The following is a 57,671-nucleotide window of genomic DNA, read 5'->3' as shown; positions in this document are numbered from 1 at the left end:
AATGGACCTGGTGCCGATAGTTGATGCAACCTTACCTAGATGCGATGACCGGTCGAGCGCGAGAACAAAACAGCCTCCGACAGATCGAGGCCGATAAAAACTGCCGCTCCGGGCTGAAGGTCGCTGTATCCCTGAACCGTCACCATGATCTCTCCGGGCACGGCTCCCTCCTCGTCATGGGCCGTAGCGCCGTCCGACAGCTTCACGGCGACCACGGACTCGGCTCCGACGTGCTCGACAAGACTTACGGTACCGGCGAGGCCGCCGCCGCTGGCAGAAGAATCCGACAGGGTCAGCGCGTTCGGCCGGATGCCGAGAAGGACGTTGTCACCCGCGACATCCGCCAGTGCTCGGGGAAGAGGCAGGCGCGCCGTTCCGACGCAGATCGCTCGGTTGTCGATGCGACCTTCGACCAGGTTCATCGGCGGCGTGCCGATGAAGCGCGCGACATAGGTGTTGGCCGGCGAGGTATAGATCTCACGCGGCGTGCCGAATTGCTGGATCACCCCGTCTCGCATCAGGGCGATGCGCGTCCCCATGGTCATCGCCTCAACCTGGTCGTGCGTAACGTAGGCGAAGGTGCCCCCGACGCGCTGGTGCAGCCGCGTGATCTCCGCCCGCATCGCCGAGCGCAGCTTGGCGTCGAGATTGGAGAGCGGCTCGTCCATCAGGAAGACTTCCGGCTGACGCACCATTGCCCGCCCCAGCGCGACGCGCTGGCGCTGACCGCCCGACAATGTGCGCGGATAGCGGTCGAGCATCTCGGTGAGCGATAATGTCTTCGCGGTCTTCTCGACGAGATCGCGCACGGCGGGCGAGCGCTCGATCTTCCGCTTGGCGAGCCCTCCGAGAAAGGGGATGTGGAACCACCATTTGAACTGCCGCATGATCAACGGGAAGGCGATGTTCCGCCGTACCGTCATATGCGGATAGAGCGCATAGGACTGAAAGACGAAAGCCATGTCGCGCGCGCTCGGCGGCAGCTGGTCGACGCGCCTTCCGCCAAGATGGATCTCGCCTGAGGTCACCGTCTCGAGCCCCGCCAGCATACGCAAAAGCGTGGACTTGCCGCAGCCCGAGGGCCCCAGCAGAACGAGGAATTCGCCGTCCTCGACTTTCAGGTCGACATCGGCGATCGCGACCTTGTTGCCGAAATGCTTGGCGACGTGATTGAGCGTGGTCGAGGCCATTCGTGTTCTTTCTCAGCCCGGTGTTTTTTCAGCCCTTGACGCTGCCGGCGGTCATGCCGGCCACGACATAGCGCTGAACCATCAGGTAGAAGGCGACGGCGGGCAGCGTGTACATCACGCCGATCGCCATGACGGTATGGATCGGGGTCGAGAGTTCGCCAACGAAGCTTGCGAGGCCGACGGAGGCGGTGCGCAGCTCCTGGCTGAGGATCAGCGTCTGGGCGAAGACGTATTCGTTCCAGCCATGGAAGAAGGCGATCACCGAGGCGGCCGCCAGCGTCGGCGCCACCACCGGCAGCACGATGCCGAGAACGATGTCGAGCCGCGAGCAGCCGTCGATGCGTGCCGCCTCCTCGATCTCCAGCGGCACGCCGTCGATCGCGCCCTTCAGGATCCAGGTGATGACCGGCACTGTGAAGGCGGCGTTCGCCAGAATGAGGCCGCCCAGCGTGTCGAGCAGCAGGAGCTTGGCAAAGATCGCATAGAGCGGCACCACCAGCATCGCCTCCGGCAGCATCTGTGTCGCAAACAGCACGAATCCGAGCACGCCCTTGCCATGGAATCTGAAGCGCGAGAGCGCATAAGCCGGAAGGATCGCGAGCAGGATCGACAGCACCATCGTGCCGACCGCCACGATCGCACTGTTCCTGAGCCAGAGCAGCACGCCGGTCTTGGCAAAGGTCTCGGCGTAGTTGAAGGCCTGGGCCGGATCGGGGAGCATCTGCGGCCGGTCGGCGAACAGCTTGGCCGAGGAGGTCAGGGAAGTGACGACCATCCAGTAGATTGGAAACAACGCCGCGCTGAGCAGCACCATGATCAGCGCCATGCGGAGCGCCTGCGATGCGGGCGTCTTCATCAGTGGCGCCCCTGCGCACGCTCGGTGCGCTGCGTGTACCAAAAATAGACGAAGGTCACGACCAGCGCGATGGTGAGACCGATCATGCCGACTGCGGCAGCCTCGCCAAGCTCGCGGGCGACGAAGCCCTTGGTATAGAGCTCGATCACGAGCGTCTTGGTTGCGCCGATCGGACCGCCCTGTGTCATCACCCAGATCAGGTCGAAGCGGCGCAGCGACCAGATGGTGACGAAAAGCGCGAGCAGCGCGACGGTCGGCTGGATCGTCGGCCAGACCGCGACCTTGAAGATGCTGAAGCGGTCGGCGCCGTCCATCTGGGCGGCCTCGCGGACCTCCTCCGACACGCCCTGCAGAGCGGCGAGCAGCACGACGGAGGAGAAGGGGAAGATCTGCCAGACCGTGGTGAACAGGACTGCCGGCAGCGCGAGCTTCGGATTGTCGAGCCAGCTCTCATAGCCGACCTCGAGATCCATCACCTTCAGCACGTGGTTGAAGATTCCGTATTGCGCGTTGAGCATCCAGGCGAAGATGGTCGCGACCGCCACCGGCGGGGCAGCCCACGGCACCGTGACGAGCGCCCGCGCCAGCCCGCGGCCCCGGAACGGCCTGTCGAGCAGCAGTGCCGCGCCGAGACCAAGCAAGATCGCGAAAACGACGCAGGCGACGGTATAGATCGCCGTCGTCCACAGCACCGAGGCGAAATCGCCGGAGGCGGCAAGGTCGCGGTAGTTGCGCAGGCCGACGAAGCGGGCGTCCTGCGGCGCCAGCAGCGAACTTTGCTGGAAGCTGAGAACGAACTCGCTGACCAGCGGGTATCCCTGAAAGACCGCCAGATAGAGCACCACCGGCGCGATGAAGAGATAGGGCGTCCAGCGGCTCTCCCGGTCGCGCCCCCCGTTTCGCGGGGGGCGGCCGATCGACGCCGGCACGGGCCTGGCGGTCGACGTCATCGTCATTGCCGTTCGATACGCCTCAGCGCGAGCGACTGGACTTCGTCGAGCGTCTTCTTGACCTCGGCATTGCCGACCAGGATCTTCAGGACCTGCTCGACGACGATCTGCTGGATCTCCAGCGTCTTGGTCTCGAAGCCGAGCACGAGCTGCGGCAGCGCATACTCGGTCTGCGCATCATAGACGCCGAGCCAGGGAGCGCGCTCCAGATCGGCCTTGGGCCGCTCGACCGGTGTTGCGACGCTGGCCGCGCCGAGAATCCCCTGCAACTCTGCCTGCGACGCCTTCTGCAGCACCCAGTTGATGAAGACACCGCAGGCCGCCTTGTTCTTGGTGTTCGCGTTGACCGAGAGCGCCGTCAGGATCAGCCCCTGCTGGCGGTTCGGGAACGGCGACGGGGCCGCCTTGAAGCCGAGGGTCGGGTTCTGCGCGGCGAAGATGCCGGCGACGCCGCCATTGTCGATGTTCATGGCGATCTTGCCTTCCCAGAACATCCGCCGGTAGGTCGCCGCATCAGCGCCCTTCGGGATCACGCCGGCATCGTAGACCTGCTTGTAGGCGGTGATCGCCTCGACGACCTTGGGGCTGTCGAGAGTCAGCTGCTTGCCGTCCGCCCAGTTACCGCCGAAGCCGTAGACATAGTTCGTCATGTCCTGCCAGAAGCCCGACCGCTCAGGCATCGTCGCGCGGAAGGCGTAGCCGAAATTGCCCTTGCCCGTGGCCTCCTTGGCGGCCGCGAGGAACTCGGGGAAGGTCTTCGGCGGCTCGCCGCCTTTCAGCAGCGCGGGGTTGTAGATCAGCTGGTAGTTGGCCAGCTCGAAGACCACACCGTAACGCTTGCCTTCGACATTAAGGAACTTGTCAGGCGCCTGAAAGGTGTGCTTGCTCGCATCGACGAGGTCGTCGATCGGCAGGATGCGCTTGGCCGGCAGCGCCGCGAAGAAGTCCGTCTGGTCGAAGCGCACGAGGTCCGGACCGCCGCCGCCGCCCATCTGGGTGAACACCGTGTTGGCAAGCTGCGAGAACGGGATCGCGACCGGCTGGACCTCGACCTTATCCTGCGAAGCGTTGAACTTGTCGATCCAGGCCTTGAGCTTGTCGCCACGTCCGGCCTCCGCGAAGGTCGCCGCGGCAAAGGTGATGGTGGTCTTGCCCTGCGCCAAGGCATGCGTGGCGCCGAGGGCGGCGGCAGCGCCAACGCCGGCCAGAACGTCGCGGCGGGTCTGTGTCGTCATGGCTTCCTCCGATTGTCCCGTTGCCCGGGCTAGTTTTGATCGCCGTGAGGATCGTCGCCGCCAAAGCACGCGCAACCGGCGAGGATGGGCGCACGGCGTGGAGCGATGACAGCGAGCAGAGCTCACATGAACAGTCGAGAAGATGGGATTCAGCCGCCAAGCGTCGGCTTCTTCAATCTCCCTGTAACTCCGCGCTTCTTCGCCTTGAAGGCGTGGCGCGGTGAAAGGCAAGCCTAAACATTTTGTAACATTTTACAAGAGCTCAACGAGCGGCGCTGCTGGTCCTCCTGTCTCGACGACCGCAATGAAAATCTGGAGAAGGCGCGAGAAATCGACTCAAGGACCACGACGCCGCGATCTGGATCCATCTGGCATCAGCAACTTCAGCCGGGAGCATCACCTTAAAGGCCTGATGTAGCAGCTGGATTGACCTTGTGGCCTTGAGCCTGTGATCCGCTACGCGAGCGGAGATCGATACGGCGGCACAGCCGCTCTGAATGTCAGGTTCTGGGAAGCTCGGCAGCGTCCGCAGTTGGCGCATGCCGCCCCAAAGGGCTCGTTGCGGTGAGCCTCGGCATCGGGGTAACAACCCGGGTCGCGGCGCGATGCATGTTGGAGCGACGGACTCGTGAACCGATATCCCGGGCCTTGGCGATTGCTGCCGGCGGCGTGCTCCCGCTCGACGAAAGCGGCAAGCGAGCATGGCCCAAGGTCGGGGACGGCGCTGACTTTACGCTGGTCCCGGCAAGCTGCCCTGCCGAAGCCGTGGCAAGGCTGCCGGAGCGCAGCGCGACCTTCCATCGCGGTCGTATGGTATTCGGCAGCATCGGGACCGTCTGACGCGGTCGGGCGAGCCTTAGGAGATGGTCTGATGAAACGCGCTTTCGCCGGCATCGTCGTTTTGGGTCTGGTCGCGGCTTTTACGGCGCTGCCGGTTTCGGCGCAGGAGCCTCCTTCGGACGCCGAGATCAAGAGCTATGTCGGGCTGCAGACAGCTGGCTGGACGGGCGACGTCGCCGCCATCGAAAGACTTGTGGCGGCGGGGGCCGTGATCGATACGAGGGACGGCCACGGCCGCACACCGCTGCACATCGCAGCCCATGCCCGGCAGCGCGAGGCCATGCGGGCGCTGGTCAGACTGGGGGCAGACCCGCGTGCCCTCGACGCTCAGCGCTACGACACTGTCACTATCGCGGCGGTCGCCGACGACATTGAGACTATGCGTGTGGCGCTGGAGATCGGCGGTGATCCGAAGGCGATCACCAGTCCCTATGACGGCACTGCCCTGATCGCCGCCGCGCATCTCGGACACGCCGAGATCGTCAGGGTTCTGATCGATGCCGGCGCTCCGCTCGATCACATCAACAACCTCTCCTGGACCGCGCTCATTGAGGCGGTAATCCTCAGCGATGGTGGAGCGCGGCATCAGCGCACCGTGAATCATCTCATCGTGGCCGGCGCGCGACGCGACCTCGGCGACCGCCGCGGCGTGACACCTATCGAGATGGCGCGCGAACGAGGCTACGACGCCATGGTTCGCATCCTCGACAGCCAATAAAAGCCTTCAGCAAGGCCAAGTGATAACGAGCCGGCGCCCCGGTGCAGTATCATGTCCGGCTTCAGGCAGTGGCCCAATGTCTGGAGATGGCGCATTCCGTTCTAGCGAAATACGAACGGTTGGCGCACGACGTCAGGATGGCCTGCTGCTGGTTTCGTTGACACCGAGATTGGGTGTTTCATGAAGCCGGAGGTGGCATATCTGGCGATCTGGCGCTGGACCAGACCGGGCGGCCGGGCAGCGGATCTTCTCGACGGCCTCGCATCGGTCTGGCGGCGTCGTCTGATGTCAAACCGAAGAGACCTCGGCGCATGCGTCAGCCAGGTACACGAGTCCGTGCAACATGCTGATCGGACTTGAAATCAGGCCCTTCACACCAGCTATGAACGGAGCAACGCCCAATCAGGAAGGACAGGCACGGATGGCCCAGGAATTTACCGGCAAGCGAGTGATCGTGATGGGCGGGAGCCGTGGCATCGGACGCTCCATCGCGCTCGGGTTCGCGGCGGGCGGCGCTTGCGTTTCGATCTGTGCCCGGAGCGCGGGGCCGCTCGAAGCGACACGCAGGGAGATCGAGGCGCTCGGCGTCACGGCCCACGGCGCCAGCGTCGATCTCGCCGACGCGGCTGCGATCGAGGCCTATGTGCCCGAGGCGGTGAAGGCGCTCGGCGGGCTGGACGTCCTGATCAACAACGCTTCTGGCTTCGGCCATTCGGATGACGAAGACGGCTGGGCGGCATCGCTCAACGTCGACATGATGGCCGTCGTCCGCGGCAGCCACGCGGCGATTCCCCACATGAAACCGGGTTCGTCGATCGTGAACATTTCGTCGATCTCGGCTCTGYGGGCCTCGTCGCGTTCGGCGCCTTACGGCGCCGTCAAGGCCGCCGTGATGCACTACACGGCCAGCCAGGCGAAGATGCTGTCGAAAAAGGGCATTCGGGTGAACTGCGTCGCGCCCGGTTCGATCGAGTTTCCGGGCGGCACCTGGGAGGATCGCAAGACCTCGAACCCCGAACTCTACCGGACGACGCTGGCCAGCATCGCCTTCGGCCGGATGGGCAAGCCCGAGGAAGTCGCCGAGGTCGTGCTCTTCCTCGCTTCCGACAAGGCGAGCTGGGTCACCGCCCAGAGCATCGTGGTCGATGGCGGGCAACTCGTCGGGCCCTGATCCGTGTCACCGGCTGGGCCATGCGCCGCGACGATTTTGCCGCGGGCTGACGCGTCAACGCATCATCAGCCCGGCGGCAGAATCACCGTCGGGCTCGCCGAAAATGTTCAGCTGCGCAGGCCGGGCGCTTCCTGGCCGGTGCGCGCGACATATTCCGTGTAGCCGCCGCCATAGGCCTGGACGCCCTCTGGCGTCAGTTCCAGCAGGCGGTTGGAGAGCGCGGCGAGGAAATGGCGGTCATGCGAGACGAAGAGCATGGTGCCCTCGTATTGCGAGAGCGCCGTGATCAGCATCTCCTTGGTGGCGATGTCGAGATGGTTCGTCGGCTCGTCCAGCACGAGGAAATTCGGCGGATCGTAAAGCATCGTCGCCATCACGAGCCGCGCCTTCTCGCCGCCCGATAGCACGCGGCAGCGCTTCTCGACATCGTCTCCCGAGAAACCGAAGCAACCGGCCAGCGCCCGCAAGGAGCCCTGCCCGGCCTGGGGAAACATGTCCTCCAGCGACTGGAACACGGTTCGGTCGCCGTCGAGCACCTCCATGGCGTGCTGCGCAAAATAGCCCATCTTGATGCTGCCGCCGAGCGCGACCGTGCCCTCGTCGGCGTCGGTCGCCCCCGTCACCAGTTTCAGCAGGGTCGATTTGCCGGCGCCGTTGATGCCCATGACGCACCAGCGCTCCTTGCGGCGCACCTGGAAGTCCAGCCCCTCATAGATCGCGCGGCTGCCATAGCGCTTGTGCACGCCCCTGAGCGTGACGACATCCTCGCCCGAGCGCGGGGCCGGCATGAACTCGAACGACACCGTCTGGCGGCGCTTGGGCGGCTCGACCTTTTCGATCTTGTCGAGCTTCTTGACGCGGCTTTGCACCTGGGCTGCATGCGAGGCGCGCGCCTTGAAGCGCTCGATGAAGGCGATCTCCTTGGCGAGCATCGCCTGCTGGCGCTCGAACTGCGCCTGCTGCTGCTTTTCGGCGAGCGCGCGCTGCTGCTGGTAGAACTCGTAATCGCCGGAGTAGGAGGTCAGCGCGCCGCCATCGATCTCGATGACCTTGCCGACGATGCGGTTCATGAACTCGCGATCATGCGAGGTCATCAGCAGCGCGCCCTCATAGCCCTTCAGGAAGGATTCCAGCCAGATCAGGCTTTCGAGATCGAGATGGTTCGACGGCTCGTCGAGCAGCATCGCGTCGGGCCGCATCAGCAGGATGCGGGCGAGCGCGACGCGCATCTTCCAGCCGCCTGACAGCGCGCCGACATCGCCGTCCATCATCTCCTGGCTGAAGCCGAGGCCCGCCAGAACCTCGCGCGCCCGGCCGTCGAGCGCATAACCGTCGAGCTCCTCGAAGCGACCCTGCACCTCGCCATAGCGCGTGATGATCGCGTCCATCTCGTCGGCCCGGTCGGGATCGCCCATCGCGGTTTCGAGTTCGCGCAGTTCGGCGGCGACCGTGCTGACCGGCCCGGCCCCGTCCATCACCGCCGTCACCGCGCTGATACCGGCCATGTCGCCGACATCCTGGCTGAAGTAGCCGATGGTTACGCCGCGATCGACACCGACCTGACCCTCGTCGGGTTGCTCCTCGCCCGTGATCATCCGGAACAGCGTCGTCTTGCCGGCGCCATTGGGGCCGACGAGGCCGACCTTCTCGCCCTTTTGCAGCGCGGCCGACGCCTCGATGAAGACGATCTGCTGGCCGTTCTGCTTGCTGATGTTTTCGAGGCGTATCATGCTGCGACGCGAACCTTCGGCGGGTGATCGCGCGGCAATAAGCCAATGTTCGCACCTGCGAAAGAGGCTGCCCGGCAATCACGGGCTTTTAGGCAACCTCGCAGGACTGACGATGCCGACACCGCAACGCGTTTATCTCGTCACGGGCGCAGGCAGCGGCATCGGCCGCGCCACCGCCCGACTGCTGGCTGCACCTGGCGTTGGGCTGATGCTGCACACCCGCGCCAACCAGTCCGGGCTTCAGGAGGTCGCAACGGACGCGAAGGACCGGGGCGCGGAGGTCGCGACCGTCCTCGGCGACCTCGCCGAGGACGGTTTGGGCGCGCGGGCCGTGGCGATCGCGGGCGAAACCTTCGGCCGGCTCGACGGCCTGATCGCGGTCGCGGGCGCGGCCTATCGCGGCGGCATCATGGACCTCGCCGATGCCGATCTGCGCCGGGTCATGGAGGGCTCCGTCATCGCCTTCACCCATCTCGTGCGCGCGGCGCAGCTTTTGTTGAAGCAGGGCGGCAGCGGGCGCGTCGTCGCCGTCTCGTCCTTCGTCGCCCATGCGCTGCGAACCGATCTCCAGCCCTTCGCCGCCACAGCGACGAGCCGCGCCGCACTGGAGACGGTTGTCAGGCTGATGGCGCATGAACTCGCGGCGGACGGCATCACCGTCAACGCGGTCGCGCCGGGGCTGATCCGCAAGGACGAGGGGCGCGGCAGCAAACTCGACCCCGATGCGATCGCCAAGATGGAGGCGATCATCCCGCTCGCAAGGCGCGGCGCGCCCGAGGAGGTCGCGGCGGTGATCGCCTTCCTGGCGTCGCCGGCTGCGTCCTACGTCACCGGCCAGATCTGGCACGTCAATGGCGGGCTGGTCTGACGCAGGCCGAGGTCGAGCGGTTGGGGCCGTTCTTCAGGGAGAGTCCGGCTCGGGCCGACGTCTGTCGCCCTCCGCATGGACCAGGAACAGCGCCGCCAGCGCCAGCAGGCCAAGCCCGCTTGTCAGCCAGATCGCGTTGACGCCGTAACGGTCGAGCGCATAGCCGAAGATCAGCGGCGAGGCCGCCTGAAGCGCCCTGCCCGGCCCCCCGATCAATCCTTGCGTCAGCCCGTAGCCGACCGGCCCAAACAGCGCCAGCGGCAGCGTGCCCTTGGCGATGGTCAGCACGCCGTTGCCCGCCCCGTGCAGGAAGGCGAAGGCATAGGCGCCAGGCGCGCCGAACCAGAGCAGAACCATGGCGCCGATCGGATGCGTCAGCGTCGCAAGCCGCGTCGAGACCAGCGGATGGAACTGCTTGAGCAGCGTGAACTCGACGATCCGGGCCGCGACCTGCGCCGGCCCGATCAGCGCGCCTGCCGCAACCGCCATCGCCGTCGTCGCGCCCGCGGCCTCCAGCAGGCGCGGCAGATGCGCCGCCATCGCCGTGCTGCTGAACCAGGTCACGGCGAAGACGAAGGCGAGCAGCAGCATGGTCAGCCGCGTCCGGCCGGCGACCACGCCGCTCGCCGCCGCATCGGGCGTGGCGGTCACGGGTACCGCAAGGTTGCCCGCAGGCAGCCAGGCATTGAGCGGCAGCGCCAGCAGGCAGTGCAGCCCGGCCCAGCCGAGGCAGGCGAAGCGCCAGCCATAGCGCGCCTCCATCAACGCCGAGAGCGGCCAGCCGACCGTGCTGGCGAAACCGGCGATCAGCGTGATGCCGGTGATCGGCGAACGCGCCGCCTTGCCGTAGATGCAGGCCAGCGCCGCGAAGGCCGCCTCATAGAGCCCGATGCCCATGCCGACACCGATCACGAGCCAGCCGACCCAGAGCAGGACGGGCCCCTGCGCCAGCGCCATGCAGGCGAGGCCACTCGCGAAGATGAGATTGGATCCGATCAGGATGCCGCGCCCGCCATGGCGGTCGATCATCGCGCCAGCCCAGGGACCGACGATGGCAGATACCACCATTGCGGCCGAGAAGGCGGCGAAGACCATCACCGGGTTGACGCCTAGATCGCGCGCCATCGGCGTCGCCAGCACGGCCGGCAGGTAATAGGTCGAGGCCCAGGACACGGTCTGCGCCGTGCCGAGAGCGATGACGATCCCCGTCTGCGAACGGCCGGCCGGACTCATGCGCAGCAGCTTGCCTTTGCGACGACCGCAATCGACTGGGCCGTCGGTCCGCAGCCACAGCCCGGTTCGCCGGCAGCCCTGACCTGCGCATCCTCAAGACAGCAGGCGTCGACCTCCGCCGGGGCCGGCCCGCCACAGCAGACCGACGCAGCATTGCCCGGCGCAGCATTGCCTGCGCCGCCGGGCGTGGAACTGCAGACGCCGGTCTCGGGCAGGACGAGCTCGACCCGGCGGGCCGCCTCATGGTCGCCGGCGATCGCGGCCATGATCGAGCGCACCTGTTCGTGCCCGGTCGCCAACAGGAAGGTCGGCGCGCGGCCATAGGCTTTCATGCCCGCAATGTAGAAGTCCTTTTCCGGATGGGCCAGTTCGGCCGCGCCATGGGGCCGCACCGTGCCGCAGGAATGCTCGTTGGGGTCGATCAGGGGCGCCAGCGCCGGCGTGCACTCCAGCGCGGGATCGAGCTGGACGCGCAATTCCCTGACCATGTCGAGATCGGGCCTGAAGCCGGTCGCGACGACGAGTTCGTCGGCCGCGACATCGCGCCCGTCGCCGCCGACGAGCCGGAGGCCCGCCGCGTCCGTCTCCATCCGCTCCAGCCGGAAGCCCGTCTCGGCCGTGACGAGCCCGCGCGCAACCAGATCGGCGATGCGCGTTCCAAGCTCGCCGCGCGCGCTCAACTGGTCGGCCGCGCCACCGCCGAATGCCTTGGCGAGCACCGGCCCGCGATAGAGCCAGGCGATACGCGTCCGCGGCGCGCGCCGCTGCAAATCCGCCAGCGCGATCAGCGTGCCGATGGCGGAATGGCCGCCGCCGATGACGGCGACCCGCCGGCCGGCATAGCGCGCCTCGTCCGCGCCGGCCACGTCCGGCATGCCGTAGTTCACATGCGCGGCGGCCTGGCTTTCCCCGATCGCCGGCAACCCGCCGGAACCGGCGGGATTGGGCGAAAACCAGGTGCCGGAGGCGTCGATCACGGCGTCGGCCTGGATCGTCGCGTCGCCAGCGCCATTGCGATAACGCAGCGTGAAGGGCGCGGCGTCCCGGCCGGCCGTCCTGACCTTGTCGAAGCCGGCGCGCGAGACGGAGACGACCCTGGTCTCGAGGCGGATCGCCGCGCCGACCGCCGTTCGCTCTGCCAGCGGCGTCAGATAGCGGCCGACCAGATCGCCGCCGGTGGGATAAGCCTCCGGGTCGGGGCGGTTCCAGCCCGTCGCGGCCAGCAGGCGTCCGGCGGCGGCGTCGATGTTGAAGCCCCAGGGCGAGAACATCGGCACATGCGCCCAGCGCCGCACAGCATGGCCGATCGCGGGGCCCTGCTCCAGCACGACCGGATCGAGCCCGCGCTCGATGGCGTGAGCCGCCGCCGCCAGACCCACTGGCCCTGCTCCGATGATCGCGATCGATCTGCGCTGTTCCATGTCGATCTCCATCCGGTCGAAACGGCTGTCAGGCCGCGCTCGTCCGTTCCCCGTCGCAACAGCTTTCGACGCAGCATTCGGCCACCAGGAATGCGACCAGCGCGTTCATCAGCTCGAAATTCGCCCGGCAGATCAGCGTCGTGCCGCGCCGCTCCTGTCGGACCAGATCGACGATCACCAGCGACTTGATGTGATGCGACAGCGTCGACTGCGCGATCTGCAAACGCTGTTGGCATTCGCCGACCGACAGGCCGGAATGGCCGGCCCGGACAAGTTGGCGATACAGGGCGAGCCGGGTGGGATTGCCCAGGGCCTCAAGGCGTGCGGCGGCGTCGTTCGTGTCCATGAAGCATGGCGTCACAGATGCCATCGCGCGAGTCAAACGATATTTCTAGAATATTCGATATTATGTCTGTGCCGCTTTGATTTCCTCTGCCATTCAGCCGGCTCAATCGACGGAAGCGCGCGCGCCGATGACGAAGCCGTCGTCCACTGCGGCCATCGCAACGGCAGCTTCCAGATCGGGCGCGGCGGCGGCATGGACGACATAAAGCGCCTCGCCGATGCCGACATCGTCGCCGATCGAGCGCAGCAGGTCGATCCCGGCGCTCTTGTCATAGGGCGCGCCGGCGCGGCGCGCGATGCCGCTGACGCGCCATCCGTCGATCTCGCCGACCGGGCCGGCCCGTCTCGCCCGCACCATATGGGTCAGCGGGCCCGGCAGCGCCATCGGCGAGCGCGCGCCCTGCGTCGTGACGATCCGCTGCAACGCTTCGCGCGCCGTACCGGAATCGAGCAGTCGTTCGGCGCGCGCGCGGCCCTGCATATGCGTCGCAATAGCAGGATCCCAGGCGAGGATGCGCGCGGCAAAATTCAGCGCCTTCTCGCGCAGGTCGCGCGGCGCATCGCGATGGCCCTCCAGCACGAGCAGCACATCGCGCACCTCCAGAGCCGGCCCGATGCCGCGACCGATCGGCCCGTCGCCGCAGGTCGGGCAGGCTTCGAGATGCAGACCGACGCCCGCTCCCGCGCGCTCGAACAGCGCCGCGAGTTCGTCGGCGTCCGCCCGCGTGTGTAGCTTGGCGCGCCGGCCATAGGGCAGATCGACGACGACATGGCTCGCGCCCGCCGTCAGCTTCTTCGAGATGATCGAGGCGACCGACCAGCGGTTGGAATCGATCCCGAGGGGCCGCGTGATCGCGTTCATCACATCGTCCACGGCGGAGTGGTTCAGCCGGCCGTTCCAGGCGATGCAGCCGCGCGCAACCTCGACCGCGCGCCTGACCTCGGCGACGCTCAGATCGACCCGCGCCAGCGCCTCCATCGCGTCGGCGGTGCCGGCCGCCGAGGTGATGGCGCGCGACGAGGTCTTCGGCATCGCGATGCCATGGGCCGCCACGATCGGCGTGACGATCAGTGTGATCCGGCTGCCGGGAATGCCGCCCATCGAATGCTTGTCGGCGACGATCGGCTCGTCCCAGACGAGCGGCGTCGAGAAGCCTGCGCGGACCTGCGACAGCGCCACCACTTCGGCGTCGCTCAGCGAGCGTGTCGCGGCGACGAGGAAGGCCGCGATCTCGCCTTCGGGATAACGCCCCTCGACGATGTCGCGCAGCACGGTCTCGTATTGCGCGGCGTCGAGTTCGTCGCCCTGGATTTTTGCCCGCAGCGCGTCGCGGCTGTGCTGCGGCGGCGTCCGTGTCAGCGCGATCTCGCTGCCCTCCGGCAGCCCAAGCGCCGCGAAGGCCTCGCGCGACAGGCCGATCTCATGAGGGGCGAGCAGCCAGCCGGCATCGACGAGATTGATGCGCGCCCGGATGCTGCGGCCGGCGCCGGCGATATCGACCTTGCCCGGCCCGTCGAAATCATCGGCGCCGATCACGCTGTCGCGTGGAAGATAGGCGATATTGTCGCGCCAACCGTCGATCGGCAGCGGCTTCAGCGCGAGCCGGCGCGTTGCGGCGTCGATTACCGCAAGGACATGCTCGACGCCCTCCTCCACAGTGCCGTCATTGCTGACGACGAGCGTCTCGATGCCCGGCGGCAGCGCCAGCACCGAGCGCTCCAGCCGCGCCGCGATATCCTCCGCGCTTTCCCGTCCGCGCGCCGAAAGCCGTGCCGCGAGCGTCGCCGGAGAGGCGGTGACGACGAGCGCGATCAGGCGCGGCGCCTTGCCGGCGAGTTCGGTGAGCGCACCGCGCGAGCCGTTGGCGACGACATGCCGTCCGGCTGCGAGTTCGTCCAGCAGACCGGCACGCAGGCCGTAGCGCAGACCATGCGCCCGCCATGAGACCAAAAGCCTGCCGGCCTGTTCGAGTTCGGCGAAACCGGCCTCGTCGATCGCCTCATGCGCTTCGCCGCCGGCATCGGCCGGGCGGGTGATCAGGCGCGTCGCGAATTGAAACCGGCCCTGCCCCGCAAGCGCGGCCCGCGCACCGTCGATCAGCGTGTCCTTGCCCGCCCCGCTCGGCCCGACGACGACGAACAGAATGCCTGGCCGGATGCCCGCCATTCCGCCTCTAGGCCTCGTCAAGCCCGATATCGACCGCCGGGGCCGACTGGGTGATCTTGCTGGTCGAGATATAGTCGACGCCGGTCTCGGCGATGGCGCGGATCGTCTCGAATCGGATGCCGCCCGACGCCTCGACCTTGGCGCGGCCTGCGATATGGGCGACCGCCTCGCGCATCACCGGCACGGGCATGTTGTCGAGCATGATCACATCGGCCCCGGCGATGACCGCTTCGCGGACCTGGTCGAGGCTGTCGCACTCGACCTCGATCTTGGTGAGAACCGGCAGCTTCCGGCGCGCACGCTCGACCGCGGGCCCGATGCCGCCGCAGACCGCGATATGGTTGTCCTTGATCATCACGCCGCCATCGAGGCCGAGCCGGTGATTGAGTCCGCCGCCACAGGTGACCGCATGTTTTTCGAGCATGCGCAACCCCGGCGTCGTCTTGCGCGTATCGATCAGGCGCGCCGGCGTGCCCTTGATGATGTCGACATAGCGCGCCGTCTCGGTGGCGATGCCCGACAGCCGCTGCACGATGTTCAAGGCCGTGCGCTCTGCAGTCAGAAAGCCCTGCGCCGGCCCCCTGACGAACAGCAGCGTCGCGCCGGTCTCGACCCGGTCGCCATCCTTCGCCGCGACCTCGATCGACAGCGCCGGCTCATAGCGCTGGAACACAGCGGCCGCGACATCGAGCCCCGCAACGACCATCGGCTCGCGCGCATTCATGCGAAAAGCGCCCTGCTCGCCGGGTTCGATCATGACCTGCACGGTCAGGTCGCAGGATCCGATATCTTCCGTGAGCCAGAGATCGATCAGCCTCTGCGTGGCGAAACTGTCATACATGCCTTCGGCCTCTGGCGGCGATGTCTTCAGCGCTGTCGCGGGCCTCGCCAGGACGCTTGCGGCAGACGGCGTCTCGCGGACATGATGCAGTGCAAGCGTCGCAGCGCCGACGTTTAAGCCGATAGCAGATTCTTTCAAGGGAGAGCTTCCGATGAAGCCGATCGCCATCGCCGCCATGCTGACGGCCGCACTTGCCCTGGGGGCCGGCGGCGTCGCCCTGGCGCAGACGGGCGGCCTGAAGAAGATCACGCTCTCTGGCGGCTCGGTCGGCGGCGCCTGGAGCGCGGTCGGCAGCGCCATCGGCGAGACGATCCGGCGCGAATCGCCCGGCGTGGCCTTCGGCTACGAACCCGGCCGCGAGGCCGCCAACATCCAGCTCGTTTCGCAGGGCAAGGTCGAGCTCGGCATCGCCCATTCGCAGCTCGCCAAGCGGGCCCAGTCCGGCGAGGATCCGTTCAGGACGCCGATCGCCAATCTGCGCGCGATCGCCCTGATCGACCCGCAGGCCGCCGTCCAGATCCTGACCCGCGACGATTCCGGCATCGATTCGTTCGAGGCGATCCTGGCTGCGAAGAAGCCGGTGCGTGTGGCGCTGAACCAGCGCGGCACGCTGATGGCCGTGACCGGCGAAGAGGTCTTCAAGGCCTATGGCATCACGGCCAAGGACATCGAAGCCTGGGGCGGCCGCGTCCATAACGTCGACTACAACGCCGGCCTCGAGATGATGAAGAACGGTCAGGTCGACATCATCATCAACATGCTGGCCTTCCCGTCGGGCCAGATCAGCAGCGCCACCCGCGAGATGAAGGTCCGGATGCTCGGCATCGGCCCCGACGCAACGGCCAAGCTCAACGCCCTGCTCGGCACGGCGGCCGTAACCGTGCCCGCCGGCACCTATGGCTTCCAGCCGCAGGCGATCCCGACCGTGACCGGCAGCGTCGTGCTGTTTGCGTCGAGCGAGATGAAGGACGAGGACGCCGCCACCATTGTCGATGGTCTGCTGAAGAACTTCGCCTACCTCAAGCAGGCCCACGCCATGCTGGCCAAGCTCGAACCCGCCGACCTGACCAATGTCGCGCCGCTGGCCCTGCATCCGGGCGCGGCCGCCGCCTACCGCAAGGCCGGCCTGCTGAAGTGAGGCGCTGACGCAGCCGCTGAACCGCCGCAAGGGGACGTCCATGCTCAGCCTGCTCAGCCGCCTCGCTCCCGGACAGTCGCGGCGGCTGGAAGCCCCCGAACAATGGCTCGTCCACGGTGTCGGCTTTGCGACCGCGCTGTTGCTGCTGGCGATATCGTTCGGCTGGTATGTCAGCCGCGAGATCGCGCTGTTCCTGTTCCTTGGCGCGGTGCTCGGGCTGGCCTTCCTGACCACGACGGCACACCCGCTGCGCCCGCGCGGACGCTCCTGGTGGGCGATCGGCATGGCCGCATTGTCGTTTGCGGCCTGCGGTTATTTCGTCGCGATGCGGCCGGTGCACGAACTGCGCCTGCCGATGATCGACGAACTTTCGGTGTTGGACATCGCAGCCTCTGTCGTCCTGATCGCGCTGGTGCTGGAGGCGACGCGTCGCTGCATCGGCTTGACGCTGGTGACGCTGGTCGTTGTCTTCCTGGCCTATGCGGTCTTCGGCAACCGGCTGACCGGCTCCTTCGCCCATCGCGGTTTCACCGGGCAGGAGATCGTCGACCACCTCGTCTTCTCGACCAATGGGCTGTTTGGACCGGCGCTCGACGTCGCGGCGTTCCTCGTCTTCGTCTTCGTGATCTTCGGAGCGCTGCTCGACCGTTTCGGCGGCGCGGATTTCTTCTACGACATGGCCAACAGCCTGGTCGGCCGGCAGGTCGGCGGCGCGAGCAAGGTCGCGGTGGTGTCGTCGGGTCTCTACGGCTCGATCTCGGGCTCGCCGACGGCCGATGTCGTCACCACCGGCTCCTTCAGCATCCCGCTGATGATCCGCACCGGCATGAGCCGGACCTATGCGGGCGCAATCGAATCGGCAGCCTCGACCGGCGGGGCGCTGCTGCCGCCCGTGATGGGCTCGGCCGCCTTCCTGATGACGGACTTCACCGGCATCCCCTACGCCACGATCGCGCTCTCGGCGCTGATCCCGGCCCTGCTTTACTACCTCTCGGTCTTCCTCGCCGTGCATTTCAAGGCCCATCATGACGGCATGGCGCCGATGTCGACCGTCGCGACGCCCTCCGTCCTTTCGGTGCTGCGGCGCGACTGGATTTATCTTGTGCCAATCGGCCTGCTGGTCTGGGGCGTGCTCAGCCTGAACCGCCCGTCATTTGCCGGCGCCATCGCCTGCGCGGCACTGCTGCCAATCGCCGTGCTGCGCGAGAAGACGCCGCTCAAACTGGGCAAGGCGATCTTCTTTGGCCTCAGCGACGGCATGAAGGGCATGATCGGCGTCGGCGTCGCCTGCGCCATAGCCGGCCTCGTCGTCGGCACGCTCTCGATGACCGACCTTACCGGCAAGATCAGCTCGGGGCTCTTCGTGTTGGCCGCCGGCAGCCCGCTGCTCACCATCGTCACGGCCGCCATCGTCATCATCGTGCTCGGCATGGGCATGCCGACGCCGGCCGTCTATGCGCTCTCGGCCGTCCTGGCCGCGCCCGCGCTGATCGCGCTCGGCATTCCGATGCTGCCGGCCCATCTCTTCATCGTCTATATCGCCTCGATGTCGGCGATCACCCCGCCCGTCGCGGTCGCGGCTTTCGCCGCCGCCTCCATTGCGCAGGCGAATCCGGTCCGGATCGCGCTGCTCGCCTGCCGGGTCGCGATGGTCGCCTTCGTCCTGCCCTTCGTCTTCATCTACCATCCAGCGCTGCTCCTGATCGGCTCGTTATCCGAGACGGCCGCCATCACGGCGCTGGTCGCGATCGGGGTCGTCGCGCTCAATGCAGCAATAGAGGGCTACTGCATGGTCAGGTTGGGCAAGGTGCAGCGTGTGCTGCTTCTCGCCGGCGGAATCCTGCTTTTCCTGCCGTTCACGCCAGCGCATTGGGCTGGCGTGGCGCTCTTCGCCGTGATGATGGCCTGGCTCTGGAACAGCCGCAAATCCCTGCGCGCGCCGGCGCTGGTCGCGTCGGGCGGCTGATTGGCGGCTCTATCATCGCTATGATTTCGACACTCCGTGGTGGCAAGCGCTCCGGCGCCTGACATAAGCTTGTGCCGTTGCCGCCTTCCGGAGACCGCCATGCCGACCACGCCCCGCACCATCACTGTCGCCACCACGCCCTTTTCCGACCAGGAGCCAGGCACCTCGGGCCTGCGCAAGGCGGTCCCGGTCTTCCAGCAGCCGCATTATCTCGAGAACTTCGTCCAGGCGATCTTCGACGCCGTGCCGGAGCTCAAGGGCGGCGCGCTCGTCGTCGGCGGCGACGGGCGCTTCCACAACGATGTCGCGACCGCCGTCATCGTCGCCATGGCGCTGGCCAACGGCGTCGCGCGCGTCATCGTCGGCCAAAGAGGCCTGCTTTCGACACCGGCCGCCTCCGCCGTCATCCGCAAACGCGCGACGCAAGGCGGCATCATCCTTTCGGCCAGCCACAATCCCGGCGGCCCCGACGGCGATTTCGGCATCAAGTTCAACGCCGCCAATGGCGGGCCGGCCGCGCCCGCCATCACCACGGCGATCTTCGACCGCACCAAGGCGATGACCGAATACAGGACCACTGAAGGGCTCGAACTGGATCTCGGCACAGTCGGCGCGACGACGCTGCCATCGGGCCAGATCGTCGAAATCATCGACCCCGTCGACGACTACCTCGCGCTGATGGAGACGCTGTTCGACTTCGAGGCGCTCGGCGCCCTGCTGCGTTCCGGCTTCAAGATGCGCTTCGACGCGATGAACGCCATCACCGGCCCCTATGCGAAACGCATCTTCGAGGGGCGCCTGGGCGCAGCCGCCGGCACTGTGATGAACGCGACGCCCCTGCCCGATTTCGGCGGCCTGCATCCCGATCCCAACCCGGTTTATGCAGCCGAGCTGATCGCGGCGATGGCAGGCCCCGGCAAGCTCGATTTCGGCGCGGCTTCCGACGGCGACGGCGACCGCAACCTGATCGTAGGCCCCGGCGGTCAGGTCGTCGCGCCCAGCGACAGCGTCGCGATCCTGGCGGCGAACGCGCAATCCGCGCCCGCTTATGCCGCCGGCCTCAAGGGGGTCGCGCGCTCGATGCCGACGAGCCGCGCGCTCGACCGCGTCGCGACCGGCCTGAAGCTGCCCTTCTACGAAACGCCGACAGGCTGGAAGTTCTTCGGCTCGCTGCTCGACGCCGGCATGATTTCGATCTGCGGCGAGGAGAGCGCCGGCACGGGCTCCAGCCACATCCGCGAGAAGGATGGCGTCTGGGCCGTGCTGCTCTGGCTCTCGATCGTCGCGGCGCGCAAACAGTCCGTGACGCAGATCGTCTCTGGGCACTGGCAGCGCTTCGGACGCGACTATTACCAGCGCCACGATCATGAGGAGATCGACAGCGCGGTCGCAGCCGAGCTGATGAACGCGGCCCGCGAACGGCTCAAGGATATGCCGGGCAAGATCGTCGCCGGCATGACCGTCGCGAGCGCCGACGATTTCAGCTACACCGACCCGGTCGACGGCTCAGTCACCGCGCGGCAGGGCATCCGGGTGCTGTTCGAGAACGACGCCCGCATCGTCTTCCGCCTGTCAGGCACCGGCACCAAGGGCGCGACGCTGCGCATCTACCTCGAACGATACGAGCCCGATCTGGCCCGCCACGGCCTCGACCCCGCCGCCATCCTCAAGCCTCTCGCGGAAGCGGCGGCGGCGCTTTCGGAGCTGAAGCAGCGCACGGGCCGCACCGAACCGACCGTCATCGCCTAAGCGGCAGCCGCCCGACGCCCCGGCACGCCGAGCACGCCCGGCGCCACCGTCAGGGCCTCATGCTGGCCGGTCTCCGCGATGTCGGCCGAGAACGTCTCGACCTCGCGGCGGATCGCGGCGGTCTGCTCGGCGATCTCCAGCGCGGCCGAGCGCAGCAGCCCGGCGCCCTCAGCCGTCTCGCCGGCGACGGCTTCGATCGCCGTGATCGCGGAGGTGACCTGGTTCACATTGGCGGCGGCGTGGCCGACGCTGCCGGCGATGTCGGCCGCGGCCCGGACGCGCTCGTCGACCGCGCCCGAAATATCGCCTGCCGCGGCATTCAGGCTCTCGATCGCGCCCGCGACCGAGGACAGCGCCACTGCCGAACGCGCCGTCGATTTGCGGATGGTCTCGACCATGGCGGTGATCGTGCCGACCGCGCGCGTCGTCTGGCCCGAGAGATCCTTGACCTCGTTGGCGACGACGGCGAAGCCGCGCCCGTGCTCGCCGGCGCGCGCCGCCTCGATCGTGGCGTTCAGCGCCAGCAGGTTGGTCTGCGCGGCGATCGTGGCGATGATCGCGGTCACCTCGCCGATCTGCTGCGAGACCAGTTCGAGCTCGTCGATCGTCTGAGTCGTCGCCTCGGCTTCCGAGACGGCCTGCGCGCCCATTGCGGCCGAGCGCGCGGCATGCGTGCCGATCTGCGAGATCGTATCGAGGAATTCCTGGCCCAGCACGGCGACGGTCTCGACCTTGCGGCTGGCCGCATCGGCTGCGACGGAGGCCGCGTTTGTCTGCGCCGTCGTCCGCAACGCGGCCTTGGAGAAGGTCTCGGCGGTCTGTTCCAGCGTCGCCGAGGCCCCACCCAGGCGCTGCAGTCGCTGCGCGATCTCGCTTCTGAAGCTGTCGAGCGCGGCGCCCAGATGATCGGCCAGCGCCTTGGTCGACTCGAGACGCTCCTCCAGCATCGTGCCTGCGAGCTTCAGCTGCCCGACCGATTCCTGCGCCAGCCGGTCCGAGCGCTCGGCCTCGTCGAAGCTGCGCTTGATGACGAGGCTGATCGACACCAGCATCGCCGTCTCGATGATCACCACGACGGCATGGACCAGAACGCGGCCGAGATCGCCCCCGCCGGGATAGAGCAGCTCAGGCAGAAAGCCGTTGAAGACGAGGTGGTGCACCGCGATCGCACCCGCCGCGCCGAGCAGCAGGCGCACGTCGCAAAAGCCTGCCAGCATCGCCAGCACGGCAAAGAAGTAGAAATGCATCTCGACCTGCCAGAGGTGCCCCTTGAACAGGCAGACCAGCAGGATCGACTGCGTCACGAGTGCAATCGTCAGCGCGGTCGCGATCACCTGTGTCGGCCGCCCGAGCAGATAAAGCATCAGCGGCACGAGCGCGGCTGCGGCGGCGGCCAGGCTGATCGCGCCGTGGTCGACGTCGCGCAAATTCCCGAGCGTTACGAAGATCGGCACATGCGCGATGACGAGCCCGAGCAGCACCCGGGCGACCTTGTGCCGGAGATCGGCGAGCCGGCTGTTCACGACGTCGCTCCCGGAACTTGCACCAGGCAGCCGCCCAACGCATCGGCGTCGAGCGTCGCGACCGCACCGGCATCCCGCGCGCGCCTTGAATAATCGTCGGCCTCGGGCGCGACGATGACGACGAAGGGATAGCGCCCCGTTCCGATCAGCCTCGCGCCGGCCATGGCAGCCCGCGCGACCGCATCGCCGGTCTCGACCCATGGCGGAAACACGACGGCGAGATGATGTCCGGGGGCTGGAGAGCCTGCKGACGCAAGCGAGACCGAAATCACACCGGCAAGCGCAAAGGCTGCAAGCACGAAGCGGTCACTGAAAGGAACGATTCGGAGTGTCGAACGCAAGATCCAAGACATGATCCCAGCGCTACAAGCGACTGGTAAATGAAGGCTTTCGCGCACCGCTTCGTGAACAACAATCTCGACAGCACAGAATATCGCCAGTTGCTTCCCTAAGGAAATTCAACCCACGGACAAGGTCCGCCGGACGCTATCGCGCCAGCCCGCCACCTTGCGCTCGCGCTCGCTCGCCGCCATCGCCGGCGAGAAGCGCCGTTCCAGCCGCCACAAATCGGCGAAACGGTCGGGCTGCGGCAGCAGGCCGGCATCGAGCCCGGCGAGATAGGCCGCTCCGAGCGCGGTCGTCTCCAGCACGGAGGGGCGATCGACCGGCAAGCCGAGGATGTCGGCGAGGCGCTGCATCGTCCAGTCGGAGGCGACCATGCCGCCATCCACCCGCAGGATCGCCTCGCCCTGCCCCGCGCCCGGCCAGTCGGCATGCATCGCCTCGATCAGGTCGAGCGTCTGGTAGCAGACGCTCTCCAGCGCGGCGCGGGCGAATTCGCGCGGGCCGGTATTGCGCGTCAGCCCGAACATCGCACCGCGTGCATCGGCGTCCCAATGCGGTGCGCCCAAGCCGACGAAAGCCGGCACGAGATAGACGTGCTGGGCGGGGTCGGCCGATTGCGCCAGAGGCCCGGTCTCATCGGCCTTTTCGATGATGCCGAGCCCATCGCGCAGCCATTGCACCGCCGCGCCCGCGATGAAGATCGAACCCTCCAGCGCATAGGTCCGCTCGCCGCCGAACTGATAGGCGATCGTGGAAAGCAACCGGTTCTGCGAGTGGACCATCGCGGTCCCCGTGTTGAGCAGGGCAAAGCAGCCGGTGCCATAGGTCGATTTCACCATGCCCGGTGCAAAGCAGGCCTGCCCGATCGTCGCCGCCTGCTGGTCACCCGCCATGCCGCGCACCGGGATCGCCGCCCCAAAAAGCTCCGGCGTCGTCTGGCCGAACAGCCCGGCGCAATCCCTGACTTCGGGCAGGATGGCGGCGGGGATGTTCATCAGCGCCAGCAGGTCAGCGTCCCAGACGCCGCGCCTGATGTCGAACAGCATGGTGCGCGCCGCATTGGTCGCGTCGGTCGCATGCACCGCCCCGCCGGTCAGCCGCCAGAGCAGGAACGAATCGACCGTGCCGAAGGCGAGTTCGCCGGCCTCCGCCCGACGCCGCGCACCGGGAACATTATCGAGCAGCCAGGCGATCTTCGTCGCCGAGAAATACGGGTCTAGCCGCAGGCCGGTGCGCTCCGACACCAGCGCCTCACGCCCTGCCGCGACGAGCGCGGCGCATTGCGCCGCCGTGCGCCGGTCCTGCCAGACGATGGCGCGGTGGATCGCCTTGCCGGTGGCCCGGTCCCAGACCAGCGTCGTCTCGCGCTGGTTGGTGATGCCGATCGCGGCGATATCCGTCGCCGAGAGCCCGGCCTTGCCGAGCGCCTGCCGGCAGGTCGTCAGAACGCTCTCCCAAAGATCCTCCGGCTCGTGCTCAACCCAGCCTGACGCTGGAAAATGCTGCGGAAACTCCTGCTGCGCGCTCGCGATCACCCGCAGATCGGAATCGAACAGCAATGCCCGCGAAGAGGTCGTACCCTGGTCGATCGCGAGAATATGGCGTGCCGTGGCCATGCTGGTCTTTCGTCCCTGCCCTGCCGGCCGGCTCGTCCCGCGGCCCTGCCGCGAGAGTTGCCGGAAGCCGCATGGCGGGGCAAGCGCCGCGTGCCGGCGGACGCCGTGGAAGGTTCCGCTTGGCACCGCTATCGCGCTGTTGGTACGCTCAGCACGAAAGCAAGCAGCCGGGCCTGTCGCCCGGCTCCCGTCGCGGCGCGAAAAAGCGCAGCGAGCGGTCAGAGGATCAAGAGCGGTGACGGTCGAGGACCGGCAGGAGCGGGACGTCGCGGATGCGCCGTCGATGCAGGGGAATTGCGCCAGTCCGCATGCGGCAGGCGTGGCGGTTCTCCGTGCCGAATCCGCCCCATGCGCTACCACGCCGCGTCCGCCCCTGGCGACCTATGCCGCGCTCGATCTCGGCACCAACAACTGCCGCCTGCTGATCGCAAGGCCGGCGCAGCACGGCTTTCGCGTCGTCGACGCCTTCTCGCGGATCGTGCGCCTCGGCGAGGGGCTGGCCGCCAGCGGCCGGCTGGCCGAACCCGCCATGGACCGGGCCGTCGAGGCCCTGAAGATCTGCCGCAGCAAGATGGCCAATCGCGGCGTCACCCGTGCCAGGCTGGTCACGACCGAGGCCTGCCGCGCCGCCACCAACGGGCTCGAATTCGTCCGCCGCGTCTCGGCCGAGGCCGAGCTCGATCTCGAGATCGTCGACCAGCGCACCGAGGCCTCGCTCGCGGTCTCGGGCTGCGCGGCGCTGGCCGACCCGGCGGCGGAGGGCGTCATCGTCTTCGACATCGGCGGCGGCTCGACCGAGATAGTCTGGATGGGTGGGCGCAACGAGGCGCGCGATCCCGCCGCGCGCATCCGCGAATGGGCCTCCCTGCCGATCGGCGTCGTCACGGTGGCCGAGCGCTATGGCGGCGTCGATGTCGGTCGCGAGCTGTTCGAGCGCATGGTGAGCGATTGCAGCGAGGCGCTGGCGCCATTCGCGAAGAAGGCCGCCGGTGCGCGTGGCGCCCGCAGCTTCCATCTGCTGGGCACCTCGGGCACGGTCACCACCGTCGCAGGCATTCATCTTGGCCTGCCGCGCTACGACCGGCGCGTCGTCGACGGTTTGTGGATGCGGCAGGAGGATATCTGCACGGTCATCGACCAATTGGTCGCGATGGACTATGACGCCCGGGCGGCGAATGCCTGCATCGGCCGCGAGCGCGCCGATCTGGTGCTGGCGGGCTGCGCCATCTTCGAGGCGATCCGCCGGGCTTTTCCGAGCGACCGGGTCAGAATCGCCGATCGCGGCCTGCGCGAAGGCATCCTGCTGCGGATGATGCATGAGGACCGCGCCTGGTGGCGACGCCGGCAGGCCTGACAGGAATTTGAGCGGACCATCATGAGCGTAGGGAAATCGGGCAGCGGCAAGACGAGCGGCGTGCGGACGCCGGGCAAGCAGGGCGCGCCCGGCAAGCCGGCGGGCGCGCGCGATATGCGGGTCAAGGTCAAGAAGGCCGGCAAGCTCAAGCACTCGTCCCAGCTCTGGCTCGAGCGGCAGCTCAACGACCCCTATGTCAAGCGCGCCCGCGAGCTCGGCTACCGCTCGCGCGCCGCCTTCAAGATCGAGGAGATGGACGACCGCTACCATTTCCTGAAAGTCGGCCAGAAGCTGATCGATCTCGGCTGCGCGCCAGGCGGCTGGTGCCAGATCGCGGGCCAGCGCGTCGGCCTCGAACGCGGCAAGGGCAGGATCGTCGGCATCGACCTGCTCCCCGTCGATCCGATTCCCCATGTCGATCTGATCGAAATGGATTTCATGGCGGACGACGCGCCGGCCCTGCTCACGCAGCGCCTCGGCGGCCTCGCCCATGGCGTGATGTCGGACATGGCCGCCAACACCACCGGCCACAAGAAGACCGACCATCTCAAGATCATCGCACTGGCCGAAGCGGCGCTGGAATTCGCCAACGGCATTCTGGCGCCGGGCGGGTTCTTCCTCGCCAAGCTCTTCCAGGGTGGCGAGAGCGCCGAATTGCTGGCGCAGCTGAAGCGCGACTTCACGACGGTGCGCAACGTCAAGCCGGCGGCGAGCCGCTCGGATTCGTCGGAGCTCTACGTGCTGGCCACGGGGTTTCGGCGGAAGGCCGAAGCGGGTGTGGAAGACTGAAAGTCAGAGCAGTCTCGTCGGCCAGCCGCAACCTGCAAGCAGGGCGATGGCGTGACGGTCGAATGAGGCGAACTCTTCGCCGCCAAGCCACCGGCCCTCGAAGCAGATGACGCCATCGGCGAAATCGCCACCCGCATCCATCATCGCGAGGCCTGCTTCCACCGCTGGCCGGTTCATCTCGACATTGGCGGTCCCGAGCAATGCGCGGATAGCGCGCGAAATATCGGCCTGTTCGATACGGTAGAGACGCCTGAGCACCCAGACGAATTCGCACAGGCACGGCAATGCGACTGCTATGATCGATGCGCGTTTCAGGATTTCGTCGGCAGCGGCAGCTTGTACAGGGTCATCCCGGATAACCGCGCGAACGAGAATATTCGTATCGACGGTGATGTTCATGTTTTGCCGGCCCAGCCCTCAGCCGCGGCCATATTCATTTCGTCAATCGTTGCGACGACATGCGTCCGCTCGGATAGCAGCCCGATGAAGCCGTCTATATGCCCGATTTGCCGAGCAGCCCTAAGCGCGGCCCGGCCGTCTGGCAGCAGGTCGATCTCGATTTTTTCACCGGGTTTGATGCCGAGATGTTGCAGGACATCCTTGCGAAACGTCACCTGCCCGCGCGTCGTTACCGTCAAAATTGTCATGGCTTCATCGCTCCCTGACGTCGGAAGATAATGGAATTTTACATTATCGACAACGCGGAACCCCCACTCACTCCAGCGGCTTCTGGTCCGCGATCGCCTCTGCCGTCGCCTTTCGCATGCTGACCGGCGCGTGGCCGGAGACCTCCGCGCCGGCATCGGGCGCAAGCCGCGCCATCCAGAACACCGAAGTGGCCGAGATCAGCCCGACAATGGCGAAGGCGGGCCAGAAATCGCCGGCGCCCAGCGCCTTGCCGCCGTTGAAGGCATTGGCGCTCTCCAGCGCAAAGGCGCCGAGCGTGACGCCGATGCTGAGCGACAATTGCTGGGCGACGCTCGACAGGCTGGTCGCGCTCGACATCTCGCGATTGGAGACGTCGGCATAGCTCAACGCGTTGATGCCGGTGAACTGCAGCGAACGGAAGCAGCCGCCGACCAAAAGCACGCCGAGCATCAGCCAGTGCGGCGTCAGCGGCGTGAACAGTCCCGATGCCGCCAGAAACGCCGCCCCGACCAGCGCGTTGAACGTCAGCACATTGCGAAAGCCGAAGCGCGCCAGGATCGTCCTCGCCAGCGTCTTCATGATCAGCGCGCCCGCAGCCGAAGCAAAGGTGATCAGTCCCGATTGCAGCGCGTCGAGCCCGAAGCCCAGTTGCAGCATCAGCGGCAGCAGAAAGGGAATAGCGCCGATGCCGGTCCGGAAGACCGAGCCGCCGATCACGCCGATCCGGTAGGTCGGGATACGCAGCAGCGACAGGTTGAGAACCGGATAGGGGATCCGGCGCGCGTGAAACCAGTAGGCGACCAGCGCAGCGATGCCGGCGGCGACGCAGGCATAGGACACCGCTTCCGGCACGAGGTGGCGCCCGCCGGTGGCGAGACCCAGCATCAGGCTGGCGAAGCCGAAGGAAGACAGCACGAATCCCCCGATATCGAGCGGCGCGACATCCTCCTCCCGGATGTCCTCGAAGAACAGGCTCGACAGCACGATCCMGATCAGGCCGATCGGGATGTTGATGAAGAAGATCCAGCGCCAGTCGAAATAGGTCGTGATGAAGCCGCCGAGCGGCGGCCCGACGACCGGCCCGACCAGCGCCGGCACCGTCAGGTAGGCCAGCGCCGAGACAAGCTGCGATTTCTCGACGCTGCGCAGGATCACCAGCCGCCCGACCGGCACCATCATCGCTCCGCCCATGCCCTGGACGAAGCGCGCACCGACAAAGGCCCCAAGCGAGTTCGACAGCGCACACAGGATCGAGCCGCACATGAAGACGCCGAGCGCCGCACGGAAAATCGTGCGCGCGCCATAGCGGTCGGCCATCCAGCCGGAAATCGGAATGAAAACCGCCAGGCTGACGAGATAGGAGGTCAGCGCGAGCTTGAGCGCGATCGGATCCTCGCCGAGCGACTGCGCGATCACCGGCAGCGAGGTCGCGATCACCGTCGAATCGGTGTTTTCCATGAACAGCGCGCAGGCGACGATCAGGGGCAGGAGTTTGGAGCGCTGCAGCAAGGCGGAGGGCTTTCGGACGGTTGCCGGCTTCGAGCCATAGTCAAGCGCGCACGCGATGGCGAGAGCGCAGCGGCGGCTAACGCCAAACCGGAGATCAGGGTTGCTTCGGCGGCATGGCTATCGGCAATTCGCCTGCCGCCGGGCCGTTTACACGGCCAATCCACTCTCGCCCGGACGCAGCCATGCCGCAGCGCATCGCAGACCTGCGCGCCAGCATGGGATTTTTGTCGATCGGGCCTAGCGGCGTCGCCGCACGCATGCTATCGGGCCTCGTCAACCCGATCCTGGGCGTCCCCGCCCCGATCACGAACAGGCCGCCCCGATCGGCCGTGGAGTTGACGATGGCATTCCCGACAGACGGCCTGATTCGCGACGGCTTGACCTTCGACGATGTGCTGCTCGAACCCGGTCCCTCGGAGGTCATGCCGGCCGATGTCGATATCTCCACCAAGCTGACCAAGACGATCTCGCTCAACCTGCCGATCATCGCCTCGGCGATGGACACGGTGACGGAAGCCCGCATGGCGATCGCCATGGCGCAGGCTGGCGGCATGGGGGTCATCCACCGCAATCTCGAAGCCGATCAGCAGGCCGCCGAGGTCCGCCTCGTCAAGAAATTCGAATCGGGCATGATCCTCAACCCGATCACGATCTTCCCCGACGAGACGCTGGCCGACGCGCTCGGGCTGATGAAGCAGAACGGCATCTCCGGCATCCCGGTGGTCGAGCGTGGCGCGCAGGGGCACAAGGGCAAGCTCGTCGGCATCCTGACCAATCGCGACGTCCGCTTTGCCGCCAATCCGCAGCAGCCCGTCTCCGAGTTGATGACCAAGGACCGCCTGATCACAGTGCGCGAGGGCGTGGCGCAGGACGAGGCCCGCCGCCTGCTGCACCAGTTCCGCATCGAGAAGCTGCTGGTCGTCGACGACCATTACCGCTGCATCGGCCTGATCACCGTCAAGGACATGGAAAAGCAGGTCACCCACCCCAACGCAGCCAAGGATTCCCATGGCCGGCTTTTGGTGGCGGCTGCGACCACGACCGGCGATCTCGGCTTCGAGCGCTCGCAGATGCTGATCGACGCCGGCGTCGACATCATCGTGGTCGATACCGCCCACGGCCATTCCGCCAAGGTGCTGGAGGCGGTGACGCGGGTGAAGAAGCTCTCCAACGCCGTGCAGATCATCGCCGGCAATGTCGCGACAGCCGGCGGCGCGCAGGCGCTGATCGACGCCGGCGCCGACGCGATCAAGGTCGGCATCGGCCCGGGCTCGATCTGCACCACCCGCATCGTCGCGGGCGTCGGCGTGCCGCAGCTCACCGCCGTGATGGACGCAGCCTCGGCCGCGCAGAAGCAGGGCATCCCGGTCATCGCCGACGGCGGAATCAAATACTCAGGCGATCTCGCCAAGGCCTTGGCGGCAGGGGCTTCCTGCGCGATGGTCGGTTCGCTTTTGGCCGGCACCGACGAGACGCCCGGCGAGAGCTTTCTCTACCAGGGCCGCTCCTACAAATCCTATCGCGGCATGGGCTCTGTCGGGGCGATGGCGCGCGGCTCGGCCGATCGCTACTTCCAGCAGGACATCAAGGACGCGCTGAAGCTGGTGCCCGAGGGCATCGAGGGCCAGGTCGCCTACAAGGGCCCGGTTTCCGCCGTGCTGCACCAGCTCGCCGGCGGCTTGCGCGCCGCGATGGGCTATGTCGGCGGCAAGGATCTCGCCGATTATCAGGCCAAGGCGCGCTTCATCCGCATCACCAGCGCGGGTCTGCGCGAGAGCCACGTCCACGACGTGACGATCGTGCGCGAGAGCCCCAACTACCCGACCCGCTCTTGAGCGCCGACGTAGTCTGTGCGGTAGTCGCGCCAAAGGCTGCGCCGGGGGAACGGGCATGACGTTGAAACTGGTCTATCCGGCGCTGGCGATGATCCTTTGGATCTTCGTCGTGCTCGGCATCATGTTCATGCGCCGCAAGGCTGCATTCGCCAGCAAGGATGTCCGGCTCGCCGACGTCGCGGTTTCGTCCGAGCGTTATCCTGAGCCGGCGCGCCTGGCGGCAGCGAATTTCTCCAACCAGTTCGAGATGCCGGTCGTCTTCTTCGCCATCATCATGCTGGCGATGGAGGTGGCGGCCGCAAGCTACATCATGGCCGGTCTGGCCTGGGCCTTCGTCGCGACCCGCGTGATCCACACGCTGGTCCATGTCGGCTCGAACAACATGAAGCAGCGCGCCGGCGTCTTCGCGCTCGGCTGCCTCATCCTGCTGCTGATGTGGATCGGCGTCGTCATCGCCGTCATCTGACGGACGCAGGCCTTCATCTGACGCGCGCATAACCGCCATCTCCCCGGCGCACGCCTGAGGCGGCCTACCCGGCCTGATATATCCTTCCGGGACGCATGTCACATCCCCGCTACATCGGCCGATAAACCGTGTTTGATGCTTGCGCCCGCAACCTGCCCTCGGCATGCTAAATGCTTGCGGCAGGCGCGGTTTAGGGGACAACCGCTCATGATGGGGTTCAGAGGCGGGTCCTCCCTCTGGCGCAAGGTACGACATGGCGATTCTGACTTTCGGGCGTGTGGCGCTTTTGGCTGTCGTCGGCGTCGTCGGCACGGGCGCCGGGCTGCATTACACTGGGCGTCCCGTCCCCGCCCCGCTCGACAAGATTCCCTACGGCAAGGTGATCCCGCCCTATAGCGAGACCAAGCCGTCCGCCGAGGCGCAGCAGCGCGCCACACCGCCGCAGCGTCCCCCGGTCACCATCGTGACGGCCAAGGCCGAGCGCCGCGCCATGCCGGTCCGGATCGATGCGATCGGCACTGTGCAGACCCTGTCGGCGGTGACCGTGCGCTCGCGCGTCGAAAGCCAGATCATGGAGGTCGGCTTCAAGGACGGCGACACGGTCAAGAAGGGCGACCTGCTCTTCCGGCTGGATTCGCGCCAGCTCGAGACGCAGCTGCGCCAGGCCGAGGCCAACGTCATCCGGGACAAGGCCGCGCTCGTCTCGGCGGAGGCCGATCTGCGTCGCGCCGAGGAACTCGCCAAGCGCGAATTCGCCACCGATCAGCGCCTCGAGACGGCTCGCGCAGCCGCAGCTACACTGCGCGCCACGATCCGCGCCGGAGACGCCGCCGTCGACGGGCTCAAGGTGCAGTTGACCTACTACACCATCACCTCCCCGGTGAACGGCCGCATGGGTGTCGCCATGCTGAAGGAAGGCAACATCTCCAAGACCGGCGACAACTCCGGCGCGCTCGCCACGATCAACCAGATCGACCCGATCTATGTCGCCTTCGCGCTGCCGCAGCGCTACCTCCCGGAAATCCGCGCCGCCATGGCGGGCGGCTCGTCGAGCGTGCTGGCGACGCAGCAGGGCGCACCGGCCGGCGTCGAGGGCAAGTTCGCGGTGATCGACAATATCGTCGACGCTACGACGGGCACCATCCAGATGCGCGCCATCTTCGAAAACGCGGCCGAGGCCCTCTGGCCCGGCGCGCTCTGCCAGGTCCGCGTCACACTGCGCGTCGATGCCGACGCGATGACGGTTCCGCGCGAAGCGATCCAGAACGGCCAGAACGGCGCATTCGTCTTCATCATCGAGGAGAATGTCGCCAGGACGCGCCAGGTTGTCGTCGACCGGACGGTCGATGGTCGCGTCGTCCTCGCCTCCGGGCTCAAGGGCGGCGAGGCCGTCGTGGTCGATGGCGCGCTGCTCCTGACCGAAGGCACGCGGACGATCGAGCGCAGTCGCGGCGGCGGCGCGCCGCCGCCCAATCTGACGTCGCAGCGCGGGAGCGTAAGCGGATGAACCTTCCCGAGGCCTGTATCCGTCGTCCGGTCATGACGACGCTGATCATGGCGACCTTCCTGATCTTCGGATTGTTTGCCTTCAAGCAATTGCCCGTCGCGGCGCTGCCGCGCGTCGACTTCCCGACCATCAACGTCAGCGCCCGTCTGCCAGGCGCAAGTCCCGAGACGATGGCGTCCTCGGTCGCCGCTCCGCTCGAGCGCGAATTCGCCTCGATCTCCGGCATCACCTCGATGTCCTCGGTCTCGCAGCAGGGCTCGACTTCGATCACCCTGCAGTTCGACCTCAACCGCAACATCGACGGCGCGGCGCTCGACGTGCAGGCGGCGCTCAGCGCCACCGCCCGGCGCCTGCCGCCGGAACTGCCGACGCCGCCGAGCTTCCGCAAGGTCAATCCGGCCGATACGCCGATCCTGTTCATGGTCCTGACCTCGGCGACCAAGCCGCTCTACGAGGTCCATGAATTCGGCGAGAACGTGCTGCAGCAGCAGATCTCGCAGCTCAACGGCGTCGCCCAGGTCAACGTCTTCGGCGCGCAGAAATACGCCGTCCGGATCAAGATCAATCCCGACGCCGTCTCTTCGCGCGGCCTTGCGCTGTCGGATGTCCGCACCGCGGTCGCCGCCGCCAATTCGAACTCTCCGGTCGGCACGCTCAACGGCGAGAACCAGCGCCTGACGCTGGGCGCGACCGGCCAGCTCGAACGCGCCGCCGAATACGGCAACCTGATCGTCGCCCAAAAGAACGGCGTGCCGATCCGGCTGCAGGACATGGCGACGGTCTATGATTCCGTCGAGAACGACCAGACCGCAAGCTGGTACAACGGCCAGCGCTCGATCATCCTGGCCGTCTATCGCCAATCCGACGCCAACACCGTCGAGGTGGTCGACAGCATCAAGAGCAGGCTGGATGCCTACCGCGCCCAGCTTCCCGCCGCCATCGAACTGCACGCCCTAAACGACCGGTCGATCCCGATCCGCGAGGCGGTGGAGGACGTCGAGTTCTCGCTCGTCGTCGCCATCACGCTCGTGATCATGGTGATCTTCCTGTTCCTCAAGAATCTGGCCGCGACCGTCATCCCGACGCTGGCGCTGCCGATTTCGCTCGTCGGCACTTTCGCGGCGATGCATGCGCTCGGCTATTCGCTCGACAACATCTCGCTGCTGGCGCTGACGCTTGCCGTCGGTTTCGTCGTCGACGACGCCATCGTCATGCTGGAGAACATCATCCGGCATATCGAGATGGGCAAGAAACCGTTCCAGGCCGCGTTGGACGGTTCGCGCGAGATCGGCTTCACGATTCTCTCGATCACCATCTCGCTGATCGCGGTCTTCATCCCCGTCTTCTTCATGGGCGGCGTCGTCGGCAAGGTCTTCGTCGAGTTCGCCGGCACGATCTCGGCTGCGATCATCGTCTCGGGCTTCGTCTCGCTGACGCTGACGCCGATGCTGTGCGCCCGCTTCCTCAAGGCGCATGACCACCACAAGAAGCCCAACATCGTCGAGCGCGTCTTCGAGGCCGGCTTCCAGGGCATGCTCGACTTCTATCGCTGGAGCCTGGACTGGGTGCTGAAGGCGCGCGTGCTGATGCTGATCTTCACGCTCGGCACGGTCTGGTACTCCGCCCATCTCTACACGATCGTCCCGAAGGGCTTCTTCCCGACCGAGGATACGGGGCTGCTGCGCGGCTCGACTGAAGGCCCGCCCGACACCTCCTTCGAGGCGATGGCGGCCCGCCAGCAACGGGTCGCGGCGATCGTCAAGGCCGATCCGGCCGTCGACTACCTCAATTCCAACATCGGCGGCTTCAACGCCACCAGCAACGGCTTCATGTTCATCTCGCTGAAGCCGAAGGAGGAGCGCGACAAGGCCGAGGTCATCATCGCCCGGCTCAGACGCGCGACCTCGGAAGTGCCGGGCATCACGGCGGTGTTCCAGCAGGTCCAGAACATCAATCTCAATGCCGGCCGCTCCTCGCGTGCGCAGTATCTCTATTCGCTGCAGGGGCCTGACCTGAACCAGCTTTATGTCTACGCCCCGCTGATGCAGCAGCGGCTCGCCCAGATTCCGCAACTGCGTGACGCCAATATCGACCTGCAATTGCGCAATCCGCAGCTCTCGATCGACATCGACCGCGAGCGCGCCGCCAGTCTCGGCATCTCCAGCGACCAGATTCGTCAGGCGCTGGGCAACGCCTTCGGCTCGCGCCAGATCGCCACGATCTTCACGCCGGCGACCGACTATCAGGTCATCATGGAGGCCGACCGGGTCTTCCAGCAGGATCCCGGCGTGCTTTCGCGGCTCCAGCTCAAGGCAGCCAACGGCCTGAACGTCCCGCTCGAATCGGTGGCGACGATCAAGCCGAGCGTCGGCCCGCTCGCGGTCAACCGCATTTCGCAGCAGCCGGCGGTCACGATCTCGTTCAACACGGCGCCGGGCGTTTCGCTCGGCGAGGCCGTCAACGCGATCCGCGCCGCCGAACGCGATATCAACCTTCCCGCCACGATCGCGACCACCTTCGCCGGTTCGGCGCAGCTCTTCCAGGACGCGCTCAAGGGCCAGGGCCTGTTGATCTTCGCCGCGATCCTCGTGATCTACATCATTTTGGGCATCCTCTACGAGAGCTTCATCCACCCGATCACGATTCTCTCAGGGCTTCCCTCGGCAGGCCTCGGCGCCCTGCTCGCGCTCCAGTATTTTAACCTCGACCTGTCGGTGATCGCGATCATCGGCATTCTGATGCTTGTGGGCATCGTCAAGAAGAACGCCATCATGATGGTCGATTTCGCCATCGAGCGGCGCAAGATGGGCGACGACGCGCTCTCGGCCATCCGCGAGGCGGCGCTCGTCCGCTTCCGGCCGATCATGATGACGAGCTTCGCGGCGGTCTTCGGCGTGCTGCCGATCGCGCTCGGGCATGGCGCGGGCGCGGAACTGCGCCAGCCGCTCGGCATCGCCGTCGTCGGCGGTCTGATCGTCTCGCAGCTGCTGACGCTCTACATCACGCCCGTCGTGTACTTCTATCTCGACAAGGTCGACAGCTGGCTCTCGGGCCGCAACCGTCGCGAGGAAGCCGACATTCCGGTTTCGGGCATCCCGATCGCGGTGCCACAGGCCGTGCACAAGCCGGAGCTGTAAGACCGGCCCAAACCGCGGGCTCCCCGCTCGGCAACCTTGTCATCGAACCGAAAGACGCCCGGCGCCAAAGCGCCGGGCGTCTTGCATTAAGCATCCCGTGACTTTGGCCGACGCAAGCCGTGCAGGCCGTTGAATCTTAACGAAAAGTAAATTACACCGATGGGGCGGCGGACGGGTAAACAAGCGTAGAGTGGAGTCGACGCGAGATGTTGCGTGTCCGTGAAGTTCCGACGCGTGGGTCATCCCGCGACGAAAATCCTGTGGCTATGAGCGCTCCTTCAGCGAGCGTCGCGGCGGGAAGTCGTCCGGCCAAGCTTGCAGCGATGGCCGCTCTCGGTCTGGCGCTTGGCGCCGGCGGCGCGATTTTCACAGTTTCGCTGGTTCAGGCTGAATCAGACGACGCCAGCGCGCGGGCTTTTTATCAGCAGGAAGCCGCCAGCCGCCGCACCCAACGGGTCTCGCAGCAGGCCGCCTACGCCTCCGTCGCGCCAACTGCCTATGCACCTTCGCGTGGCTCCTGGTCGCTTCCGGTCCTGAACATGCAGTCTAACGGCCGCATCGCCCATCCTCCGATCGAACTCAATCCCTTCCGACCTCGCAACGGGGCCACCGGTGCAGCCGCCAAGCCGAAAGCGGCCCGCAGCCACACCACCGCAGCCCGGGTCGACACCGTCTCCGGGTCGGCCGATGTCGCCCGCACCATCTGCGTGCGCCTCTGCGACGGCTTCCACGCGCCGATCGGCTATCTCGGCGCAAAATCCGACATGAAAGGCCATGAGGCGCTCTGTCAGGCGATGAACCCCGGCATTCCCGTCAAGGTCTTCCGCGTCGCAGCCGGCGCCGACACCATCGACGACGCGCAGGCGGCCGACGGCAAGCGCTACTCCGCCTTGCCGGTCGCCTACAGTCACGAAAAATCGGCCGACCCGGCCTGCCGCCCGGCGATCGTCAAGGCCGGCGAGCGCCGCGTCTCCCTGCTGCGCGACTTCACTTTGCGACCCGGCGACAGCGTCGTGCTCGACGGCAAGGTCCGCACCTTCGCCGGCGGCTCGTCCTGGCCCTACAGCACGCGCGATTTCCGCGACTTCCGTAGTTCGGCCGATCTGAGCAAGGGCCAGCGCCAGCAGATCGACGAGCGCGTCGGCATTTCGCGTCTGGAAGCGGAAGCGCGCGTCCTGCGTCGCCAGATGCGGCTGCGCGAGGCCAGCCTGCATGACGACACCATCGCCAGCGATGCCATCACGCTGCGCGGCACGCTGGATCCCGCTTGGCGCGGGCCAATCCGGGTCATCTCGCTGGCGAGGACCAGCGAGTCGGTCAGGTAGCGGCCGTTTCGGCCCAAAACGGGACCTAGAACTACGACTAAAGTTTTACATCGTGCTTGAGCGGAAAAATCCCCTGCCGTTTCCGGGAGATGGCCGGACTATTAGAATTAGTCGAAATTGGATTTGATTTAGAATCGCTACAACATATTGATTCAAAAGGATTATCCGGTTGACGCGTCGATAACGCGTCCCTATCGCTGGCCCGTCATGTCCAGAAGACTACGAGCCGGCGGAGCGAAACCATGATCGGAAAGTCCCATATTCACGCGGTTGCACTGGCGTCCTGCCTGGTTGCCGCGCCGGCCCTGGCGCAGAGCGTGAACCTCTACACCACGCGCGAACCCGGCCTGCTGAACCCGGTACTCACTGCCTTCACCAGGGACACCGGCATCAAGGTCAACGCCGTCTTCCTGAAGGACGGCCTGCAGGAGCGCATCAAGGCGGAGGGCGCCAACAGCCCCGCCGACGTCATGCTCGTGGTCGATGTCGGCGAGATCAGCGCCGCGATGGACGCCGGCATTACCCAGCCGGTCAAATCGGCGGCGGTCGACAAGATCGTCCCGCCGCAGCTGCGCGGCCCCGGCGACAACTGGATCACGCTGACCAAGCGCGCCCGCATCGTCATCGTCTCGAAGGAGCGCGTGAAGCAGGACGCGATCACCTATGAGGACCTCGCCGACCCCAAATGGAAGGGCAAGTTCTGCATCCGCGCCGGCCAGCACCCCTACAACAACGCGCTGTTTGCCGCCTATCTCGCCCATCACGGGCCTGAGAAGACGGAGGCCTGGCTCAAGGCGCTGAAAGCCAACACCGCCCGCAAGCCCGGCGGCGGCGACCGCGAGGTTGCCCGTGACATCCTGTCGGGCCAGTGCGACATCGCCCTGATCAACACCTATTACATCGGCCTGATGAGTCAGGCGAAGAACGAGCAGAAGGGCTGGTACGACGCGATCAAGCCGCTGAAGACGAGCTTCGCCGGCGGCGCGACCCATGTGAACGTCTCGGCTGCCGCCATCGCCAAGAGCGCGCCCAACAAGGACAACGCCGTCAAGCTGATCGAGTACATGCTGACGCCGAAGGCGCAGGAGCTTTATGGCGACGGCAATTTCGAGTTCCCGGTCAATGCCGACGTCAAGGACAGCGCCGCAGTGAAGCTGCTCGGCGCGATCACCCCCGACAAGACGCTGCTGACCGACATCGCGAAGAACCGCAAGGCCGCGTCCGAACTCGTCGACAAGGTCGGCTTCGACAATTGAGCCTGAGCGCTCCTGATCTCGGCTCGCGACGGTCGCCACTCGCGTGGCGGCCGTCGACCCGTTTCGCCCTCGCCTCCCTGCTCGGCGCGGCCCTCGTCGCGACACCCCTGATCGCGCTGGCGCTGACCGCGCTGTCGCCGCAGGCGGCCGAGATCTGGCCGCATCTGGCGAGAAACGTCATCCCGCAGGCGCTGGGCGACACGCTTTTGCTGCTCGCCGGCGTCGGCGCTTTGTCGGGCGCGATCGGCGTCGCGACCGCCTGGCTCGTCACGCAGTATGATTTCCCCGGCCGGCGCGCCTTCGAATGGCTGCTCGTGCTGCCGCTGGCGATCCCGACCTACATCACCGCTTATATCTACGTCGAAATCCTCGGCTTTCAGGGGCCGCTCCAGACCGCGCTGCGCACTGTCACCGGCTGGCGCTCGCTGCGCGACTACTGGTTTCCCGATCCGCGCAACCTCGCCGGCGCGATCTTCGTCATGGCGATCGTGCTCTACCCTTATGTCTATCTCAGCGTCCGGGCGCTGTTTGGCCTGCAGGGCGCGACGATCGTCGAGGCGGCGCGCACGCTGGGCGCTTCGCGCGCGCGCCTGTTCTGGCGCATCGGCCTGCCGATGGCGCGTCCGGCGCTGGCGGCGGGCCTGACGCTGGCTTTGCTCGAAACGCTGAACGATGTCGGCGCCACCGAATATCTCGGCGTCCGCTCGCTGACATTGTCGATCTATACGACATGGCTCAATCGCGGCTCGCTGGCCGGCGCGGCCCAGATCGCCTGCGTCATGCTGCTGATCGTCGTCGCCCTGATCGCCGCCGAAAGACGGCTGCGCGGGCAGCGCCGCTTTACGCTGCCGGTGCGCCAGCCGCGCGCCGTCGGACGCTTGCGGCTCTCGGGCGGCACGGCGCTCGGCGCAGGCGCGGCATGCGCCCTGCCCGTCCTGCTCGGCGCGGCATTGCCGATCGGCTTTCTTGTCGGCGAGGTCCTCTCGCGCGACCTGCTGACCCAGTTCGACGCCGCCTTGCTGCGCAACCTCGCCAATGCGCTGCTGCTTGCAGGGCTGGCGTCCGTGCTAATCGTGGCGCTCGGGCTCGCCATCGTCACGGCGAGCCGGCTCGGACGCGAGCCATGGCTAGCGCCGCTGGCCCGGATCGCTTCGCTCGGCTACGCGCTGCCCGGCACGGTGCTGGCGCTGGGTCTGCTGGTGCCGCTGGCGGCGATCGACAACCGCATCGCCGACGCATTCGCCGCCTGGTTCGGCGTCAAACCCGGACTCGTCCTGATCGGGTCCGGCGCGGCGCTGGTGATCGCTTATGTCGTGCGTTTCCTCTCGATCGCGATATCCGGCATCGAGAGCGGGCTCTCTCGCGTCTCGCCATGCATCGACGACGCCGCGCGCATGCTCGGCGCGGGCGCGCCTGAACTGCTGCGACGCGTGCACTGGCCGCTGATGCGCCCGGCCGTCGCCGCCGCCGCCCTGCTCGTTTTCGTCGATTGCCTGAAGGAGCTCCCCGCCACGCTCCTGCTGCGCCCGCTCAACCTCGACACGCTGGCGACGATCGTCTATGGCCACGCCTCGCGCGGCAGCTTCGAGGACGGCGCGCTCGCCGGCCTTCTGATCGTGCTGGCCGGCCTCTACCCCGCCATCATGCTCGCCCGGTCGCCGGCGTGACGCCAGGCGGCCCCGAACTCGACAAGTCCCGGAACTCGACAAGTATCCGGCATCGTCATAAACCGGACGACAGTTGTCATCCGACCTTCCGGGCCGGATTCGCGCCATGCAAGGGCCCATGACACGCCGTAGCACCATCATCGCCAGTTGCCTCGCCATCGCAATCGCCGTGCTCGGACTGAAATCCTGGAGCATCGCGGTCGGGCAGGTGGAACAGCGCGTCATTGCCGCGATCGAGCAGCGCACCGGCCTGGTCGTGACCGGGCTCGAACGCGCCGAGATCGCGCTGCTGCCCTTGCCGCGCATCAGCCTGTCGAGGGTCAGCTTCACCCAGCGCGACAACCTGCTGACCGGCTCGGCCGCCCGCATCAGGGCGCGGCTACGGCTGCTGCCATTGCTCGCCGGCCGCTTCTCCTTCGACCGGATCGACCTCGCCGGCCCGCAGATCGACGTCGCCGTCTCCGGCTCGGATGATAATCTCGGGGACTGGCTCGCGCCGCCGCTGGCCTATCTCGAGCGCCTGAAGGTCCAGAGCAAGATCGTGATCGCCGGCGGCTCGGTCTTCATGCGAGCCCAGGGATCGATCCGGACGATCCTGCGCGACGTCAATCTCGTGATCGAGGATCGCGAGGCAGCCGACCCCCTCGTCCTGTCCGGCTCGGTCAACTGGCGCGGCGCGGTGACCGAGCTCAGCCTGCTCTGGCCGATGGCCGGCGAGAACGCCCGGCTGACGCTCAGCGCCGTCTCGCCCGTGATGAACCTGCAATTCGACGGCCTGCGCAGCGGCCTGAGCGAGCCCGTCATCAACGGCAAGCTCTCGCTCGCCACCAGATCGCTTGCGGAACTGCTCGGCTGGTTCGACGAGCGGCCGCGCCTGGCCGCCGCGATCGGAGCGCTGACCCTGACGTCCGACGCGCAGATCAAGCCGCATGAGGCGTCACTCAGCAACACCCGCGTCACGCTGGACGGCGATCGTCTCGAAGGCGCGATCAAGCTCGGCGACGCCGGTGGGCGGCTGGCGCTGTCTGGCACGCTGGCGGGCGCCGGTCTTGACCTCGGACGGCTGTTCGGCCGGCTCGACACGGCATCCGGAGGCGTGGTTGCCGCGGCGCCGCTCGATTTCGAGGGCTGGACTGCCCAGGATATCGACCTGCGCATTTCGGTCGACGCGGCGCGCCTCAATGGCGCGAGGCTGGACGACGTCGCGACCTACCTCCTCGTCAAGAAGGGGCGCTTCGAGGCCGGCCTGCTGCGCGCAAGCGCCTATGGTGGCAGCGCCAAGGGCCGGCTGCTGGCGCTGGCCACGCCCGGGGGCATCGACGTCAAGCTTCTTGCGGGGCTCGACAAGGTCAATCTCGCCAAGGCAGCCGTCGATCTGCCGGACCTGCCCCGGGTCACCGGCACCGGCGGCCTCCAGATCGCTCTCGATGGTCTCGGCGAAACCTATGAGGAGATCGTCGCCTCGCTCAGCGGCAAGGCCGGGCTCAACCTGCGCCAGGGCGAGATCGCCGGCGTCTCCTTTGCGGAGATGCTGCGCCGGGTCGAGCGCAATCCCGGCCTGATCCAGCGCGACTGGCGCCAGGGCAGGACGCCCTTCGACAACGCGGCAGTCTCCTTCAATGTCGCAAACGGCGTCGCGACGGTGGCGGATTCCACGGTGACGGGACAGGCCTACCGCCTGTCGCTGGGTGGCGCGATCCTGCTGCCGGCGCGCCGTTTCGAGATGACGGCGGCGCTCCTGCCGGCGAGCGGCCCACTCCGCCTGCCGTTCACCCTGCGCGGACCTCTCGACGCACCCGCCTTCGAGTTCGATGCCGAAAGCCTGATCCGACCGACCGGCGCGACGACCTTCCCGACGCAATTGCTGCGCTGAACGGCAACCGCCCCGGCCACGTCCGGAGTGTCCAAATCTTCGGCTTCCTTTCGCCTGTGAATTCCGCTCTCATGCGTCCCAAGGCCGCTCGACGGCCGTTCGGGGAGAGGACATCCACCATGAAAATTTGGGTCGCGGGCGCGGTTTGCGCGATGGGCATGGCGATGGCGGGCATGATGACGGCAGCGGATGCTCAGGAACTGATCGTCGAGAAGAAGATCTTCGAGATGCCGAGCTACACGACCCAGGGCGGCCGCACCCTCAAGGCCGTCAAGGTCGGCTGGGAAAGCTACGGCACGCTCAACGCCGACAAGTCGAACGCGATCCTGATCTGCCACTTTTTCTCGGCGAACTCGCATGCCGCCGGCAAATATGCGGCGACCGACGCCGCTCCGGGCTATTGGGACGCCATCGTCGGACCCGGCAAGGCGATCGACACCAACAAGTACTTCGTCCTGTCCTCGGACACGCTGGTCAACCTCAACACCGGCGACCCCAAGACCACGACCACCGGCCCGGCCTCGATCAATCCCGACACGGCCAAGCCCTATGCGCTGGATTTCCCGGTCGTGACCATCGGCGAAATGGTCAATGTCCAGAAGGCGCTGGTCGAGAGCCTCGGCATCAGGAAGCTGGCGCTGGTCGCGGGCCCCTCCATGGGCGCGCTCCAGACCTATGAATGGGCGGCGAGCTATCCGGAGATGGTCGCCAAGGCGATGCCGGTGATCGGCGCGGCGGAAGCCGACGCACAGCTCATCGCCTGGCTCGACGTCTGGGCCGCCCCGATCCTGATCGACGCGAACTGGAACAAGGGCGACTATTACGGCAAGACCCCGCCCAATGCCGGCCTCGCCAAGGCGCTGGCGGTGGTGACGCTGCAGGCCAACCATGGCGACTGGACCAACGGCACCTTCGCCCGCAAGCCGGCCAAGGAGGGCGAGGATCCCGCCAAGGCGCTGCCCGTCCGCTATCAGGTCCAGAGCATCCTCGACAATGCCGGCGACGCGCGCGCGAAGGTCTCCGACGCCAACCACTTCCTCTATCTGGTCAAGGCCAACCAGCTCTTCGCCGCCGGTGGCGTCTCGCTCGCCGACGCCGCCACGAAGATCAAGGCGCCGCTGCTGATGATCTCCCAGCCCAAGGACCTCGTCTTCACCGCCGACGCCATCGAACGCACCGCCGAGACGTTGAAGAAGGGCGGCGTCAACGTCACCCAGGCCTATATCCAGGGCACGCGCGGCCATCTCGACGGCGTCATCTCGATGAAGCAGGCCGAAGGCGCGATCCGGGCGTTCCTGGAGAAGTAGGGCCCATCGAAAGCCGCGCCATCTTCCCTTCTCCCCTTGCGGGAGAAGGTGCCCCGGCAGGGGCGGATGAGGGGTCGCGCCGCGCTATCATGTCGACAAGACGCAGTTGCCGGACAGGGTTGTGCGACCCCTCATCCGTCACGGCTTCGCCGTGCCACCTTCCCCCGCAAGGGGGGAAGGGAAGCCCCCCTACCCGCCCCTCACCACCGCCCTCACTCCGTCGATCACGAACTGCACCGCCAGCGCCGCCAGAATGACGCCCAGAAGCCGGGTCAGCACGACATTGCCGGTGACGCCGAGCAGGCGCGCCATCGGCACCGCGAGCCAGAACACCAGCAGGCAGGACGCGATCACGAGGCCGCTGATCACCGCAAGCGCGCCCAGCATCACCAGATCGCCCTCCGCCCGGCCCGCCAGCAGCATCATGGCCGTCAGCGCGCCCGGCCCCGCCATCAGCGGGATCGCCAGCGGAAAGGCCGCGACGTTGCGGATGTGATCCTGGGTGATCGCGGTCTCGACTGTGTTCGCCTTGCGCTCGTTCCTGCGCTCGAAGACCATTTCGAAGGCGATCCAGAACAGCAGAAGCCCGCCGGCGATGCGGAAGGCCGGCAGCGAGACGCCGAGCGCCTTCAGCACGACATCGCCGGCGACGGCGAAGAACGCCATGATCCCGAAGGCGATGATGCAGGCCCGCACCGCGACCTGCCGGCGCTCGCCCTCGGTCATGCCCCGCGTCAGCGACAGGAAGATCGGCGCCAGCCCCGGCGGATCGAGCGTGACCAGCAGGGTGACCAGCGCGGAGGTGAGGAAGTCGAGGTTCATGACGCACAAGCTATGCTAATGTTCCTCCATGGACCACACGGCATCGATAGCCGACGACATGAGGGAGGCGGCCGCCGGCCCCCCGGCTGCTATCGAATTCCGGGCGACGGGAAGCCGATGGGAGGCTCTGGTCGATATCGCTATCGGCGGATGCGCCGTCTACGCGTTTGCTAATGGCGGGGGAACTAGCAGCGTTGTGATCGCCGCCGGTTTGTGCGTGCTCTTCGGACTATCAGCCATAAGAAAGGCCACATCTGAGCCAGATCGATCCGTATATCTGGCGTTTGATCACGCCGTATATTCTGGCTAAGAAAGTGCCTTGGGCGACGGTTATGGCCTACTCGATCGAGATCAGGGCCGAGAGCGAGTCGCAGCTTTTCGTCAGGGTCATCGATCCTGCTCAATACGAACCAAGGCAAACGGGCCCATTGCAAACCTGGCCGGTTACATCGACAGGGTTTCGCGTGGGCCTCGGACGACTTGACTGCAGCTATGACGACATCGAAACGGCCTTCCGGCGCTTTGCGCCTGGCATTCCCAAAATCTGACCATCCGCCCCAACCGCCGTCATTCCGGACAAGCCGCGCCAGCGGCGTCGATCCGGAATCCATCGTCGAGCACGACAGTGCCCTATGATGGATTCCGGGTCTCCGCTTCGCTGCGCCCGGAATGACGGCGGCGGGGATTGTGGCGGCCAGGTGGCAGCTCACGGGCCGAGACCGCGCGCCATGTCGAAATCGACCCACAAGCCCCTGATATCACTCGTCTTTAATTTCACGGGAGAAACGACCGTTTCGCTGGCCTAAAGCCCCGGAATCGGGTAGCCAGAAGCCTGAAAAACAACCGGAATCGGGACCAAATCCCTTGAGCGAAGACGACGACACAAAGCGCCCGGACGAGCCGCATTTCGGCGGCGACATCAAGCCGATCTCGATCACCGACGAGATGAAGAAGAGCTATCTCGATTACGCCATGAGCGTGATCGTGAGCCGCGCTCTTCCCGACGTCCGCGACGGCATGAAGCCGGTCCACCGCCGCATCCTGTATTCGATGTGGGAGAACGGCCAGACACCCGACAAGAAGCACGTCAAATCCGCCAACATCGTCGGCGCCGTGATGGGCCAGTACCATCCCCATGGCGACCAGGCGATCTACGACGCGCTGGTGCGCATGGCGCAGACCTTCTCGATGAGCGTCCCGCTGATCGACGGACAGGGCAATTTCGGCTCGATGGACGGCGATCCGCCAGCGGCGATGCGCTACACCGAAAGCCGCCTCGCCAAGGTCGCCGTGCCGATCCTCGACGATCTCGACCGCGACACCGTCGATTTCCAGTCGAACTACGACGACAGCCGCGCGGAGCCGAAGGTTCTGCCGGCGCGGGTGCCCAATCTGCTCGTCAACGGCGCCGGCGGCATCGCGGTCGGCATGGCGACGAACATCCCGCCGCATAATCTCGGCGAGGTCATCGACGCCTGCATCGCGCTGATCGACAATCCGGAGATCACGATCGACGAGCTGATCGAGATCATCCCCGGCCCCGACTTCCCGACCGGCGCCTCGATCATGGGCCGAAGCGGCATCCATTCGGCCTATCACACCGGCCGCGGCTCGATCGTGATGCGCTCGAAGACGCATATCGAGGAGCTCCGCAAGGAGCGCGAGGCGATCATCGTCACCGAGGTTCCCTATCAGGTGAACAAGGCCTCGATGGTCGAGAAGATCGCCGACATGGTGCGCGAGAAGCGCATCGAGGGCATCTCCGACCTGCGCGACGAATCCAGCCGCGAGGGCGTCCGCGTCGTCATAGAGATCAAGCGCGACGCGCTGGCCGAGGTGGTGCTGAACCAGCTCTATCGCTTCACGCAGCTGCAGACCTCGTTTGGCGCCAACATGGTCGCGCTAACCGGCGGCCGGCCTGAGGTTTTGAACCTCAAGGACTTCATCTCGGCCTTCGTCGAATTCCGCGAGGAGGTCGTCTCCCGGCGCACGCGCTTCCTGCTCAACAAGGCCCGCGAGCGCGCCCATGTGCTGTGCGGGCTCGCCACCGCCGTCGCCAATATCGACGAGGTCATCCGACTGATCCGGACCGCGCCGACGCCGGCAGCCGCGCATGAATCGCTGATGGCGCGCAATTGGCCGGCCGAGGACATCGCGCCGCTGATCGCGCTGGTCGACGATCCGCGCCACCCGATCAATGCCGACGGCAGTTATCGCCTATCGGACGCGCAGGCCAAGGCCATCCTCGAACTGCGCCTCGCCCGCCTGACCGCTCTGGGCCGTGACGAGATCGGCGAGGAACTGCAGAAGCTCGCCACCGAGATCGCCGATTATCTCGACATCCTGCGCTCGCGCATCCGCATCCAGGACATCATCAAGGCCGAGCTGACGCAGATCAAGACCGCCTTCGCCACGCCGCGCCGCACCGTGATCCAGGACTGGGGTTCCGACCTCGACGACGAGGATCTGATCGCGCGCGAGGACATGGTCGTGACCGTCTCGCACGCCGGCTACATCAAGCGCGTGCCGCTCTCGACCTACCGGGCGCAGAAGCGAGGCGGCAAGGGCCGCTCCGGCATGTCGACCCGCGACGAGGATTTCGTCACGCGGCTGTTCGTCGCCAACACGCATACGCCGATCATCTTCTTCTCCTCGCTGGGCCAGGCCTACAAGGAGAAGGTCTGGCGGCTGCCGCTGGCGGCCCCCAATGCGCGCGGCAAGGCGCTGGTCAACATGCTACCGCTGGAGCAGAAGGAGCGCATCACCACGGTGATGCCGCTGCCGGAGGACGAGGAGAGCTGGGACAGGCTTGACGTGATGTTCGCCACGGCGTCTGGCGGCGTCAGGCGCAACAAGCTGTCGGACTTCGTCAACGTCAACCGCGCCGGCAAGATCGCGATGAAGCTCGACGAGGGCGACCAGATCGTCGACGTGCAGATCTGCTCGGAGCATGACGACGTGCTGCTGACCACGGCGGCGGGCCAGTGCATCCGCTTCGAGGTGCCGCAGGTGCGCGTCTTCAAGGGCCGCGATTCAACCGGCGTGCGCGGCATCACCCTGGCCGAGGGCGACACCGTCATCTCGCTGGCGATCCTCAAGCATCTCGATGCGACGCCGGAGGAGCGCGCGACCTATCTCAAGGACGCCGCCGCCGCGCGCCGTGCCGTGAACGGCGACACCGAGGATGCCGTTGTCGAGGTGGCGGCAAGCGCTCCCGATGCCGACGACACGCCGACCGGAGATGTCGAACTTGGTCAGGAAAAGCGCGCGCTGATGGGCGCGACCGAGCAGTTCATTCTGACGGTGTCCGAGAACGGCTACGGCAAGCGCACCTCGTCCTTCGAGTACCGGGTCACCGGGCGCGGCGGCAAGGGCATCGTCGCCATGGTCGTCAACGAGCGCAACGGCAAACTGATCGCCTCCTTCCCCGTGGACGAGAAGGACCAGATCATGCTCGTCACCGATGGCGGGCAGGTTATCCGGCTGCCGGTCGGTGGCAGCAAGCCGATCCGCATCGCCGGCCGCTCGACGCAAGGCGTGACGATCTTCGACACCTCCGGCAAGGAGAAGGTCGTCTCGGTCGAATGCATCGGCGACGATGGCGAGGACGAGAGCGGCGAGGCCGAAGCCGAAGCTCCGGAGGCCGGCGGCGAGTAGTCGCCGGCATCGGGCAAAGCCACTATTCACGACCACGCCGTCATCCCGGACAAGCGGCGAAGCCGCGCCGATCCGGGATCCATCATAGGGCTCGACAGCGCTCTATGATGGATCCCAGGTCAAGCCCGGGATGACGGGGCGTTTCCGGCCACGGAAGCGCGCCCCCTCACACTGTCTCCAGCAACCCCTTGATCAGAGCCCGACGCGGTGCGATCGACGAGATCAGCGCGTATTCCTGCAAGGTGTGCGCACCGCCGCCGTCGATTCCGAGCCCGTCCAGCGTCGGGATGCCGAGCGCGGCGGTGAAGTTGCCGTCGGAGCCGCCGCCGGTCATCGGCACGTCCTCCAGAGTGAAGCCGATGCTTGCCGCGATCTCGCGCGCGGTCTCGAACAGGCCGGCGACTGCCACCGATTTTTCGTAGGGCGGGCGGTTCATGCCGCCGCTGACCTTGATCGAAACGTCCGGGTCGCGCGCCGACAGGCTCAGAACGCGGTTCTCCATCATCACGCCGTCGGCAAGGCTGGTGACCCGGCAATCGACGCTGAACCAGGCGTGCTGCGGGATCACGTTGGCGGCCGTGCCGCCGCCCATCAGCGCGACCGAGGTGGTGATGCCACGCGCGTAATCGGTCATCGCCTCGATCGCGAGGATCTGGTGCGCCGCCTCGCGGATCGCGCTGCGGCCCTCGGCATGGCGCGTACCGGCATGGGAGGGCCGGCCTTCCAGCCTGACCTCGAAGCGACCGACGCCCTTGCGCGCCGTGACGATCCGGCCGCCGTCGCGGGCGGGTTCCGTCACCAGCACCGCGACCGATGTCTTGCCGATGGCCTCGATCACGCCGCGCGTCGTCGGCGAGCCGATCTCCTCGTCGGGCGTGAACAGGAAGGTCATCGGCCGCTTCGCCGAACCGGCGATCGCCACCTCCTTGAACGCCTGCAGGGCAAGCCAGGCGCCGCCCTTCATGTCGCAGACGCCGGGGCCGTAGAGCCTGTCGCCATCGATGCGGATGGGCAGGTCGCTCACGCTCGTGCCGACGGGATGGACGGTGTCGAGATGCGACATCACGGCGATTCCGGGCGCGCCAGTGTCGAGGCCGGCGCGCAGGATCAGCGCGTCGCCAAGGCCGTCCCGCCCCGGAATGCGCTCGACCGCTACGGGTAAGCCTTCGACCTCCCTGGCGACGAGGTCCATCATGCCGTTGACGCCGGGCGCGTGATGGGTCGGGCTCTCCACGGCGAGCCAGACGGACAGGGCGGCGATATCTGAATCTGATGTTGTCATGGCGTCAGCTTCGTCGGGAAGCGTGGCGCGGGCAAGGAGAACGCGCGCGCGGGCCAACTGTGCCGACCGCATAGCACACGCGACAGCCGCCGGCTTGACATCGGCCACTTTATACTTAACCATAAGGTTATGTATTAGAACCTTCCGCCTGCGAAGCGGGCGGCCATAACCGAACCCGGAGGAACAACCATGCGCGTCAACAAGATTTCGCCCTTCCTGTGGTTCGACAATCAGGCGGAAGAGGCTGTTGCCTTCTATCTCTCGGTCTTCGAGAATGCCAAAGCCGGCCCGGTGATGCGGTGCGGCGATGCCGGCCCCGGCCCCAAGGGCAGTGTCCTGTGCGCATCCTTCGAACTCGAAGGCCTGCAGATCACCGCCCTTAATGGCGGGCCGCATTTCAAGCTGACCGAGGCGTTTTCGCTGATGATCCGTTGCGGATCGCAGGAGGAAGTCGATTACTTCTGGGACAAGCTCGGCGAAGGCGGCGAGCACAGCCACTGCGGCTGGCTCAAGGACAAGTTCGGCCTGTCCTGGCAGATCACGCCCGACCGCCTCCTGGAACTCAACATGGATCCGGATCCCGCGAAGGCCGGACGCGTGATGCAGGCAATGATGACGATGCGCAAGATCGACATCGCGGCGCTGGAGGCTGCGGCGGCGGCCGGGTGAGCCATAGCCAAAACGAGGCCAGCTGCATCGGCGTCGGGCTGGCCATAACACCAGGCTCCGGGATTCATCGTCAGGCGCGGTGCTCTACGATGGATCCCGGGTCGAGCTTCGCTCGCCGAGGATGACGGAACTGCATCCGAGCCAGATCGGTAAGCCCTAGAACGGCAGGCCCTAGAACGGAATATCGTCGTCGAGATGGGTCGACGACGAGCGCCCGCCACCGCTGCCCGCCATGGCCGGCTGGCGCGGGGCATTGCCGCCGCCCATCGGGCTCGAACGGCCAAACGATCCGCCGCCGCCCGAGCGATCCTCCATCGAGCCGCCGCTCTCGCCATATTCGTCGGAACCGCCCTGCCCACGGCTGTCGAGCAGCGTCAGCTCGCCACGGAAGCGCTGCAGGACGATCTCGGTGGTATATTTCTCGACGCCGGACTGATCCTGCCATTTGCGGGTCTGGAGCTGGCCCTCGATATAAACCTTGGAGCCCTTCTTCAGGTACTGCTCGGCGACCTTGGCGAGGTTCTCGTTGAAGATCACCACCTGGTGCCACTCGGTCTTTTCCTTGCGCTCGCCCGACTGCTTGTCGCGCCAGTTCTCGGATGTCGCGATGCGCAGCGAGACGACGGGCTCGCCCGAATTGAGCCGACGGACCTCGGGATCCTTGCCCAGATTGCCGACCAGAATGACCTTGTTGACGCTACCAGCCATGAGAGGCTCCATTTCCTGCGCACATCGAAACCGGCCGACGACCGGAGCTGGACCCTAGCCGTCCATAGCGGCACTATCAATGATGTTCCCGTTTTGTTCAAGCTGTTTTCGCGTGGTTGTCCCCTGCTGATTCGGCGGCAGGACCAGCGGCCGACGCGCATCCTGCGAAGGCCCGGAAATTCGACAGGATGTCTGTCACAGCTCTTGCCCGCAGGCAGCAGCAGTGGGGAAGCCGTACGGCGCCGGTTCCAATTCGCTGGACCATGGTTGGCGTCGCTGGCCGGGCCATGCAAGATGGCGTCGGACATTCTGCTCCTGGTGAAGGCGATATGTTGAAGAAGACTCCGAACCCCATTGACCGGCATGTCGGTTCGCGCGTCAGGATGCGCCGGATGCTGGCCGGGATCAGCCAGGAGAAGCTCGGCGAAGCGCTCAGCCTGACATTCCAGCAGATCCAGAAATACGAGAAGGGCGCGAACCGCATCAGCGCCAGCCGGCTGCAGCAGATCGCCAACATACTGGACGTCTCGGTCTCGTTCTTCTTCGACGGCGCGCCGGTCGGAGATGCGCCGGGCGGCGGCTTCTCCGACCATTCATCGAGCGTCTATGTCGCCGATTTCATGGCGACCAGCGAAGGTGTGCAGCTGACCAAGGCGTTCGTTAAAATCAAGGATGCCCGGGTCAGGCGCCGGATCATCGACCTAGTCGAAGCGCTTTCCGACGAGCCGGCGCAGGCCTGAACGGCGGGCGCACGAACGCCTCGATGGCGCGATCGGGCAAGGGCGGCGGCTTGTGGGCGATGCGCTGCGTCAGCGGCTTGTGCAGCAGCACCGAACCGTCGGCGAACTCCACCACCTCGAGCGGCGAGAAGCGCAGCAGCGCCTGCACGATCGAATCCCGCTGGCTCTCGGACAGGCAGAGCGTCTCGACCGCCAGCCAGAGATGGTCCGGCAGGTCGATATCGGCGATCGCGCCGCGCAGCCCTGCCGGGCCAAGCGCTTTCAGATGGCCGTCCAGCGCCAGCAGGGTCTGTTCGAGCGCCTGCTCATGAAACATGGAAATCGCCCTCCCCGAACGGCGTGAGCGGCGTCTCGCGGGATGTGGCGATGACCGGCCCGCTCAGGCCCTTGAAGGCGAGCGTGCGATGATAGGCGGCCTCGTCGACGGCGATGATCGTGCCGATGCAGTTCAGCCCGTCGATCACGGCCGGCAGGCCAAGCGGCTTGACGTCCCAGCCCAGCTCGAGAAAGCGCGGCAGCCACCAGGTCTCCATGACCACCGTAATGGCGGTCAGGTCGTTGCGCAGGCAGTATTCGAACATGCCGGCGAGCACCTGGTGCAACACCTTGCTGTCGGGTCCGCGCCGCTCGGGCACGACGAAGATGCGCGTCCATTCGACGATGTCGGGGCTGCGCTGGACGCCGCGGACATTGGCGAGGAAGGGAAAGACGTCGGCCATCAGATGCGGCCCGAGCGTCGGCACCAGCCGTGTCCCGCCGATCACATGGCCATGCTCGATCGCCAGCAGATAGACCGCATCGTCATTGTCGAACTGGTCGATCTCGCGGCCGTCGGGCTTCTCGAGCGCCATCCAGCGCCTCTCGCCGACATAGATGCGGTGACGGATCTTGAAATGCTCCTCGATCTCCCTGGCGTAGAGATGGCGGTTGTCTCGATCGACGACGTGGATCATCGCATCCTCCCCCTTGCTTTGGTGAAGGAGCTTCCCGGAGGACGCCGCTGGGGGGTATCCCGGAATTCCGGGATAGGGTCGGATTAAGTCGCGGCCTTGCGGCTCGTCGCGGCGTCAGAGCGTGATCTGGCCGCGCCGATGCGCTTCGATCAGCGTGCGCACCCGCCCGCGCACGCCCAGCTTGCGCGCGGCGTTCTCGTAATGCGCCTCGACGGTGCCGGAACTGATCCCAAGCCGCTCGGCCACGCCCTCAGTCGTCCGGCCGATCGCCATCCAGGTCAAAACCTCGCGCTCGCGGATGGTCAGCGGGCGATCGGATTCGGCCGCCACGCCGCGGCTCGATGCGGTGTTGTGCGCGTAGATCGACATGAGATGGATCGCCGAAAGTGAGCGCGGCGAGAGATCGGGCCGGTCTCCCGCCATGGTGACGACGGCGCGAAAGCCGTTCTCGTCATGGATCGGCACGCAAAAGCCGTCGATCATCGTGAAGTCGCGGGCGCGCTGCATCACCTCGCGCTCGCGCGGCTTCGCGGTGTCGTCGCGATAGACGTCAGCCCAGGCGAAGGGGTCGATCGAGCGCTTGCAATGGGCCACGATCGGGTCGTGATCGGAGAAGGACTGCTTCACATAGAGGTCGAACCAGCCGGGCGGCCAGCCATTGAGCATGACCAGCGGATCGATCCGGTCCCCGATATCCGGCAGGCCGGTGATCAGGAACGCATGGAAGCCGTAACTCGCGAGCTTGTCGCGCAGGGACGTAACGATGGCGTCGACACTGCCGAGCCGACCCAACCCGTCGATGAAGTCCAGGGCATCTCGCCCGGTATCGAAGTGCCGCCCCGGCATCGCCCACCCCTGCAGGCTCGATTGTGACCTATCAATCCGGTTTGTTCCACCGAATTCAAGATCGACCTTCGCCCTACTGCGCGCGCGGACATATCGAACCGCTCCGGCTTTAAGGAATTTCCGCCTTTCGCGGCAACCTGCTCGCGCAACTCTGTCTCGATGCGGTTGCCGGCTTCGGCAAACGACGCTCCGAGGACCTGATCGAGGCGCTCTGTCTCCTGCCGTCTCCTGTCAGGAGGGCTTGGCATGAGATCTTGGCCGCGCAGCCGCAACGCATGCTAGTCATGGCCGCTCGCCGCGCCCGAGACTGGCATGGCCCGGCATTTGCCCTATCTCTAGCGCTTCAGCTCAACCGGACGCCCCCATGGCCCGCAAGTCTTCCTCTGTCGGCGAGTCCTCCCCTGTCGGCAAGTCTTCCCCTGTCGGCAAAGCCTCCTCGGGCAAAACCTCGCTCGCCGATCAGGCCGCCTCGCTCGAATTGCTGTTCGACGAGGCGCGCAAGACCGATTCGCGGGTCATCTCCGTGCGCGGCGCCCGCGAGCATAATCTCAAGAACGTCGATCTCGCGATTCCGCGCGACAAGCTCGTCGTCTTCACCGGCCTGTCGGGCTCGGGCAAGTCGTCGCTGGCGTTCGATACGATCTACGCCGAAGGCCAGCGCCGCTATGTCGAGTCGCTCTCGGCCTATGCCCGCCAGTTCCTCGAGATGATGCAGAAGCCCGATGTCGACCAGATCGACGGGCTCTCGCCGGCGATCTCGATCGAGCAGAAGACGACCTCGAAGAACCCGCGCTCGACGGTCGGCACCGTCACCGAGATCCACGACTATATGCGCCTGCTCTGGGCGCGGGCCGGCATTCCCTATTCGCCCGCGACCGGCCTGCCGATCGAGAGCCAGACCGTGCAGCAGATGGTCGACCGGCTGACCGAGCTGCCGGAGAAGACGCGCGGCTATCTGCTTGCACCCGTGGTGCGCGGCCGCAAGGGCGAGTTCCGCAAGGAGATGGCGGACTGGCTCAAGCGTGGCTTCCAGCGCGTCAAGGTCAATGGCGAGTTCGTCGAGATCCCCGACGCGCCCGCGCTCGACAAGAAGTTCAAGCACGACATCGACGTCGTCGTCGACCGCATCGTGATCCGGCCCGATTTAGGCGCGCGGCTGGCGGATTCACTGGAGCAGGCGCTGGAACTCGCCGACGGCATCGCGGTCTTCGAATATGCCGACGAGAAGGAGGAGAACGGCGAGGCCCGCCGCATCACCTTCTCGGCCAAGTTCGCCTGCCCGGTCTCGGGCTTCACCATCCCCGAGATCGAGCCGCGCCTGTTCTCGTTCAACAACCCCTTCGGCGCCTGCCCGGCCTGCGACGGCCTCGGCCACGAGATGCGCATCGACCCCGACATGATCGTGCCGGATTCGTCGCTCTCGCTGAAGAAGGGCGCGATCGCGCCCTGGGCCAAGTCGACCTCGCCCTATTACGGCCAGACGCTGGAGGCGCTGTCGAAGCATTTCGGCTTCTCGATGACGAAGCCCTGGGCCGAGCTGCCCGATAGCGCGAAGCTCTCGATCCTGTTCGGCACCGGCACCGACCCCGTCCGCATGGCCTACAACGACGGCCTGCGCGCCTATGAGGTCAGGAAGCCCTTCGAGGGCGTGATCACCAATATGGAGCGGCGCTGGAAGGAGACCGAGAGCGACTGGGCCCGCGAGGAGATCGGCCGTTTCATGTCGGAGACGCCGTGCAAGGCCTGCGCGGGCTTTCGCCTGAAGCCCGAGGCGCTGGCGGTCAAGCTCGACATGCGCCATATCGGCGAGGTCTCCCGCCTGTCGGTCAAGGATGCGCTCGCCTGGTTCAGCGCCCTGCCCTCGCGGCTGACGCAGAAGCAGAACGAGATCGCCCCGCGCATCCTCAAGGAAATCCGCGACCGGCTGACCTTCCTGCTCGATGTCGGGCTGGAATACCTCACGCTCGCCCGCGCCTCGGGCACGCTGTCTGGCGGCGAGAGCCAGCGCATCCGCCTCGCCTCGCAGATCGGCTCGGGCCTCACCGGCGTGCTCTATGTGCTGGACGAACCCTCGATCGGCCTGCACCAGCGCGACAATGAGCGCCTGCTCGGCACGCTCCGGCGCCTGCGCGATCTCGGCAACACCGTGATCGTGGTCGAGCATGACGAGGACGCGATCCTCACCGCCGACTATGTCGTCGATGTCGGCCCCGGCGCCGGCATCCATGGCGGCGAGATCGTCGCCAAGGGCACGCCGCAGCAGATCCTCGACAACCCCAATTCGCTCACCGGCAAATACCTCACCGGCGAGATGTCGGTCGCGGTGCCCCACAGGCGGCGCAAGGCGCAAAAGGGCCGCTCGCTCAAGATCGTCGGCGCGCGCGGCAACAACCTCAAGGATGTCAGCGTCGAGATTCCGCTCGGCCTGTTCACCTGCATCACCGGCGTCTCGGGTGGCGGCAAGTCGACGCTGGTGATCGACACGCTCTACCGAGCGGTGGCGCGCAAGCTCAACGGCTCGATCGAGCACCCCGCCCCGCATGACCGCATCGAGGGCATGGAGCATCTCGACAAGGTCATCGACATCGACCAGTCGCCGATCGGCCGCACGCCGCGCTCCAACCCCGCGACCTATACCGGCGCCTTCACGCCGATCCGCGAATGGTTCGCGGGCCTGCCCGAGGCCAAGGCGCGCGGCTACCAGGCCGGGCGCTTCTCCTTCAACGTCAAGGGCGGTCGCTGCGAGGCCTGCCAGGGCGACGGCCTGCTCAAGATCGAGATGCACTTCCTGCCCGATGTCTACGTCACCTGCGACGTCTGCAAGGGCAAGCGCTACGACCGCGAGACGCTAGAGGTGAAATACCGCGACAAGTCGATCGCCGACGTGCTCGACATGTCGGTCGAGGAGGCCAAGGGCCTGTTCAAGGCGGTGCCCTCGATCCGCGACAAGATGGAGACGCTGCACCGCGTCGGGCTCGACTACGTCAAGGTCGGCCAGCAGGCGACGACGCTCTCGGGCGGCGAGGCCCAGCGCGTCAAACTCTCGAAGGAGCTCTCCAAGCGCGCCACCGGCCGCACCCTCTACATCCTCGACGAGCCGACCACCGGCCTGCATTTCCACGATGTCGCAAAACTGATGGAGGTGCTGCACGAACTGGTCGACCAGGGCAATTCGGTCGTCGTGATCGAGCACAACCTCGAAGTGGTGAAAACCGCCGACTGGGTGATCGACATGGGCCCCGAAGGCGGCGACGGCGGCGGCGAGGTCGTGGCGGAAGGAACGCCGGAGGACATCGTGCGGATCGGCAAGGGCCACACCGCGCGGTTCCTGCGCGAGGTGCTGGCGCGGCGGCCGATCAAGGGGGCGAAGGGGGTTAGGCAGGCGGAGGCGGCGGAGTAGAGCGCTCGCCGCGATGGTGCTAGGATCGAGCCATGACGACGATCGAGGACATCGAGCGAGCCATCGAACGGCTTCCCGGAACGGAGCTGGTGAAGCTGCGCGACTGGTTCGACGCCTTCGAGGCCGAGCGCTTCGACCGCCGCATCGAGGCCGATGCCGCAGCCGGCAAGCTGGACGGGCTGGCGCAAGCCGCGCTCGCCGAATTTCGCAAGGGCTCGCCCCGCGAGCTATGAGGCATTTCGCCAGCGCTGCCTTCTGGAAGGCCTATCGCGACCTGCCCCCGGCGACGCGCGAAGCGGCCGATGCAGCCTATGCGCTGCTCAACGCCGATCCCCACCATCCCTCGCTTCGCCTCAAGCGCGTCGGCGCCTATTGGTCGCGCGCATCGGCCTGCGCTATCGCGCTCTGGCGGTGGATGTCGAAGGCGGCTTGCTCTGGTTCTGGATCGGCAATCATGCGGAGTATGATCGGCTGATCAAGTGAGCGCCCTGCTTTCGTCATCCCCCGGGGCTCCCGCAAAAACGAATGGGCCGCCCCTCCCCACAGCTGGCAGTTGTTAAGACCACCGACCGGGTGATCGAAATGGACCCCGAAGGCGGCGACGGCGGCCGCGTCGCGGTGGCCGATGGCGCACACGAGGCCATCGTCAAGGTCGGCAAGGGGCACACCGTGCGCTTCGTCAAGGAGGTACTGGAGCGGCGGCCGATCAAGGGGGCGAAGGGCGTGCCGAGGGAGGCGGCGGGGTAAGGCCGGCCGCGAGCTATAGCGCGCTATTTTGGATTCCAGTAAATTAATCCGTCATTCGATTCTAGATAGGCTCTATCGCTCACGCCCATCACGCCACCCAATCAATAAAGGCAATATCTTATGGCACAATTATACCCAAAGAGCGAGAGCGAAATATTAAAAAATATCGGAAACTTTATTCTCAATTCTATCAAAGCATTATTTTGGTTTATACTTATAGTAGCCCTCTTTGTATTTTGTGTTTTCATGATTGTCTTCGCTGATCAGGGCCTAAAATCACTAGGTATTGAGCCGAATCCTATCCTAAGCGTCCCATTTCAATTTATCCAAAGATGGATGGGGTTCAGAGATCCAGATAAACCAGAGTACATGCTATTTACCCTTAATATGATCGGACTATCATTAAGCGTATTTTCGGCAGCGTTGCCACTAGTATATTATTTTATAACGAAAGAAACTACACGACAGCAAATCAGAATCATAGAAAAGAATAACCCATTTACGCGTCATGTCATTAATAGCGATGATGATGATGATCGAATAATGTCACAATATTATCAGAAAGCAAAGAGCGTTACGGTCTATGCCGGAGATTTTGATTGGATAATACGAAATAGCAGAATTCAACACACGATCGATCGACTTATATCAGAAAATAAGATTATATTTGTCAGCTCAAAAAGCTTAAACGAAATTCGGAAGGCGGTAGGAATTGAGCTGTTCAATAAAATTAGCTTAAATATACAACTGACAAATTATAGCGATATGAGGGGTTCAATTATCGAGTATGAAGGATCAAATAAAACTTTTATATATAGATATCACGACCCGAAAGACAATGCTACAATAATTGCATCAATCCGGCATTTTGAACAAGGTCAGTTTCTGCTTGAACAAATTAAGAAAATGTCAAATCAGAACGTAGAAGAATACTCAATTGTAATTATCTGCGGAAGATCAGGGTCCGGAAAAACATGCGCCTCGGAAATATTAAAGCAACTAGGGTATAAGCATATATCTGTTGGAGATTTATTTCGTGATATCGCGAGGGAGAAAGGCTTGGATGAAAGCAGAGAGAGCCTTAATAAAGTCGGTCGAGATTACTTGCAATCAGACGGCCCGGTCGAACTGGCTAACAAAATCATTGAAAAAATGAAAATTGACAGGAAGATTGTCATAGATGGAATTAGACCGAAAGAAACCGCTGAGATTATAAGGAATAAATTCGGCAGATGTATTATTATATACCTGACTGCTAGTGACGAAAGAAGA

The 57,671-nt window shown here is 65.9% G+C and carries 46 protein-coding genes; 24 read left to right on the top strand and 22 right to left on the bottom strand.

What is annotated here, in order from left to right; translation table 11 throughout:
- Positions 1–35: 35 nt before the first annotated feature.
- From AC1DZY_RS22625 to AC1DZY_RS22610, 4 genes are read right to left on the bottom strand one after another with little or no spacing between them, the layout of a single operon-like run.
- On the bottom strand, positions 36–1,190 hold the full coding sequence (locus tag AC1DZY_RS22625) for an ABC transporter ATP-binding protein (protein WP_476822411.1): 1,155 nt from the start codon (positions 1,188–1,190) through the stop codon (positions 36–38).
- A 28-nt stretch (positions 1,191–1,218) separates the two neighbouring features.
- Positions 1,219–2,046 (bottom strand): carbohydrate ABC transporter permease, encoded by an 828-nt coding sequence (locus AC1DZY_RS22620; protein ID WP_476822410.1) that lies wholly within the window; start codon positions 2,044–2,046, stop codon positions 1,219–1,221.
- The gene (locus AC1DZY_RS22615) at positions 2,046–2,996 is read right to left on the bottom strand and encodes a carbohydrate ABC transporter permease (RefSeq protein WP_476822409.1); all 951 of its coding nucleotides are present in this window, start codon (positions 2,994–2,996) and stop codon (positions 2,046–2,048) included. The genes AC1DZY_RS22620 and AC1DZY_RS22615 overlap by 1 nt, the downstream gene beginning before the upstream one ends.
- Positions 2,997–2,998: 2 nt before the next feature.
- Positions 2,999–4,231, bottom strand: a complete 1,233-nt coding sequence (locus AC1DZY_RS22610) for an extracellular solute-binding protein (RefSeq protein ID WP_476822408.1) — start codon at positions 4,229–4,231, stop codon at positions 2,999–3,001.
- Between the two features lie 871 nt (positions 4,232–5,102).
- Here AC1DZY_RS22610 and AC1DZY_RS22605 point away from each other — a divergent pair.
- Both AC1DZY_RS22605 and AC1DZY_RS22600 read left to right on the top strand, forming a co-directional pair.
- Positions 5,103–5,789, top strand: coding sequence for an ankyrin repeat domain-containing protein (locus AC1DZY_RS22605; RefSeq protein ID WP_476822407.1), 687 nt, complete (start codon positions 5,103–5,105; stop codon positions 5,787–5,789).
- Positions 5,790–6,210: 421 nt separating this feature from the next.
- A complete protein-coding gene (locus tag AC1DZY_RS22600) occupies positions 6,211–6,960 on the top strand; it encodes an SDR family NAD(P)-dependent oxidoreductase (RefSeq protein ID WP_476822406.1) in 750 nt (249 codons plus the stop codon).
- Between the two features lie 107 nt (positions 6,961–7,067).
- Here AC1DZY_RS22600 and AC1DZY_RS22595 read toward each other — a convergent pair whose 3' ends face one another.
- Positions 7,068–8,690 (bottom strand): ABC-F family ATP-binding cassette domain-containing protein, encoded by a 1,623-nt coding sequence (locus tag AC1DZY_RS22595; RefSeq protein ID WP_476822405.1) that lies wholly within the window; start codon positions 8,688–8,690, stop codon positions 7,068–7,070.
- A gap of 112 nt (positions 8,691–8,802) precedes the next feature.
- Here AC1DZY_RS22595 and AC1DZY_RS22590 point away from each other — a divergent pair, with 112 nt between their 5' ends.
- Complete coding sequence (locus AC1DZY_RS22590; RefSeq protein WP_476822404.1) at positions 8,803–9,558, top strand: SDR family NAD(P)-dependent oxidoreductase; 756 nt, start codon at positions 8,803–8,805, stop codon at positions 9,556–9,558.
- A gap of 33 nt (positions 9,559–9,591) precedes the next feature.
- Here AC1DZY_RS22590 and AC1DZY_RS22585 read toward each other — a convergent pair whose 3' ends face one another.
- The 5 genes from AC1DZY_RS22585 to nadC all read right to left on the bottom strand — a co-directional run bounded on the left by AC1DZY_RS22585 (position 9,592) and on the right by nadC (position 15,565).
- Positions 9,592–10,791: an MFS transporter gene (locus AC1DZY_RS22585; protein ID WP_476822403.1), complete on the bottom strand. Its 1,200-nt coding sequence runs from the start codon at positions 10,789–10,791 to the stop codon at positions 9,592–9,594.
- A complete protein-coding gene (locus AC1DZY_RS22580; RefSeq protein WP_476822402.1) occupies positions 10,788–12,212 on the bottom strand; it encodes an NAD(P)-binding domain-containing protein in 1,425 nt (474 codons plus the stop codon). The genes AC1DZY_RS22585 and AC1DZY_RS22580 overlap by 4 nt, the downstream gene beginning before the upstream one ends.
- Before the next feature lie 28 nt (positions 12,213–12,240).
- On the bottom strand, positions 12,241–12,558 hold the full coding sequence (locus tag AC1DZY_RS22575; protein ID WP_476822401.1) for an ArsR/SmtB family transcription factor: 318 nt from the start codon (positions 12,556–12,558) through the stop codon (positions 12,241–12,243).
- 102 nt (positions 12,559–12,660) lie between these two features.
- Entirely contained in the window at positions 12,661–14,724 is a 2,064-nt protein-coding gene (gene phnN, locus AC1DZY_RS22570; protein WP_476822400.1) for a phosphonate metabolism protein/1,5-bisphosphokinase (PRPP-forming) PhnN, read from the bottom strand.
- 7 nt (positions 14,725–14,731) lie between these two features.
- Positions 14,732–15,565 carry a carboxylating nicotinate-nucleotide diphosphorylase gene (nadC, locus tag AC1DZY_RS22565; RefSeq protein ID WP_476822425.1) on the bottom strand — a complete coding sequence of 278 codons (834 nt, stop codon included), beginning with the start codon at positions 15,563–15,565 and terminating at the stop codon, positions 14,732–14,734.
- Positions 15,566–15,716: 151 nt separating this feature from the next.
- Between nadC and AC1DZY_RS22560 the strand changes: the two genes are divergently transcribed.
- The 3 genes from AC1DZY_RS22560 (at position 15,717) to AC1DZY_RS22550 (ending at position 20,418) form a co-directional block, all read left to right on the top strand.
- Positions 15,717–16,703 carry a TAXI family TRAP transporter solute-binding subunit gene (locus tag AC1DZY_RS22560; protein WP_476822399.1) on the top strand — a complete coding sequence of 329 codons (987 nt, stop codon included), beginning with the start codon at positions 15,717–15,719 and terminating at the stop codon, positions 16,701–16,703.
- Positions 16,704–16,743: 40 nt separating this feature from the next.
- Positions 16,744–18,669, top strand: coding sequence for a TRAP transporter permease (locus AC1DZY_RS22555; protein ID WP_476822398.1), 1,926 nt, complete (start codon positions 16,744–16,746; stop codon positions 18,667–18,669).
- Between the two features lie 99 nt (positions 18,670–18,768).
- Positions 18,769–20,418, top strand: coding sequence for an alpha-D-glucose phosphate-specific phosphoglucomutase (locus AC1DZY_RS22550; protein WP_476822397.1), 1,650 nt, complete (start codon positions 18,769–18,771; stop codon positions 20,416–20,418).
- Here AC1DZY_RS22550 and AC1DZY_RS22545 read toward each other — a convergent pair.
- The 3 genes from AC1DZY_RS22545 to glpK all read right to left on the bottom strand — a co-directional run bounded on the left by AC1DZY_RS22545 (position 20,415) and on the right by glpK (position 23,902).
- Complete coding sequence (locus AC1DZY_RS22545) at positions 20,415–21,941, bottom strand: methyl-accepting chemotaxis protein (RefSeq protein WP_476822396.1); 1,527 nt, start codon at positions 21,939–21,941, stop codon at positions 20,415–20,417. The genes AC1DZY_RS22550 and AC1DZY_RS22545 overlap by 4 nt on opposite strands.
- Positions 21,938–22,240, bottom strand: coding sequence for a hypothetical protein (locus AC1DZY_RS22540; protein WP_476822395.1), 303 nt, complete (start codon positions 22,238–22,240; stop codon positions 21,938–21,940). The genes AC1DZY_RS22545 and AC1DZY_RS22540 overlap by 4 nt, the downstream gene beginning before the upstream one ends.
- Before the next feature lie 159 nt (positions 22,241–22,399).
- Positions 22,400–23,902 (bottom strand): glycerol kinase GlpK, encoded by a 1,503-nt coding sequence (glpK, locus tag AC1DZY_RS22535; RefSeq protein ID WP_476822394.1) that lies wholly within the window; start codon positions 23,900–23,902, stop codon positions 22,400–22,402.
- A gap of 283 nt (positions 23,903–24,185) precedes the next feature.
- Here glpK and AC1DZY_RS22530 point away from each other — a divergent pair, with 283 nt between their 5' ends.
- Both AC1DZY_RS22530 and AC1DZY_RS22525 read left to right on the top strand, forming a co-directional pair.
- Positions 24,186–25,256, top strand: coding sequence for a Ppx/GppA phosphatase family protein (locus tag AC1DZY_RS22530; protein WP_476822424.1), 1,071 nt, complete (start codon positions 24,186–24,188; stop codon positions 25,254–25,256).
- 21 nt (positions 25,257–25,277) lie between these two features.
- The gene (locus tag AC1DZY_RS22525; RefSeq protein ID WP_476822393.1) at positions 25,278–26,045 is read left to right on the top strand and encodes an RlmE family RNA methyltransferase; all 768 of its coding nucleotides are present in this window, start codon (positions 25,278–25,280) and stop codon (positions 26,043–26,045) included.
- 3 nt (positions 26,046–26,048) lie between these two features.
- Here the strand turns inward: AC1DZY_RS22525 and AC1DZY_RS22520 are convergent, their stop codons facing one another.
- The 3 genes from AC1DZY_RS22520 to AC1DZY_RS22510 form a co-directional block, all read right to left on the bottom strand.
- A complete protein-coding gene (locus AC1DZY_RS22520; RefSeq protein WP_476822392.1) occupies positions 26,049–26,444 on the bottom strand; it encodes a type II toxin-antitoxin system VapC family toxin in 396 nt (131 codons plus the stop codon).
- Complete coding sequence (locus tag AC1DZY_RS22515; protein ID WP_476822391.1) at positions 26,441–26,692, bottom strand: AbrB/MazE/SpoVT family DNA-binding domain-containing protein; 252 nt, start codon at positions 26,690–26,692, stop codon at positions 26,441–26,443. The genes AC1DZY_RS22520 and AC1DZY_RS22515 overlap by 4 nt, the downstream gene beginning before the upstream one ends.
- A gap of 67 nt (positions 26,693–26,759) precedes the next feature.
- Positions 26,760–28,199, bottom strand: coding sequence for an MFS transporter (locus AC1DZY_RS22510; protein ID WP_476822423.1), 1,440 nt, complete (start codon positions 28,197–28,199; stop codon positions 26,760–26,762).
- Between the two features lie 344 nt (positions 28,200–28,543).
- On the opposite strand from AC1DZY_RS22510, the gene guaB reads away from it, so the two are divergent.
- The 9 genes from guaB (at position 28,544) to AC1DZY_RS22465 (ending at position 42,575) form a co-directional block, all read left to right on the top strand.
- The gene (guaB, locus tag AC1DZY_RS22505) at positions 28,544–30,037 is read left to right on the top strand and encodes an IMP dehydrogenase (RefSeq protein WP_476822390.1); all 1,494 of its coding nucleotides are present in this window, start codon (positions 28,544–28,546) and stop codon (positions 30,035–30,037) included.
- 55 nt (positions 30,038–30,092) lie between these two features.
- Positions 30,093–30,503, top strand: a complete 411-nt coding sequence (locus AC1DZY_RS22500) for an MAPEG family protein (RefSeq protein WP_476822389.1) — start codon at positions 30,093–30,095, stop codon at positions 30,501–30,503.
- 253 nt (positions 30,504–30,756) lie between these two features.
- Positions 30,757–32,010, top strand: a complete 1,254-nt coding sequence (locus AC1DZY_RS22495) for an efflux RND transporter periplasmic adaptor subunit (protein WP_476822388.1) — start codon at positions 30,757–30,759, stop codon at positions 32,008–32,010.
- Complete coding sequence (locus AC1DZY_RS22490) at positions 32,007–35,147, top strand: efflux RND transporter permease subunit (RefSeq protein ID WP_476822387.1); 3,141 nt, start codon at positions 32,007–32,009, stop codon at positions 35,145–35,147. The genes AC1DZY_RS22495 and AC1DZY_RS22490 overlap by 4 nt, the downstream gene beginning before the upstream one ends.
- Positions 35,148–35,413: 266 nt before the next feature.
- Positions 35,414–36,472: a DUF2865 domain-containing protein gene (locus AC1DZY_RS22485; RefSeq protein ID WP_476822386.1), complete on the top strand. Its 1,059-nt coding sequence runs from the start codon at positions 35,414–35,416 to the stop codon at positions 36,470–36,472.
- Between the two features lie 242 nt (positions 36,473–36,714).
- Positions 36,715–37,728, top strand: coding sequence for an extracellular solute-binding protein (locus tag AC1DZY_RS22480; protein ID WP_476822385.1), 1,014 nt, complete (start codon positions 36,715–36,717; stop codon positions 37,726–37,728).
- On the top strand, positions 37,725–39,395 hold the full coding sequence (locus AC1DZY_RS22475) for an ABC transporter permease (protein WP_476822384.1): 1,671 nt from the start codon (positions 37,725–37,727) through the stop codon (positions 39,393–39,395). The genes AC1DZY_RS22480 and AC1DZY_RS22475 overlap by 4 nt, the downstream gene beginning before the upstream one ends.
- A gap of 118 nt (positions 39,396–39,513) precedes the next feature.
- Positions 39,514–41,268, top strand: coding sequence for an AsmA family protein (locus AC1DZY_RS22470; protein WP_476822383.1), 1,755 nt, complete (start codon positions 39,514–39,516; stop codon positions 41,266–41,268).
- A 119-nt stretch (positions 41,269–41,387) separates the two neighbouring features.
- A complete protein-coding gene (locus AC1DZY_RS22465; protein WP_476822382.1) occupies positions 41,388–42,575 on the top strand; it encodes an E22 family MetX-like putative esterase in 1,188 nt (395 codons plus the stop codon).
- A gap of 189 nt (positions 42,576–42,764) precedes the next feature.
- Here the strand turns inward: AC1DZY_RS22465 and AC1DZY_RS22460 are convergent, their stop codons facing one another.
- Positions 42,765–43,397, bottom strand: a complete 633-nt coding sequence (locus tag AC1DZY_RS22460) for a MarC family protein (protein WP_476822381.1) — start codon at positions 43,395–43,397, stop codon at positions 42,765–42,767.
- Between the two features lie 945 nt (positions 43,398–44,342).
- On the opposite strand from AC1DZY_RS22460, the gene gyrA reads away from it, so the two are divergent.
- Positions 44,343–47,054, top strand: a complete 2,712-nt coding sequence (gene gyrA, locus AC1DZY_RS22455) for a DNA gyrase subunit A (protein WP_476822422.1) — start codon at positions 44,343–44,345, stop codon at positions 47,052–47,054.
- Positions 47,055–47,220: 166 nt separating this feature from the next.
- Here the strand turns inward: gyrA and AC1DZY_RS22450 are convergent, their stop codons facing one another.
- The gene (locus tag AC1DZY_RS22450; protein WP_476822380.1) at positions 47,221–48,336 is read right to left on the bottom strand and encodes a M20 family metallopeptidase; all 1,116 of its coding nucleotides are present in this window, start codon (positions 48,334–48,336) and stop codon (positions 47,221–47,223) included.
- 189 nt (positions 48,337–48,525) lie between these two features.
- Here AC1DZY_RS22450 and AC1DZY_RS22445 point away from each other — a divergent pair, with 189 nt between their 5' ends.
- Entirely contained in the window at positions 48,526–49,005 is a 480-nt protein-coding gene (locus tag AC1DZY_RS22445; protein WP_476822379.1) for a VOC family protein, read from the top strand.
- A 171-nt stretch (positions 49,006–49,176) separates the two neighbouring features.
- Here AC1DZY_RS22445 and ssb read toward each other — a convergent pair whose 3' ends face one another.
- Positions 49,177–49,713, bottom strand: a complete 537-nt coding sequence (ssb, locus tag AC1DZY_RS22440; protein ID WP_476822378.1) for a single-stranded DNA-binding protein — start codon at positions 49,711–49,713, stop codon at positions 49,177–49,179.
- Between the two features lie 329 nt (positions 49,714–50,042).
- On the opposite strand from ssb, the gene AC1DZY_RS22435 reads away from it, so the two are divergent.
- Positions 50,043–50,453 (top strand): helix-turn-helix domain-containing protein, encoded by a 411-nt coding sequence (locus AC1DZY_RS22435; RefSeq protein WP_476822421.1) that lies wholly within the window; start codon positions 50,043–50,045, stop codon positions 50,451–50,453.
- Here AC1DZY_RS22435 and AC1DZY_RS22430 read toward each other — a convergent pair.
- From AC1DZY_RS22430 to AC1DZY_RS22420, 3 genes are all read right to left on the bottom strand, one after another.
- Positions 50,407–50,769: a hypothetical protein gene (locus AC1DZY_RS22430; RefSeq protein WP_476822377.1), complete on the bottom strand. Its 363-nt coding sequence runs from the start codon at positions 50,767–50,769 to the stop codon at positions 50,407–50,409. The genes AC1DZY_RS22435 and AC1DZY_RS22430 overlap by 47 nt on opposite strands.
- Complete coding sequence (locus tag AC1DZY_RS22425) at positions 50,759–51,406, bottom strand: acyl-homoserine-lactone synthase (RefSeq protein ID WP_476822376.1); 648 nt, start codon at positions 51,404–51,406, stop codon at positions 50,759–50,761. The genes AC1DZY_RS22430 and AC1DZY_RS22425 overlap by 11 nt, the downstream gene beginning before the upstream one ends.
- Positions 51,407–51,520: 114 nt before the next feature.
- Positions 51,521–52,252, bottom strand: a complete 732-nt coding sequence (locus AC1DZY_RS22420; protein WP_476822375.1) for an autoinducer binding domain-containing protein — start codon at positions 52,250–52,252, stop codon at positions 51,521–51,523.
- 364 nt (positions 52,253–52,616) lie between these two features.
- Here AC1DZY_RS22420 and uvrA point away from each other — a divergent pair, with 364 nt between their 5' ends.
- The 4 genes from uvrA to AC1DZY_RS22400 form a co-directional block, all read left to right on the top strand.
- Positions 52,617–55,652 (top strand): excinuclease ABC subunit UvrA, encoded by a 3,036-nt coding sequence (uvrA, locus tag AC1DZY_RS22415; protein ID WP_476822374.1) that lies wholly within the window; start codon positions 52,617–52,619, stop codon positions 55,650–55,652.
- Between the two features lie 32 nt (positions 55,653–55,684).
- Positions 55,685–55,885 carry a hypothetical protein gene (locus AC1DZY_RS22410; protein ID WP_476822373.1) on the top strand — a complete coding sequence of 67 codons (201 nt, stop codon included), beginning with the start codon at positions 55,685–55,687 and terminating at the stop codon, positions 55,883–55,885.
- Between the two features lie 292 nt (positions 55,886–56,177).
- Positions 56,178–56,399 carry a hypothetical protein gene (locus AC1DZY_RS22405; protein WP_476822372.1) on the top strand — a complete coding sequence of 74 codons (222 nt, stop codon included), beginning with the start codon at positions 56,178–56,180 and terminating at the stop codon, positions 56,397–56,399.
- Between the two features lie 120 nt (positions 56,400–56,519).
- A partial coding sequence (locus AC1DZY_RS22400) for an ATP-binding protein (protein ID WP_476822371.1) occupies positions 56,520–57,671 on the top strand: 1,152 nt, incomplete at its 3' end.

The sequence above is a fragment of the Allobosea sp. P2_A10 genome, from assembly GCF_056405115.1.
Note: the sequence above shows the minus strand (reverse complement) of the source record. Positions and strands in the feature narration are given on the sequence as shown.

Bases quoted from the DNA above. Each gene is read 5' to 3' on its own strand.
- AC1DZY_RS22625 (WP_476822411.1), bottom strand. From the start codon at position 1,190: ATGGCCTCGACCACGCTCAATCACGTCGCCAAGCATTTCGGCAACAAG.
- AC1DZY_RS22620 (WP_476822410.1), bottom strand. From the start codon at position 2,046: ATGAAGACGCCCGCATCGCAGGCGCTCCGCATGGCGCTGATCATGGTG.
- AC1DZY_RS22615 (WP_476822409.1), bottom strand. From the start codon at position 2,996: ATGACGTCGACCGCCAGGCCCGTGCCGGCGTCGATCGGCCGCCCCCCG.
- AC1DZY_RS22610 (WP_476822408.1), bottom strand. From the start codon at position 4,231: ATGACGACACAGACCCGCCGCGACGTTCTGGCCGGCGTTGGCGCTGCC.
- AC1DZY_RS22605 (WP_476822407.1), top strand. From the start codon at position 5,103: ATGAAACGCGCTTTCGCCGGCATCGTCGTTTTGGGTCTGGTCGCGGCT.
- AC1DZY_RS22595 (WP_476822405.1), bottom strand. From the start codon at position 8,690: ATGATACGCCTCGAAAACATCAGCAAGCAGAACGGCCAGCAGATCGTC.
- AC1DZY_RS22590 (WP_476822404.1), top strand. From the start codon at position 8,803: ATGCCGACACCGCAACGCGTTTATCTCGTCACGGGCGCAGGCAGCGGC.
- AC1DZY_RS22585 (WP_476822403.1), bottom strand. From the start codon at position 10,791: ATGAGTCCGGCCGGCCGTTCGCAGACGGGGATCGTCATCGCTCTCGGC.
- AC1DZY_RS22580 (WP_476822402.1), bottom strand. From the start codon at position 12,212: ATGGAACAGCGCAGATCGATCGCGATCATCGGAGCAGGGCCAGTGGGT.
- AC1DZY_RS22575 (WP_476822401.1), bottom strand. From the start codon at position 12,558: ATGGACACGAACGACGCCGCCGCACGCCTTGAGGCCCTGGGCAATCCC.
- phnN (WP_476822400.1), bottom strand. From the start codon at position 14,724: ATGGCGGGCATCCGGCCAGGCATTCTGTTCGTCGTCGTCGGGCCGAGC.
- nadC (WP_476822425.1), bottom strand. From the start codon at position 15,565: ATGTATGACAGTTTCGCCACGCAGAGGCTGATCGATCTCTGGCTCACG.
- AC1DZY_RS22560 (WP_476822399.1), top strand. From the start codon at position 15,717: ATGAAGCCGATCGCCATCGCCGCCATGCTGACGGCCGCACTTGCCCTG.
- AC1DZY_RS22555 (WP_476822398.1), top strand. From the start codon at position 16,744: ATGCTCAGCCTGCTCAGCCGCCTCGCTCCCGGACAGTCGCGGCGGCTG.
- AC1DZY_RS22550 (WP_476822397.1), top strand. From the start codon at position 18,769: ATGCCGACCACGCCCCGCACCATCACTGTCGCCACCACGCCCTTTTCC.
- glpK (WP_476822394.1), bottom strand. From the start codon at position 23,902: ATGGCCACGGCACGCCATATTCTCGCGATCGACCAGGGTACGACCTCT.
- AC1DZY_RS22530 (WP_476822424.1), top strand. From the start codon at position 24,186: ATGCAGGGGAATTGCGCCAGTCCGCATGCGGCAGGCGTGGCGGTTCTC.
- AC1DZY_RS22525 (WP_476822393.1), top strand. From the start codon at position 25,278: ATGAGCGTAGGGAAATCGGGCAGCGGCAAGACGAGCGGCGTGCGGACG.
- AC1DZY_RS22520 (WP_476822392.1), bottom strand. From the start codon at position 26,444: ATGAACATCACCGTCGATACGAATATTCTCGTTCGCGCGGTTATCCGG.
- AC1DZY_RS22515 (WP_476822391.1), bottom strand. From the start codon at position 26,692: ATGACAATTTTGACGGTAACGACGCGCGGGCAGGTGACGTTTCGCAAG.
- guaB (WP_476822390.1), top strand. From the start codon at position 28,544: ATGGCATTCCCGACAGACGGCCTGATTCGCGACGGCTTGACCTTCGAC.
- AC1DZY_RS22500 (WP_476822389.1), top strand. From the start codon at position 30,093: ATGACGTTGAAACTGGTCTATCCGGCGCTGGCGATGATCCTTTGGATC.
- AC1DZY_RS22495 (WP_476822388.1), top strand. From the start codon at position 30,757: ATGGCGATTCTGACTTTCGGGCGTGTGGCGCTTTTGGCTGTCGTCGGC.
- AC1DZY_RS22490 (WP_476822387.1), top strand. From the start codon at position 32,007: ATGAACCTTCCCGAGGCCTGTATCCGTCGTCCGGTCATGACGACGCTG.
- AC1DZY_RS22485 (WP_476822386.1), top strand. From the start codon at position 35,414: ATGAGCGCTCCTTCAGCGAGCGTCGCGGCGGGAAGTCGTCCGGCCAAG.
- AC1DZY_RS22480 (WP_476822385.1), top strand. From the start codon at position 36,715: ATGATCGGAAAGTCCCATATTCACGCGGTTGCACTGGCGTCCTGCCTG.
- AC1DZY_RS22470 (WP_476822383.1), top strand. From the start codon at position 39,514: ATGACACGCCGTAGCACCATCATCGCCAGTTGCCTCGCCATCGCAATC.
- AC1DZY_RS22465 (WP_476822382.1), top strand. From the start codon at position 41,388: ATGAAAATTTGGGTCGCGGGCGCGGTTTGCGCGATGGGCATGGCGATG.
- AC1DZY_RS22460 (WP_476822381.1), bottom strand. From the start codon at position 43,397: ATGAACCTCGACTTCCTCACCTCCGCGCTGGTCACCCTGCTGGTCACG.
- gyrA (WP_476822422.1), top strand. From the start codon at position 44,343: ATGAAGAAGAGCTATCTCGATTACGCCATGAGCGTGATCGTGAGCCGC.
- AC1DZY_RS22450 (WP_476822380.1), bottom strand. From the start codon at position 48,336: ATGACAACATCAGATTCAGATATCGCCGCCCTGTCCGTCTGGCTCGCC.
- AC1DZY_RS22445 (WP_476822379.1), top strand. From the start codon at position 48,526: ATGCGCGTCAACAAGATTTCGCCCTTCCTGTGGTTCGACAATCAGGCG.
- ssb (WP_476822378.1), bottom strand. From the start codon at position 49,713: ATGGCTGGTAGCGTCAACAAGGTCATTCTGGTCGGCAATCTGGGCAAG.
- AC1DZY_RS22435 (WP_476822421.1), top strand. From the start codon at position 50,043: ATGTTGAAGAAGACTCCGAACCCCATTGACCGGCATGTCGGTTCGCGC.
- AC1DZY_RS22430 (WP_476822377.1), bottom strand. From the start codon at position 50,769: ATGTTTCATGAGCAGGCGCTCGAACAGACCCTGCTGGCGCTGGACGGC.
- AC1DZY_RS22425 (WP_476822376.1), bottom strand. From the start codon at position 51,406: ATGATCCACGTCGTCGATCGAGACAACCGCCATCTCTACGCCAGGGAG.
- AC1DZY_RS22420 (WP_476822375.1), bottom strand. From the start codon at position 52,252: ATGCCGGGGCGGCACTTCGATACCGGGCGAGATGCCCTGGACTTCATC.
- uvrA (WP_476822374.1), top strand. From the start codon at position 52,617: ATGGCCCGCAAGTCTTCCTCTGTCGGCGAGTCCTCCCCTGTCGGCAAG.
- AC1DZY_RS22410 (WP_476822373.1), top strand. From the start codon at position 55,685: ATGACGACGATCGAGGACATCGAGCGAGCCATCGAACGGCTTCCCGGA.
- AC1DZY_RS22405 (WP_476822372.1), top strand. From the start codon at position 56,178: ATGGGCCGCCCCTCCCCACAGCTGGCAGTTGTTAAGACCACCGACCGG.